This window comes from Klebsiella michiganensis, from assembly GCF_002925905.1.
Classification (GTDB): Bacteria; Pseudomonadota; Gammaproteobacteria; order Enterobacterales; family Enterobacteriaceae; genus Klebsiella; species Klebsiella michiganensis.
On the sequence record NZ_PRDB01000005.1, the window covers coordinates 55,995 to 112,564 of the forward strand.

The window sequence follows — 56,570 nt, forward strand, 5'->3', positions numbered from 1 at the left end:
GCTTGATTGGCGCCCCGGCTTCGCGAAGATTGGAGAGCAGAAACGCCACGCCGCCGCCGCGCTTGGATAGCTGCAGCGCCGAGTTCACCGCCCGGCCAATGGATTCCATATTGTCTTCGATGCGCAGCAGAAAGCAGGAGACCAGCTCGCCGCGCTGCTGTTTACCCGCGTTGAGGAACGTCGGCGTGGCGGGCTGAAAGCGTCCGGAGAGGATCTCATCGGTTAGCTGCCGGGCCAGCGCCTCGTTACCCTGCGCCAGGGCCAGGGCCACCATGCAGGTGCGGTCGGCAAAGCCTTCAAGGTAGCGCTTACCATCGAAGGTTTTCAGCGCGTAGCTTGTATAGAACTTCCATGCGCCGAGAAACGTCTGGAAGCGAAAACCGTAGCCCTGAGCGTACGCGAACAGCGCAAGAATAAACGAGCGATCGTAGCGGGCCAGCACCCTGGCGTCGTAATAGCCTTCGGCGACCAGCCACGTCAGCTTGTCGTCCTGGCTGGTAAAGGGCACGGTATTCGGCTCAACGTGGTTGGCCATAAACGCCGCCACCGCCTGATGGTCTTTGTCAAACGGGATGCGGCCGTTGCTGTCGTAGAGATTCAGCATCGCGTTGAGGGCGTGGAAATCCGGCGCCTCGGTGGTTATACGTTCTGCGGTTGTCGTTGCCAAAATTCGCTTACTCCTTTACGCACGTTGTCGACATCTTGCGGGGTGCCCATCAGCTCAAAGCGATAGAGATACGGTACGCCGCATTTCTGCTTGATGACGTCGCCTGCCCGGCCGTAGGCCTCGCCAAAATTACGATTGCCCGCGGCGATGACGCCGCGAATAAGCTGGCGGTTATGCGGATCGTTGAGGAAACGGATCGCCTGCCGGGGGACCGCGCCCGCCGTGCCGCCGCCGCCATAGCTGGGGACGATAAGAATGTAGGGTTCGTCTACCTGGATGCGCTCGCGTTCGTTAAGCGGTATACGCACGGCGGGCAGCTCCAGACGCTGGACGAACCGGTGCGTATTTTCGGAACTGCTGGAGAAGTAGACGATCAGGCTCATACGCTGGCCGCTGACGCTGTCGGGCGCAGGCGATTGATCATATCGGGACGGAAGCCGGACCAGCGGGTCTCTCCGGCAATCACCACCGGCAGTTGACGGAAACCCTGCTCGCGCAGCATATCAATGGCTTCAGGGTGGTGGTCGATGTTGATCATGTCGAATTCAAACCCGCGGGTTTCCATGGCCCGTTTAGTGGCATGGCACTGCACGCAGTCGTTTTTGGTGTAAATAGTAATGCGCATGATTCGTATTTCCATTTAAAATAACAGTACGACGTAAAAATTGACGTCGCGTGCTATGGGTTATCGTTGAAGGAAATACTAGATGTAGTCATTTAAAAGTTCAACAACTCAATATATATGGTTTTTGTAAAGGTTAGCCCCCGCGGGAGGATCCGGCGGGGGGCGGGAATTCTTGCCGTGAAATTACAGGCGCATACTCACCGCCAGACGATTAAAGGCGTTCATCAGGCTGATGGCGAAGGTCAGATCGCTGATCTGGTGGGCGCTGAAATGGTCCAGCAGCGGCTGATAAACGGCGTCTTCCGCATGGCTTTCGGCGATATGGGTCACCGATTCCGCCCACGCCAGCGCCGCGCGTTCCGCATCGCTGAAATGGGCGCTCACCCGCCAGCCTGCCAGCGCGTCCAGCTTGTTTTGCGCGACGCCGGATTTACGCAGGGCTTTGCTGTGCATCTCCAGGCAGAAGGCGCAGCCGTTGATTTGCGATACCCGCAAATACACCAGCTCGATCAGCGCGCCATCCAGCTCGCTTTTTTCCAGCGCAATTTTGGCCTGAACCAGGGCGTTATAGACTTCCGGGCTCAGTTCATTGTACGGCTGACGTAGTGTGTTCATTTTACTCTCCTCATTAAGACGCGAGGAAAATAGCACTATAATGGACTGCATAAGATAGCCATATTGCGATGAAAAAAGCAGACCATGATGGACGGTAAAAAAATTCCGCACTACCAGCGCATTGCCCGACAGCTTAAGCAGGCGATTGAGCGCGGCGAGCTGGCTCCGGGCAGCAGGCTGCCTGCAAGTCGGGTCTATGCTCAGGAGCTTGGCGTGTCGCGAGCGACGATTGAGAACGCGTGGGGAGATCTGGTGGCGCAGGGATGGCTGGAGCGGCGCGGACAGGCAGGGACCTTTGTCAGCGATCGGCTGCTGCCGCAGCAAAACGCGCCCGTTCAGCCCATCGCGGGCGATGAAACCGCGGCGCCGCTGCCGTTTCAGCTGGGGCTGCCCGCGCTGGATCTGTTTCCACGCGGCCTGTGGGCGCGCGTGATGGGGCGGCGTCTGCGTACGCAAACGCGTTTTGACCTCGCGCCAGGCGATCCCTGCGGTGAACCGACGCTTCGCCGGGCGATCGTCGATTATTTGCGTCTGTCGCGCAGCATTGAGTGTCGGCCTGAGCAGGTCTTGATCACCGGTAGCTACGCGGCCTCGATGCGCCTTATTTTGCGCACGCTGGCGCGGCCTGGCCAGCAAATGTGGATGGAAGATCCGGGGTTTCCGCTGATCCGGCCGGTAGTGAACGATGAGGGGGTGGCGATCAATCCCGTTCCGGTCGACGACGACGGGATGGATATTCCCTGGGCGCAGCGGCATTACCCGAGTGCCCATTTCGCGCTGCTGACCCCGGCTCATCAAAGCCCGCTCGGCGTGGCGCTATCGCTGGCCAGGCGCAGACAGCTCCTGCTATGGGCGGCGCAGAATAACGCGTGGATTATCGAAGATGATTACGATAGCGAATTCCGCTATCACGGTAAGCCGCTGCCGCCGCTGAAAAGCCTCGACGCCCCGCAGCGGGTCATCTATGCCGGGGCGTTCAGCAAGTCTTTGTTCCCGGCATTACGCGCCGCCTGGCTGGTGGTGCCTGAGCCGCTGGTGGCGCAGTTTCGTGAACGGGCCGCGCTGATGTGCTGTAGCGTGCCGACGCTGTGGCAGCAGACGCTGGCGGATTTTATTCGCGAAGGCCACTTCTGGCGGCATCTGAAGAAAATGCGCGCCAGCTATGCCCAGCGCCGACTGTGGCTTGAGTCGGCGCTGCGGGCGCAGGGATTCACCGTCGTGCCTCAGGCGGGCGGGATCCAGATGGTGGTCAGGGTCGCCGGAGACGATCGGCCTCTGGCGCAGCGCGCCAGACGGGCCGGGTTGGCCGTACAGGCGCTGAGCGACTGGCGGATGGAGGCTCTGGGAGAAGGGGGGCTGATAATGAGCTTCACCAACCTGACGTCGGCAGAAATGGCGAACCAGGCTGTGCGTAAGCTTTATGTCGCGCTTTACCCGCAGAGATAACAAAAACCCCTGCAGGGCAGGGGTAGACGCGTATTTGTTATCTTCATGGGTCTGGCTGTTTTATTATCGACGTAAATTCAGCAATACGCCAATAAATACCCCAACGGCAGCTGCGGCGCCGACGCTTTGCCACGGTTTATCGCGCACATAGCTGTCAGCGCAGCCCATGGCATCGCACGCCGCCTGCTGAACGCGGTTATTGCCGTTAAGCCGCGCGCGGGTCTCTTTCAGCAGCGCCTGCGCTTTTTTACGCGCGGCCTCCGCTTCGTCCTTGGCGTCGCTGCCCCATGATTTCAGCACCTCTTCCAGCGTATCCGCTAATTGGCTGACATCATTATGGATATCTTCAGCGCTCTCTTCTACGTTGTTGCGGTTTGCTCGGTTGGCCATTGGTTTCTCCCTTTATTCCATTGAGTCTATAAGTGTAGGACAAGATTTTGAATTATGCTGTAAATAGCCCTTTATGGAATATTCCGAAAGCGTTGCCTTTAATGAATAAGGTAAGGTTAACGTGCGGTAAAAGATAATGAGGAATGAGTATGTATTTAAGACCCGATGAGGTGGCGCGTGTTCTTGAAAAAGCCGGCTTCACCATGGATGTTGTGACGCAAAAAGCGTACGGCTATCGCCGTGGCGATAATTATGTTTATGTGAACCGTGAAGCTCGTATGGGGCGTACCGCGTTAATTATTCATCCGGCTTTAAAAGAGCGCAGCACAACGCTTGCGGAGCCCGCGTCGGATATCAAAACCTGCGATCACTACGAGCAGTTCCCGCTCTATTTAGCGGGCGATGCTCAGCAGCATTATGGTATTCCACACGGGTTCAGTTCGCGCATGGCGCTTGAGCGTTTTCTGAGTGGCCTGTTTGGCGAAACGCAGTATAGCTGACAAAAAGCGGCTGGCTGAACCAGTCGCTTTTTTGTATCAACTCAGGCTTTGGCCTGCTGATAGGGGCTGACGCGAAACAGGCGGCGGCAGTAGTCGAGGAAATAGCCGTACGCTGCGCCCATCATCATCGATACCACGATGTTGGAACTTACCGCCGCGGCGATCTGATGCCAGTCGGCGCCGACAACCAGCAGAATCGCGACGTATACCGGCGACTGGAACGTCACATAGGCCACCACATCCGCAATATTCTTCATCCAGCCGGATGCGCTAATGCGGCGCGCCTGGCGCATCGCGAAATCTCGATAAAAACCGTAAGGCACGGCAATAATAATGTTCACCGGAATCGCCACCAGTCTCGAAGATAACGACTGCTGGAAGGTCATTCCGGAGAGAAAAATTTCGATCATCATGTTCACAACGGTGCAGTACACCACCATCGCAAAGGTGTCTGCTACCGCATGACGCAAGCGGGACTGCGCAGAGAACATTGGTATGCTCCTCGAAAATGAAGTCGATAATGCCAAAAGATTCGCGGTTATTCAGCGTTTTTGGGTGCCTGTTTTGATGTGCGTAGATTATATCTCTGCATTAAAAGAGGCAACTAGCTATAAATTTTTATTTAAAGGCTTTTGGTCGATAAAATACTCTGCGTCAGGCTATTTTTTGTTCGTTACGCTACTTTTGTTCTCTTTGTTTATTTTTTTATTGTTTTTCAATTGGTTGTAAAATAAATACGTCATATAGATGAGAGCCAATCCGGGTTGTGAGGGGGGATTTCGCGACAGAATCGCGTAGCGGTGTGAGTTGTGTCACTTTTGGCGTTTTTTACACGTATAAAAGAGGAATGGTAGTATTATATGCTGATTTGTCTTCTGGGTGGACATTCGGATTTTTTGCATGACTATTCTATAAACGCCCGTAGCGCCCTGCGAGGCGCAACCGTAAATATACGGATAACCTGCTGAGCATACAGGTAATAAGATAAAGACGTTGCCTGGCGAATAGTATTATTTGCAAAAGAATTTATTCAGTGTTGATAATTTCGCTTTTGTCGATTTGTTTACCTTATTAATTGCTAAACATTTCTGGTGCTATATAAGGAATTAGTGAAAGGCTGGAAATACATTATCATATCAATTAAACTAGCGCCGTAATCTTTGTTTCATTTGCTATTTGGGAATTTTTTGAATTATATGTCATTACTATTAGAGAAATTGAATAATATCCGTTCACTTCGCGCCATGTCCCGTGAATTCTCCATTGACGTGCTTGAAGATATGCTGGCAAAGCTAAGGACCGTCACTGAAGAAAAACGCGCTGAGGAGCAGGCGGCTCAGGCGCTGCGCGCAGAACATCAGGAAAAAATAAATACCTGGCTGGAATTAATGCTGGCTGACGGCATTACCCCTGAACAATTAGCGGGCCACAACAGCGCCTCCCCGAAAGGGAGCAAAAAGCGCCAGCCGCGTCCGGCTAAATATCGTTTTACCGACCATACCGGCGCCGAGAAAACCTGGACCGGGCAGGGACGTATGCCGAAGCCGCTGGCTAAAGCGGTGGCTGAGGGAAAATCCCTTGATAGCTTCCTGATCTAATATTGAATACGGTGGGGAGACCCACCGTTATCGTTAGCCGGTTTAATCAGCACACGCCAAAATCGCCGTCTTCTTTATAAGCCGTCACATCGGCGGCCTTCAGCGTATATTTCTCACCCTGCTCGTTGCTTGCCTGAACGGCAATAATGCGATCGTCCTGGACTTCAACGACTTTAAGTTTTGGCCCACCCGCGCGCGGTTGTACCAGGTCACCGACTGAAAACATACTGCTTCTCCTGTGTGCTGATGAATCTTTTCGCTGACATAACCATAGCTCAGCAAAAGCGTTACCAACAGTCTCTCAAAAGAGGTAGAGGCTAGCGACGGTTCCAGGGCATCAAAGCCAAAAGACGCGCCATACCGCAAAACCCGGTAATACCGGCAAAGATTAAGCCGGCGCCGACGAAGGCGCTAAGCAGAAAAAAGCCGCTGCTGAAAGCGTAACCTAAAGCGACGCCAAGCAAAATCAGGGCGCCGGCGGCGATCTGTACCTGACGCATAAGCGGCAGCGGCTGTGATTTATCCTCTTTCACCGGCAGACCGGCCGCTTTCCACGCCTGAATTCCGCCAGCCAGCAGCTTTACCTGCGCCGGTGCGGCGGCCTGCGCCAGACGGGCTGCGTTATTTTGGGTGCGCGATCCCGCCTGACAGTGAAAAATAATCGTCTCTTCGGGACTGGCGTGCAGCGCTGCGCCATTCGTCAGCGTCGCCAGCGGCACGAGCTCCGCCCCGGGAATATGCTCGCGGGCGTATTCATCGGCATCGCGGATATCGATCAGCCGGCCGCCCCGGGCGACGAGCGCCTGGGCTTCGGCAGGCGAAAGAGTGGCAATAGGCATAAAGGCTCCTTAAGGACAATAGATTGACTTCAGCACGGCGACGATTTGCTGAACCGCTGGCCGGGTAATGAAGTAGTGAATGCGCTGCGCCTGACGTTCGCAGCCGATCAGGCCTTCATCACGCATCCGCGCCAGATGCTGGGAAGTTGCGGAGGGGCTCAGCTCGGTTATCCGCGCCAGTTCGCCGGCGCTGGTGCCCGGCGCATCGCATAGCATGCACAGAATCAATAGCCTGCTGGGATGGCTCATGGCTTTCAGCAGCGCGGCGGCTTCGCCGGCGCTGGCCTGTAGCTGTTCGGGTGTATTCATTTATTTTAGTCTTTTCTAAATTTAGTAAATTCTAAAATAAAAAAGCGTATTACGCCAGCAATGGCTGCCGCTGTGGCTAAACAGCGTGGCCAAAACCAGGACGATTCTTGAGCGCCGGGTTAAGCGTAACTTAAGCCAGGGTGGCGATAATGACGGAAATATGACTGTCGCGAGCTACCGCCATGAACGTACTGGAAACCCTTAATCAAAGCGCCTTTTTAGCGCTGAACGCATCGCCCGGCACGCCGGAGGCGATCCTGGCATTGGCGCGTTTTTCAGCGAGCGGGATCATCTTTGTGGTTCCGGCCATTCTGCTCTGGCTGTGGTTTTCCGGCGGGCGGCAGGGTCATCGGCAGGCGCTGTTTTGTACCTTGAGTATTCTGATCGCGCTGGGATTGGGATCGATCTGCGGAATGCTGCTGTTTCATCCGCGGCCGTTTATGATCCCGCTTGGCCATACCTGGATAAATCATCCGGCGGATAACTCTTTCCCGAGCGACCACGGCACGGTGATGTTTAGCGCCGCGTTTGCACTGCTCTCGCTGCGCTCACGCGCCGCGGGGCTCTTTCTGCTGCTGGCGGCGCTGCCTGTTGCCTGGTCGCGGATCTTTCTTGGGGTTCACTTTCCGCTGGACATGGTGGGGGCGGCGTTGGTTTCAGCCTGCGGCGTCTGCGTCGCGAAGCTTATCTGGTCGGGCATTGGGCACCGCTTAACCTCCCTGTGTGAAGCGATAAGCAGACGCCTGTTCGCCTGGCTACCGCCGCGCTTCACGCCCTGAGCGAATCAGAAGGCTATGCGCTATGGCTTCCGCGACGGGCCGCACGGCGATACAGCGTACTGCGCGCGACGCCTAACGCCTGCGCGGCCTTACTGATGTTGCCGTTATAGCTTGCCAGCGTGTCGGCAATCAGCTGCGCATCGTGCTGCTGAAGCCCGCGCAGCGGGCGGGCGGCGGGCGGGCTTCGATACTCCTGGGGCAAATCATCTATCCCCAGCGTTTCACCCTCTTCGGCGAGGGCCAGCAGTACCCTCAACACACTTTGCAGCTGGCGGACGTTGCCCGGCCAGGGATGAGACGTCAGGTGTTGCACAACTTCCGGGGCCAGCGCGATGCGACGCTTTTCTCCGCCCAGCTCGCGCCACAATCGTTGGATAAACCCGGACAGTTCAGGCCATTCGCGCAGGGGCGGCAGCGTTAAAGCAAACTCACGCAGGCGGTAGAGCAGGTCTTCGCGGAAGGTCCCTTCCGCGACGCGCTGCGCCAGATTGCGGTGGGTGGCGCAAATCACCGCGAAATTAACCGGCGAGCTCTGGCTGGCGCCAAGCGGCGTGACCTCTTTCTCCTGTAAGATCCTCAGCAGCCGGGTCTGAAGCGTTAACGGCATATCGCCAATCTCATCAAGAAACAGTACGCCGCCGTCGGCTTCGCGAATCTTGCCGATGTAGCCGTTTTTATTTGCGCCGGTAAACGCCCCGGGCTGGTAGCCAAACAGCTCGGATTCAATCAGTGATTCCGGCAGCGCGGCGCAGTTGATGGCGACGAATTTGCCGCCGCTCCAGCGGCTGTGCCGGTGCAGGGTACGGCTGACGTACTCTTTGCCGCAGCCGGTTTCGCCTTCGATACACAACCCAATCCCGGCGTTAAGCAGGCGCAGCAGCTTTTCGCCTTCGCGCTGGCTGGAGAAAGGCAGCTCGAGGGTGGGGCGCGCGGTCACCGCCACGCCAGCGGTCACGGGAGCGCGTAGACGGTAATAGTAGTTTCGATCTCCGGCGACGAGCGGCAGCGGTACGCTGACGGCGGTTTGCCGCAGCTGCGGAAAAAGCTGCTGGAACGTGAGGTGGCCGAACCGATCTGCGTTAAGTGAGAACTCGCGCATCGCCAGCCGGTTAGCCGCCATCAGCACATTGTCGGTAAAGACCAGCAGACATTCGTCGACGCCGTCGAGCTTTTCCAGCTGAGGATGCAGGCTCATCAGCCACTGTTGCGGATGCAGACTCTGTTTAACCCACAGATATTCTATCTGCTTCGCGGCGCCTTTTACCCACGCCAGCGTGCGGGCGTGCGGGTAGCGGGCCGGGCCGGAGATATCCAGCACCCCGGCTATTTTGCCATCGGGACTTTGCAGCGGCACGGCGGCGCAATAAAGACCCTGGTTACTGGTCAGAAAATGCTGGCGGCCATCGATTTCGCAGCTGTCGTCAATCGCCAGCGCGGTGCCAATGGCGTTGGTTCCGCGTCCGCTTTCGCTCCACAGGTTGCCCGGCGCTAAAGCGAAGCGCTGCGCTTTCTGCATGGCGTGCGTATCGCCAAAGGTTTGCAGAACCAGACCGCTGGCGTCAGAGAGAACCACGACGGATTGCAGAGCGTTGACTTTGCGGGATAGCTCATTAACGACCGGCTGGGCCAGCGTTTGCAGGCGGCTGTGTCTGGCGAGCCTGTCGGCCAGTTCGCTGGCGTGCAGGCGAGGGAAGTCATCCGTGGCGGGGTCAAGGCCATAGCGCTGGCTACGGCACCAGGAGTCGCTGAGCAGCGGGTTCGCTTCGATCTCTGGCGTCAGGGCAAACGGATTTCCTGGCACGGGACACCTCGTCGTTTAATTTGTGTTGCAATATTGTAGCTATATGGTTTTCGTGGTGTTGCGATTTGCGACACATAAGAGATATTCTGTGCGACAAAAAGTGACGTGACCTATCTAATTTATTGAAAATTAATTTCTTTTTTAAAATATAAAAAATGGCATAACCCCTGCAATAGACGAGAGACGCAGCGAGCCGCCGTACAAAACTAATATGCCGCTGCGCCTCAACCCTACATGAAGGAGATTCGCGATGCGTTATGCTCATCCTGGCACACCGGGCGCTTTGGTTTCACTGAAGTCAGCCTACGGTAACTTTATTGACGGTAAATTTGTTGAACCCATCGGTGGCGAATTCTTTATGAATACCTCCCCGGTCGACGGTAGCAACATCGGGCAGTTTCCGCGTTCTGATGCCAAAGATATCGACTTCGCCCTTGATGCGGCGCACCGGGCCGCCGACGCCTGGGGCAAAACGTCGGCTCAGCACCGCGCTAATCTGCTGCTGCAGGTTGCCGACCGTATTGAGGCCAACCTGGAATATCTGGCGGTAGCGGAGAGCTGGGATAACGGTAAGCCGATCCGCGAAACCCTCAACGCCGACCTGCCGCTGGCGGTCGATCACTTCCGCTATTTCGCCGGCTGCCTGCGCGCGCAGGAGGGAAGCACGGCGGAGATTGATGAAACGACGGTGGCTTATCACTTCCATGAGCCTCTCGGCGTGGTCGGACAAATTATTCCGTGGAACTTCCCGCTGCTGATGGCCGCCTGGAAGCTCGCTCCGGCGCTGGCTGCGGGCAACTGCGTGGTGCTGAAACCGGCAGAGCAGACGCCGCTCAGCATTACATTGCTGCTGGAGATTATTGGCGATCTGTTCCCTGCGGGCGTCCTTAATGTGGTTCAGGGATTTGGTAAAGAGGCGGGCGAAGCGCTGGCAACCAGTAAACGCATCGCCAAAATCGCCTTTACCGGCTCAACGCCGGTAGGCCGCCATATCATGGCCTGCGCGGCGGAAAACATTATCCCCTGTACCGTTGAGCTGGGCGGTAAATCGCCGAACATCTACTTTGCCGACGTGATGGAAGGCGAAGAAGAGTATATCGAGAAGGCGGTTGAAGGCCTGGTTCTGGGCTTCTTTAATCAGGGTGAGGTCTGCACCTGCCCGTCCCGCGCGCTGATTCAGGAGTCTATTTACGAGCCCTTTATGGTGCGGGTCATGGAGAAGGTGGCGCAAATTCGCCGCGGCGACCCCTTTGATACCGATACGATGATCGGCGCGCAGGCGTCGCGTCAGCAGTTCGATAAGATCCTTTCCTATATTAAGATCGCTCGCGATGAAGGCGGAAAGATCCTGACCGGCGGCGAACGCGCCAGCATCTCTGCCGAACTGGATAACGGTTTCTATATTCAGCCGACGCTGATTCAGGGCCGCAACGATATGCGCAGCTTCCAGGAGGAGATCTTTGGCCCGGTTATCGGCGTCACCACCTTTAAAGATGAAGCCGAGGCGCTGGCTATTGCAAACCAAACCCAGTTTGGCCTTGGGGCCGGGGTGTGGACGCGGGATACCAACCTGGCTTATCGCATGGGGCGCGGCATTAAGGCCGGTCGGGTGTGGACCAACTGCTATCACATCTACCCTGCGCACGCCGCGTTCGGCGGTTACAAACAGTCCGGCGTAGGGCGCGAAACCCATAAGATGGCGCTCAATGCCTATCAGCAGACGAAGAACCTGCTGGTGAGCTACGGTACCGCGCCGCTGGGCCTGTTCTGATCGTCCCTGTCAGCTATTTATTTTAGGATAACCCGCAATCTTCAGCATCGATTGCGGGTTTATTATTCCACAAAGAAAGTGTTGTTATTCATCTTTCCTCCCCGGCTTTCAGATGAAATACACTTGTCATCAATATCTCCTGCTTATAATGACTCGCGTGATTATTGTTTATTCGATAACGAAAATAAGATAAAAGCCAACCTAAGATTTATCCTAATATTCTGTAAACACCCAGTCCGCTCACAGAATTATTGCCGAAAAATCGCGGTGAAATTAGGGGTGATTGTTAAATTACGCCGCCTGATGTTGCTTTTTGATGTTATTGCATCGTGATTTTTGGTTGCATTAATTAACAATGCGCATAATGTTTTTAATATTATCTTTATATGTAAAATAAAACAGCATTTCATTAACATAACAAAATATTGCGATTTGTAATCGGTAGGGATAGTATTTATTTGTTACCTTAATAAAGGGTTTGTGGAATTTCGCCGAAGAACTTCTTTTTATCAAAATAGCCAATTAAGCAGCTTATTTTTGCTGCCTGATGTCCTGCGGACGGAACGCGAATATTATTAACATGGAGGATCTGCACGCAGATTTGCCCGGGGCTTAATCCCTCGCGCGCAATCTGTCGAAAATATAAGTTAGAGATGAGATGAATAATGAAAACGCAATTTCGTATTATGGCAATGTTTGTCGGTGCTCTGGTGTCCGCTAGCGCATTATCCTCGCCTTCACAACCCGCCAGATCGGCAATGACCGTTAACCCCGGTTCTAATGCGGGCACGCAGGGGACGGGTGGGCAGGTAGAATTTACCGGATCGATTACCGATTCCTCCTGTAATGTTGATAGCACCAGCGCAAATCAGAGCGTCGATCTGGGGAAATGGGCGAGCAGCTATTTTACCGGCGCAGGTTCTGAAACGACCAAAACCGCCTTCCATATCAAAGTGAAAGATTGTCCTTCTACCGTTACCACCGTCTCGGTGCTGTTTGACGGTACCCGCGATACCAACAATAGCGATCTGCTGGCGATTAACGGTACCGCAAGTGGGGTAGCGATAAAGCTGTATGAAGATGATAAGTCGACGCCGGTTGATCTCGGCGCCGTCTCACGGGGCCACAGCGTTACCGCTGGCGCGAGCGGCGCGGCAACGGGTACCGCCGATCTGGAATTCTTTGCTGACTATGTCTCAACCAGCGCGGTTTCCGCCGGTTCTGCCAACGGTACGGCCAACTTCAATATGGTTTACAACTAATACCCTGGAAGCGGGTAAAGCTGCGGTTATTCATGGCTTCCCACGCCGGGTAAGCCGCCAGCCGCCGCCCGGCTGAAATAGGGTCGGCATAATTAATGAAGATTATTTATCAGCTTCAGGCAGTGATACCCGCTTTTATTATTCCCGGACGGTAGTCATTATGAAACGAACGATCGCCGCGATAGCCTTTTTATTGCTATCAACTGCGGCACAGGCCGGTATTGTCATGGGAGGAACCCGTGTTGTTTATCAGGAAGGGAAACGTGAAGCCGCAATATCGGTCACCAACGCTGATACTCATTCACCTTATCTGGTGCAATCGTGGGTGGAAAACTATGCGGAAAACAATAAAAGCCGGGTGCCTTTTATTGTGACGCCGCCGCTTTTCCGTCTCGATCCTGAACAGCAGAACGTATTGCGTATTAACTATATTGGTGGAACGCTGCCCACCGATCGCGAATCCGTTTTTTGGCTCAATGTGAAAAGTATTGCACCAACGAAACAAGATGAAGTGAACAAGCTTCAGGTCAATATTAAATCAAAGTTTAAGATCTTCTATCGCCCGAATGGTCTGGCGGGCGAGCCTGACGATGCATGGCGCAAGCTGACGTTTAACATTGAAGGTTCCAGGCTGGTTGCCCAAAACCCGACGCCCTATTTTGTCTCCTTTTTTGTTATTTCGGTTGGCGCTACAGATATTCCGCAACCCGGCATGATTGGCCCCTTTGATCATAAAGCGTGGCCGATTACTCATTCCGGGGTAGTTAAATGGCGCGCCATTAATGACTTCGGTGGTATTACGGATTACGCACAACAGTAATTAATTTGCTTCGCCTGGTCAGGATATTGTGAAAAATAACACTTCGGATATGACTCCCGTTTATTCGGCGATCGCGGCGCCAACCGGCGGGATTTTATTATTGCCGACGGCGCTTTTTCTGCTGTACCAAAGCGGTATCGCGCGGGCGGAGGACTACTTTGATCCGGCGGCATTAGAATTTGCCAATCCGCAGCAAAAGACCGCTGATTTACACTATTTTGCTAAAGCTGGCGGCCAGCAGCCCGGGACATACCCGGTCAGCATTTGGGTGAATAACCAGGAGATAGCCCAGGGCGAGGTGACATTTGTCGACAGCAACGGCGAACTGCGGCCGCAGTTAACCCCGGCGCAGCTGGCGGAATATGGCGTCAACGTCAGCGCTTTCCCGGCGTTTAATACCCTGCATGAGGGAGAAACGTTTACTCGCATCGAGCGCTACATCCCCGATGCCAGCAGCCGTTTTGATTTCGCCACTCAGCGTCTGAACTTAAGTATTCCCCAGGCGGCCATGAACGCCCAAAGCCGCGGATACGTGGATCCGGCACGCTGGGATGATGGTATCCCGGCGGCGTTTGTTAACTATAACCTGACCGGGTCGCAAACCCGGCAGACGGATGACAGCAGCCGCTCCAGCTACCTGAATCTACGCAGCGGGGTTAACCTCGGTGCCTGGCGCCTGCGTAACGTCTCGTCGATGGAGTATGACCGGACCCGGCGCTGGAATTCACAGAGTACCTGGCTACAGCGCGACCTGAAGTCACTCAAAAGCCTGCTGCGGATGGGCGATACCTTTACGACCGGCGACGTTTTCGACAGCGTGCAGTTTCGCGGCGTTCAGCTGATGTCCGATGATGAAATGCTGCCGGATAGCCAGCGCGGCTTCGCCCCGACGATCCGCGGAATGGCGCACAGCAACGCCAAAGTCACCATCTCCCAGCATGGCTACGTTATCTATGAAACGTTCGTCTCGCCGGGGGCGTTTGCGATAAACGACCTCTATCCAACGGCGCAAAGCGGCGATCTCGAGGTGCAGGTAAAAGAGAGCGATGGTTCGGTGCGGACCTTTACCCAGCCCTTTTCAGCCGTCCCGTTTATGCTGCGGGAAGGACGCGTGAAATTCAGCCTGAGCGCCGGACGCTACCATTCGGAGCAGAGCCAGGCGCGCTCGCCGACGTTTTTGCAGGGTACGCTCTTTTATGGGCTACCGGCTGAATTCACGCTCTACGGCGGTAGCCAGCTGGCGCAGGATTACCAGTCGTGGTCGCTCGGCGTCGGGCGCGGTTTTGGCGAGCTCGGATCGCTTGGAGGCGATGCGACATGGGCGAACACCACGACGCCGTCGGGAAAGCGCTCGTCCGGCCATTCGGTACGGGTGCAGTACCAGAAGGATTTTGCCGGCACCGGCACCTCATTTAGCCTCGCCAGCTATCGCTACTCCTCAGGCGGTTATTACGACTTCAGCGAAGCCAGCGCGCTTGAGAGCCGCAATGGCCTGCTGGATAACAAGCGCAGCCGCGAAGAGGTCTCCCTTTCTCAGGCATTTGGCGGCATGAGCAGCCTGGCGATTTCCGCCTGGTCGCAGAAGTACTGGCACCGCCAGAGCCGCGATGAAACGATCCATCTCGGTTTTTACAGCGCCTGGCGAGGCGTTTCGTGGGGCGTGGGTTATTACTACACCCAGTCATCCGATCGCCAAAAAGACGATCGCTCGTGGTCCTTGAACCTGAGCATTCCGCTTGGCGGCCCGCTGTCCGAGAGCGCGGTTAGCTACAGCACCACCTCCGACAATAACGGACGCACCTCGCAGCAGGCGTCGCTGTACGGTTCGCTTCCGCGCAATCCCAATCTCTACTACTCCCTTCAGCAGGGCTACGTTAACGGCGGCCAGGGCAGCAACAGCAGCGCATCGCTCGATTACCACGGCGGCTATGGAACCGCGCAGCTCGGCTATCGCCGCGATAGCGCAAGCCATCAGCTGACCTGGGGCGCATCGGGGTCCATCGTCGCCCATCCTCATGGCGTGACGCTGGGTCAGACCGTCGGCGAAAGCTTTGCCATCGTACGCGCGCCGGGAGCCGCCGACGTGGCGATTCAGAACGGCAGCAACGTGCATACCGACTGGCGGGGCTATGCGGTGGTGCCCTCGCTGACGGCGTATCGCAAAAACACCATTACGCTCGATACCGAATCGCTGGCCGACGATGCCGATGTTGAACTTGAAGGGCAGACGGTGATCCCCGGCGGCGGGGCGGTGGTGCAGGCAAACTATCAGACCCACATCGGCAGCCGCGTGCTGTTTACCCTCAGCGATAGCCACGGCCCGCTGCCGTTCGGCACCAGCGTTCGCTTGCGTAAAGCAGAAGACGATCGGGGCGCGGTGCCGGGCGGCATGGTGGCGGATGGCGGGCAGGTCTATCTGAGCGGTATTCCGCAAGAAGGGACGCTCGATGCCGCCTGGAACGCTGACAATATCTCACGGAGATGCGCGCTGCATTTCCATCTTACCGATACCGTACAGCAGGGGCAGAGTCCGGTTAAAACCGTCTCTGGCCTCTGCCAGTAGGTCTGCACAGAGGTGATTTTGCGCATAGTATCGTTTTTATTCCTGCTGATGGCGGGGATTTATAGCCACAGCGGCTGGGCGGAAACCTGCAGAGGAGATATCGGTCAGATGACCGTGAACGTCCAGAATATCAAGTACCTGCCCACGCTGCCGTTGAATACCCAGATGACCGGCATGATGGCGGATAACGGCAGCGGGATTCATTTCTCCTGCGATCTTCAGGTGCCGAAAGCGGCGGCAAAGCGTCTGGTTTATCGGCAGCTAAAAACGGCCTCAACGCCGCTGTCAATCGGCGGTCAGCACGTGTTCCCCTCCGCGCTGGACGGCATAGGATACTCGCTGGGCTTCCAGTGCAGCGGCGGCGCCGTTCGCTTTATTGATGGCAGCCATGCGGCCGGTAATGGGGAATCCGTGACGGTTTGCGACAGCAATGAGATGGCTAACCTGCTGAACCAGCAGCAGATTGTGGTGAAAGTCTTTGTGACGTTTTATAAGACCGGTAATGTCGCCCTGGTCAGCGGCAACCACGCAAACGTTCCGGCGCAGCCGCAGATTGGCGAACTCACTATCCAGCAGCAGGCCGACAGCCGCAGCGGTTTTGTCGCCAGCTCGCCGGTCACGCTCGATATGGCGGCGCTGAATGTCGATATCGGCAGCAGCGGCAGCTGTCAGGTTTCAACCGCGAATATTCACGTTAGCCTCGGCACGGTAAATAAAGCGGAGTTTAAGGGCAAAAACACCACCGGCGGCGTCGCGAAGCGCTTCTCCATACCGGTCTTCTGCTCCACGCCAACCGATATCCGCATCGGCTTTTTTGGCGTCACCTCGCCATCCGGGGGAACGGATACTCTGGCGCTAAGTAAAGCAAACGCCTCCGCGAGCGGTGTGGGCGTCAGGCTCACCTACGGCAATAACAGTGCCCCAGCGCCCGCCGCCGGAACCGGCGTCAAAATCAATGAGGCCAGTAACTTACCTGTACTCAAGCGGATTACCGCCAGCAGCGCGGGGGCGGCGGAAAATATCAACTTTAACGCCCAGTACGTACAGACGGATGACGCGGTAACCGCCGGTACCGCCAATAGCATGGTGACATTTGCGCTGGAGTATAACTGACCGTCGCTTTCGCGCTGTCGCTCACAAAAAAGAGAAGTCATAACGATTTTTCGCACGGCGAGCGGATCGGTACGCTATCAATGATCGAGAGATTAAGCGGCTGTCCGGGAATATTTTTGTGCGGGAAAATCGATAATGAAAATCGCCTTTGGGGAGCTTAAGCCACTATTGCAGGCGCAGCGGATTTTTGTCGGCGGGCAGACGCTGGCCTGTAGCCACGCCTTTTACCGTGACGACCTGCCGATTGAGATACCGGAAAACTTAGCCACCGAGGCCTATACCACCTACTGGGGGCGCTGCGGCGAACGGCTGGCCTCGCTGGGCGCCTTTAGCTATACGCGAACCCTGCTGCCGGCGCTGATTAACGTGGGGCGCTACACGTCGATTGCCGATCGGTTACAGGTGCTCGGCGACCGACATCCCCTGGAGTGGGCCAGCGCCAGCCCGGTGTTTTATGCCCATCATTCCGGCGTGATGGCGACGCTGGCCGCCGATAGCGGCAGGACCAACCAGTTTTATCCTTTTGCAAAAACGCCCCGGCCGATAACCATCGGCAACGATGTGTGGATTGGCCAGAATGTCACCCTGGCGCAGGGGATCACTATTGGCGATGGGGCTGTCATTGCCGCCAACGCGCTGGTGGTCAAAGACGTCGCACCGTACGCCATCGTCGGCGGTAATCCCGCGAAGATCATCCGCATGCGCTTTAGCGAGGCGATTATTGAGCAGCTGATGGCGCTACGCTGGTGGCGTTACTCCGCCCAGGATATTGCCGGGTATCCGGTTAATCAGGTTGAGCGCTTTTGCGAGCAGCTTGCCGGGCGGGTGGCCGAAGGAACGATGCCGCCTTTCTCGCCGCCGGTATTGACGATATCCATGATTAAAGATTTTATAAACAATAAACAGCATCCGCTGCGCAGCGCGGTGTAATCATAAACGGTTCACATTTGAACAAGGATATAACGATGAAGTTGAAGTCAGGTCTTGTTTTCGTCATCGCTGCCGTCGCCTTTGGCGCCCAGGCGCGCGACATGAACAGCATTCAACAAAGCGGTGAACTTAAAGTCGGCGTCCCGGGCGATTACGCGCCGCTGGCGTTTCATAATAAAGCCGGGGAGCTGGTGGGCTACGATGTTGATATGGCGAAAGATCTCGGCAAGCGGCTTGGGCTAAAGGTGAGCTTTGTGACGACCAGCTGGCCCACGCTCTCCGCCGACCTGAAGGCCGATAAGTTTGATATCGCCATGGGCGGGGTGACGGAAACCGCAGCGCGGGCGAAGGATTTCGCGTTAAGCCAGCCGGTGGTGCCGAACGGCAAGATTGCGCTGGCTAACTGCGCGGCGGCGCCGGCGCTCGGTAGCCTGGAAAAAATCGACCAGCCAAACGTGAAGGTGGTGGTGAATCCGGGCGGCACCAACCAAAGCTTTGTCGATGAACATATCAAGCAGGCGCAGATTATTCGGGTGAAAAACAATATCGATAACCTTGAAGCGCTGCGGCAGAAAACGGCGGATATGATGGTGACCGACCTGATTGAGGGCGTCTATTACCAGAGCAATGAGCCGGGCGTGTTTTGCGTGGCCAATGAGCAGCCGTTCCCGGGCACCGCCAGCTTCAAAGTCTATATGATGAATAAAGATAACCCGCAGCTGCTGGACAAGGTTAACCAGTGGCTGGCCAGCCAGGACAAAAACGTGCTGAAACAGAAGTGGCGCATTCATGACCAGCTAAAACCATAAAGCAATAAAGGTTTTCTATGCGGGTGTGGCGGAAGATAATCAGCGCATCGGGTCTTCCGCCAGCACATCGTGAAGCAGCCAGTCATAAAACACCTTCACTTCCGGGCGCATGACCGCATGCTGGGGCGTCACAATATAGTAGGACCAGGTGAGCGGCCAGCGGCGGGCCGGGTGTAGCTGAACGAGCTGGCCGGTGGCGAGGAGCTGTTGTACCAGCGCCCGGCGAACAATAGCGACGCCGCGCCCGCTGAGCGCGGCCAGGATGACCGCCGACGTTGAGTTAATATGCAACCCGCTATCGCGCGCCGTTGGCGCCTGAGCCGCCTCCAGCACTTCCGCCCATGATGGAAAGCTGGCGCCGGGATAGGGCGTATCATCATGAATCAGCTTTTGCGTCGCCAGCCACTCGCCGCAGGCGGTTTTGTCTGCCGGGACGATTCGCGGGCTGCATACCAGCACCGCTTCTTCATCCATCAGCCAGGTTTTATCGACCCCGGGCCAGTCGCCGCGACCGCAGCGAACCGCCAAATCCGCTTCGCCGTGGGCCACATCCATCAGCTTTTCCGTAACGTTGAGACGCAGGTCGATATTATCATGGACTTCAGAGAAGCGGTTTAAGCGCTCCATCAGCCAGTTCATCATCAGCACCTGCGAGGCGGTAATCACCACCACGGAACGCGCCCGGCGGCCGCGAAGCTTATTCAGTCCGCTCTCCAGCTTATCCAGCCCCTGAGTAATATCCTGCAGCGCCGCCTGCGCTTCGCTCACCAGGGTGAGACGCTCTTTACCGCTACGGGTACGGTGCAGCAGCGGATGGCCGACCCACTCTTCCAGCGCCCTGACCAGCTGCCCGACGGCGGCGGGCGTCACGCCCAGCTCGCGCGCCGCGCCGGTAAAGCTACCGTGGCGGGCGGTGGCTTCAAATGCGTGAAGCCATTTCAGTCGGTTAAGCGATCGCATGGTGAATATCCCCCAGTGAATTTGCGTCTCAGTATAGGCCATCAAGATAGATTTTCTTTGTCGCTTGGCTATTTCTTCTCATTCGTCAGCGCGCTGCAGGAAAGGCATGCTTAGGCTACACAAATCAAGCGTGAAGAGGTGAATGATGAATACGGCGTTTATGGGGAAAAAACTGTTAGTGGTTGGCGGGACCAGCGGTATGGGGCTGGCGACGGCCAAACGGGTGGTGGAGAATGGCGGCAGCGTGGTGCTGGTGGGCAATCGTCGGCAGAAGGCCGAACAGGCGCGTCAGGCGCTGGCGGCAGCGGGGAAGGTGGATGTTATCGTCGCTGACCTGACGAGCGAAAGCGGTATGCAGCAGGTTATGGCCGCTATTAACGCGGAACATCAGGATATCAGCCTGCTGGTCAACGCCGCCGGCGTTTTCTTCCCGAAGCCGTTTATCGAACATGAAATGGCTGACTACGATCGGTATATGCATCTCAACCGCGCGACGTTTTTTATCACCCGCGAGGTGGTGCGCAATATGCTGGCTAATGGCATCAAAGGTTCGATTGTGAATATCGGCTCGATGTGGGCGCAGCAGGCCATCGGCGCAACGCCGTCTTCAGCCTACTCCATGGCGAAAGCGGGTCTGCATGCGCTGACCAAAAATCTGGCGATTGAGCTGGGCGGCAGCGGGATTCGGGTCAATGCGGTATCGCCGGCGGTGGTGCATACGCCGATATATGAAGGGTTTATCCCTAAAGAGGATGTGAAGGAAGTGATGAACAGCTTTGACGGCTTCCATCCTATTGGCCGCGTCGGCACGCCTGATGATATCGCGCAAACCGTGGCGTTTCTGCTCAGCGATAGCACCCGCTGGGTGACCGGCGCGGTTTGGGATATTGATGGCGGCGTGATGGCTGGTCGTCATGCCTGATTACGTTCATTATGTCAGTCAGGGTATTGGCATAATGCAAACGAATTCAGGATAAAGAGAGTCATGAGCGCTGAGATAACGCTGCCCGTCGGACAGCAAAACCAAAATATTGTTCGCCTGGCGACGGCGCAGGCGCTCGCAGGGGCAAACTCGGTGGTGTTTTACGCCACCGGGGCGATTGTGGGCAACGCCATCGCGCCCTCGCCGACGCTGGCCACGCTGCCCATCACCATATTTGTGCTGGGGATGGCGGCCTGTATTTTGCCGTTTGGCGCGCTGGCCAGAAGACGCGGGCGCAAAACGGTCTTTATGGTCGGTACCGGCGCCGGCGTGTTGACGGGAGCGCTGGCGGCGCTGGCGGTCGCGATCGCTTCGTTCGGGCTGTTCTGTCTCGCGGCCTTTTTCGGCGGCGCCTATGCGGCGGTGGCGGTGTCCTTCCGCTTTGCCGCTACCGACGGCGTCAGCGGCGAGCGGCGCGCGCGGGCGCTCTCGCTGGTTATGGGCGGCGGCGTGGCGGCGGGGATCATCGGCCCGATGCTGGTGACCGCGACCATGAATTTGTGGCCGCCGCACACCTTTGCGATGACCTTTATCGCTCAGGGGCTGGTGGCGGCGGTATCCGCGCTGGTCTTGCTGGGAGTAAAAACCCCCGAGCCGGCGGCGCAGGCCAAATCGGGCGGGCGCCCGCTGGGCGAAATCGTGCGCCAGCCGGGTTTTTCCCGGACGGTTTTTAGCGGCGCAATATCCTATATGGTGATGAACTTCCTGATGACCGCGGCGCCGCTTTCCATGCATATGCACGGGATCTCCCAGCAGGCGTCGAATCTGGGCATTCAGTGGCACGTGATCGCCATGTACGGTCCCGGATTTTTTACCGGCAAGCTGATTAATCGCTTCGGCGCCCGGCGTATTAACGCGGCCGGTTTAGTTCTGCTGCTGCTGTCGGTGATGGTTGGCCTCGCCGGTATCGACGTGATGCACTACTGGCTGTCGCTGATCCTGCTGGGTATCGGCTGGAACTTCGGCTTTACCGGCGCGTCGGCGCAGATTATGGATTTCCACCGGCCGGAAGAGAAAACTCAGGTGCAATCGCTGAATGATTTTATTGTCTTCGGCGTCATGATGATTGGCTCATTTTCCTCGGGCGCGTTGATGAACCTCTTCGGCTGGAATGCCGTGCTGTGGGGATCGCTGGTGCCGGTTGCGGTTGCGCTGATCGCATTGTTGGCAGGCCGACGCCCAACGCTAAGGGGTTAATCCTCTTAGCTTTTCAAACGCAGGCGGAATTATTTTTCCGCTTTTTACTTCTGCCGCGAGAGCAAATTTAAAATATGAATTGGTAGGGTGAGATTAAATTCATCTCTCTTTTTTACTGCTTAATGGAAACACGCTAATGTGAATCCTCTCATTAATGTTTTACCCGTTTATATAATAAGAGTGAATACATGGAAAACTGAGCAAAGAGGTGAGGTTTTTAGCCGCCGCGCGCAGCGCAGAATAATATAGTGATGATAGGGCGTGGTTATTATATCTATAGGCCCTGCCTGTCATCGGCTTTGACGCTAGTCAATATCCACGGCGCCGTCGCCGCTATGATGTTACGTGAAACTATAAATATAAAACGTCATTATCTCAGCTGCAATGCCTCAAAGGAATGATCTCATGAAGAAAATTGCGACCATTACAGCCTCGGTCATTATCGCAGGCGTGTTATGTTATTTAGGGTTGTCAGGCTATATCTGGTATTACGACAGTCAGCGTATTAAAAAAAACGACGTCCGGCTCTCGGCGGTTGCCGAGAATAATAAAGTCCTCTCTTTTTTTAGTGAAAAAGGTTGCGACTATTGCCATACGCCCTCGGCGGAGTTGCCCTTTTACGCCGCTTTTCCCGTTGCCAAACAGCTGATGGATTATGACGTACAGCTGGGATACAAATCCTTTAACCTTCAATCCGTGCGTACGTCACTGATTGACGATAAACCCGTTTCACAAAGTGAATTAAACAAGATTGAGTGGGTTATGCAGCATCAAACGATGCCGCCTACGCGATACGTCGCGCTGCACTGGGCCGGCGGCGTTAGCGACAGCGAACGTATTGAGATACTCAACTGGATTAAGCACCAGCGCGAGCGCTACTACGCCAGCGCTGATACCGCCGCGCAGCATCGCAATGAACCTCTCCAGCCGATCCCTAAAAAGCTGCCCGTTGACGAGCGGAAAGCTGCGCTGGGTTTTCGTCTTTATCACGACGCGCGAATGTCCGGGGATAGCACCATTTCTTGCGCACACTGCCATGCGTTAAACGCGGGCGGGGTCGATGGCAGAAAAACGTCTATCGGCGTGGGAGGCGCTGTTGGGCCAATTAACGCGCCAACGGTATTTAACTCCGTCTTTAATATTGAGCAATTCTGGGACGGACGGGCATCAACGCTGCAAGAACAGGCCGGTGGCCCGCCGTTAAACCCCATTGAGATGGCATCAAAATCCTGGGAAGACATTATTAATAAACTGGATAAAGATCCCGTATTGAAAAAGGATTTTTTAGCCGTTTATCCGCAAGGTTTTAGCGGTGAGCGCATCACTGACGCTATCGCTGAATTTGAAAAAACATTAATTACCCCCGACGCGCCATTTGATAATTGGCTGCGCGGTGATGAAGACGCGCTGACCGCGCAACAAAAACATGGCTATCAGCTATTTAAAGATAATAAATGTGCTACCTGTCACGGCGGTATTATTCTCGGCGGCCGCTCTTTTGAACCGCTGGGGCTAAAGCGTGATTTTAATTTTGGTGAAATCACGGCTGCTGATATTGGCCGAATGAATGTGACGAAAGAGGTACGGGATAAATTACGCCAAAAAGTGCCGGGGCTACGCAACGTGGCGCTCACCGCGCCCTATTTTCATCGCGGTGATGTTCCGACGCTTGATGGCGCAGTAAAACTGATGCTGCGCTATCAGGTCGGTACGGATTTAGCGCAAAAAGATATCGATGATATTGTCGCTTTTCTGCATAGCCTGACCGGTGTTTATACGCCGTATCAGCCGGGGCAATAACGGGATGATGAGCGAAAGTTCCCGGAGCTGGCTCAGGGCCATTAAACTGCACTGCGAACGCGATGGTCGGACGCTGATGAAAGATTTTTCATTCAGCGTTTCGGCGGGCGATTGGTTGCAGATAGCCGGAGGCAACGGTGCGGGGAAAACCACTCTCCTGCGCCTGCTTACCGGGCTGGCTCGCGCTGATGCCGGAGAAATCTACTGGCAAGGCCGCCCTCTGCATCGCGTTCGCGATAGCTACCAGCAAAACCTGCTGTGGATTGGCCATAAGCCGGGAATCAAAGCCAGGCTGACCGCCATGGAAAACCTGCGCTTTCTCCATCAACACGATGATATCGCCCAGTGCCGGGAGGCCCTTGAGCAGGCCGGGCTTGCCGGCTTCGACGATATTCCTGTTAACCAGCTCTCCGCCGGTCAGCAGCAGCGCGTGGCGCTGTCGCGCCTCTGGCTGACCCGCGCCCGCCTGTGGATCCTCGACGAACCTTTTACCGCCGTCGATACGGAGGGCGTCGAACGCCTGATTCAGCGCATGGCGCAGCACACGGAGCAAGACGGCATCGTCATTTTCACTGCCCATCAATCAATTAGCGCGGCATCCGACAGGATTCGACGCATTGCGCTGCGCGGCGAGAGGGCGGAACCGTGATGTGGCGGATTTTTTGCCTTGAACTGCGGGTCGCGTTTCGCCATCGCGCGGAAATCGCCAATCCGCTGTGGTTTTTTCTGATTGTCATTACGCTGTTTCCGCTTGCCGTTGGTCCGGAGCCGCAGCTGCTGGCGCGGCTGACGCCCGGCATTATTTGGGTCGCTGCGCTGCTCTCCTCGCTGCTGGCGCTCGAGCGCTTGTTTCGCGACGACTTACAGGACGGCAGCCTCGAACAGCTGATGCTGCTGCCTTTGCCGCTGCCGGCGGTGGTCGTGGCTAAAGTGATGGCTCACTGGGTGGTTACCGGTGTGCCCCTGCTGATCCTGTCGCCGCTGGTGGCTCTGCTGCTGGGCATGGACGTCTATGGCTGGAAAATTATGGCGCTGACCCTGCTGTTAGGGACGCCGACGCTGGGGTTCCTCGGCGCGCCGGGCGTGGGGCTCACCGTCGGACTTAAGCGCGGCGGCACGCTGTTAAGCATTCTGGTTCTGCCGCTGACTATTCCCTTACTTATTTTTGCTACCGCCGCGATGGATGCGGCCTCCATGCATCTGCCCGTGACGGGGTATATGGCGATACTGGGCGCGCTGCTGGCGGGCAGCGCAACGTTAAGCCCCTTTGCGACGGCGGCGGCGCTACGCGTCAGTCTGCACTAGCGCGGTTTTTGATGGATGGCGCTTATCAGGTTTGCGGCGCCGGGGATTCAGGCCCGGGCTTATCAATGGATTTATCTTTATTTCTGGTGACTGAAATATGAGAAAAACAGGGATTCAACTGACGAATCCGCCGCGGCTTTATCAGCTCTGCGGCAGGGTCGCTCCGTGGCTGGGCAGCGCCAGCGCGCTGGTGCTGATCGCGGGCTGGGTCTGGGGATTTGGCTTTGCGCCCGCGGACTATCAGCAGGGCGAGAGCTATCGCATTATCTATCTGCATGTTCCGGCGGCAATGTGGTCTATGGGCATTTATGCCCTGATGGCGGCCGCGGCGTTCATCGGCGTGGTCTGGCAGATGAAAATGGCCAATCTGGCGCTGGCGGCGATGGCGCCCGTGGGGGCGGTGTTTACCTTTGTGGCGCTGGTGACCGGTTCCGCGTGGGGTAAGCCAATGTGGGGAACCTGGTGGGTTTGGGATGCGAGATTAACCTCTGAGCTGGTGCTGCTGTTTCTCTACGTCGGCGCGATAGCGCTGTGGCACGCTTTTGACGATCGCCGTCTGGCCGGGCGTGCGGCGGCTATTCTGGTGCTGATTGGCGTGGTGAATTTACCGATCGTTCACTACTCGGTGGAGTGGTGGAACACCCTGCATCAGGGCTCAACGAATATGCAGCAAAGCATCGCTCCGGCGATGCGCGCGCCGCTGCGGCTGGCGATTATCGGCTACCTGCTGCTGTTTATCACGCTGGCGCTAATGCGCATGCGGAATCTGATTTTGCTCATGGAAAAACGTCGCCCGTGGGTCAGTGAACTGATTTTAAAAAGAGGTCGTCGATGAGCAGCGCATTTACAAGCTGGAGTGATTTCCTGGCCATGGGCGGCTATGCCTTTTACGTCTGGCTGGCGGTGGCGCTGACCGTTCTCCCGCTGGCGGCGCTGGTCGCGCACAGCGCGATCCTGCATCGTGTCATTCTGCGCGATATCGCCCGGCAGCGCGCCCGTGAAGCCCGCAGGCGCGCGGCGCGGGAGGCGACATGAATATTCGCCGCAAAAACCGGCTGTGGGTCGCCCTCGCGGTGCTCGCCGGGCTAACGCTGACCACCGCGCTGGTGCTCTATGCGCTACGTTCCAGTATCGACCTGTTCTATACGCCTGGCGAAATCCTCTACGGCAAGCGCGAAACGCAGCAGCGGCCCGAGCGGGGTCAGCGTCTGCGCGTCGGCGGGATGGTCGCGCCCGGCAGCGTGAAGCGGGATGCGAATTCGCTGCAGGTGAGTTTTAGCATCTATGACGCCGAAGGTTCGGTGGACGTCAGCTACGAAGGCATTCTGCCGGACCTGTTCCGCGAAGGGCAGGGCGTGGTGGTTCAGGGCGAGCTTGATGCGCACAACCGGATACAGGCGAAAGAAGTGCTCGCCAAACACGATGAGAACTACACTCCGCCAGACGTGGAAAAAGCGATGGAGAGCAACCATCGTCGCCCGGATAGCGCCTACAGGGACACATCCTTATGATGCCTGAAGTCGGCAACGGGCTGCTGTGCCTGGCGCTTGGCGTCGCGCTACTGCTTTCCGTCTATCCGCTGTGGGGCGCGGCGCGGGGGGACAGGCGAATGATGGCCTCTTCCCGGGTATTTGCCGTTCTGCTGTTCATCCTCATTATGGGCGCCTTTATGGTGCTGATTAACGCCTTCATTACCAACGATTTTACGTTGAGCTACGTGGCCAGTAACGCCAATACTCAGCTGCCGATCCGGTACCGCGTGGCCGCAGCCTGGGGCGCACATGAAGGTTCGCTGCTGCTATGGGTGCTGCTGATGAGCGGCTGGACAGTGGCGGTAGCGCTGCGCAGCAGGCGAATGCCGCTTGATATTGTCGCCCGGGTGCTGGCGGTGATGGGAACGATCAGCGTTGGCTTTCTGCTGTTTATTCTGTTCACCTCCAACCCGTTTGCCCGTACGCTGCCGGAATTTGCCATTGAAGGGCGCGACCTGAACCCGCTGTTGCAGGACCCCGGGCTCATTTTCCATCCGCCGCTGCTGTATATGGGCTATGTGGGCTTCTCGGTGAGTTTTGCCCTGGCGATAGCCGCGCTGTTGAGCGGGCGGCTGGATAGCACCTTCGCTCGCTTCTCTCGCCCGTGGACGCTGGCGGCGTGGGCCTTCCTGACGCTCGGTATTGTGCTGGGCTCCGCGTGGGCTTACTACGAGCTGGGATGGGGAGGCTGGTGGTTCTGGGATCCGGTGGAAAACGCGTCGCTGATGCCATGGCTGGCCGGCACCGCGCTGCTGCATTCGCTGGCGGTCACTGAACAGCGCGCCAGCTTCAAGGCGTGGACGCTTCTGCTCGCTATCTGCGCATTTTCGCTCTGTCTGCTGGGGACCTTTCTGGTGCGTTCCGGCGTGCTGGTCTCGGTTCACGCTTTTACCTCCGACCCGGCGCGCGGCATGTTTATTCTGGCCTTTATGGTGCTGGTCATTGGCGGCTCTTTACTGCTGTTCGCCATGCGTGGCTATAAAGTCCGCTCTCGGGTAAATAATGCGCTCTGGTCGCGCGAGTCGCTGCTGCTCGGCAACAACGTTCTGCTGATGGCCGCTATGCTCACGGTGCTGCTGGGTACGCTGCTGCCGCTGGTGCATAAACAGCTGGGTCTCGGCAGTATTTCGATTGGCGCGCCGTTCTTTAATACGATGTTTAGCTGGCTGATGGCGCCGTTTGCGCTCCTGATGGGCATCGGCCCGCTGGTGCGCTGGGGGCGCGATCGCCCGCGTAAGCTCAGGAGGCTGCTGGTTATCGCCTGCGCAAGCACGCTGGCGCTGTCGCTTCTGTTGCCGTGGTGGTTGGGCGATAAGATTGTCGCCATGACGGTGGTCGGGCTGGCGATGGCCTGTTGGGTCTTTGTGCTGGCGGGAGTAGAGATCGCTTTGCGGGTTTCACGCGGCGCCAGGATGACCCTCAGCTACTGGGGAATGGTCGCAGGCCACCTCGGGCTGGCGGTCACCCTCGTGGGTATCGCCTTTAGTCAAAATTACAGCGTGGAGCGCGACGTGCGCATGCGGGTGGGCGACAGCGTCGATGTCCATGAATATCGCTTTTCTTTCCGTGAGGTCAAAGAGGCGATCGGCCCAAACTATCGCTCCGCCGTCGCGGTGATTGGCGTCATGCGACGCGGCGAACCGCAGGCGATACTGAATGCGGAAAAGCGCTTTTACCACAGCAGCAGCGCCATGATGACCGAAGCGGCGGTTGACGGCGGATTTACCCGCGATCTCTATGCCGCGCTGGGCGAAGAGCTGGGCAACGGCGCCTGGGCCGTACGCCTTTATTATAAACCGTTCGTACGCTGGATTTGGGCCGGGGGAGTGCTGATGGCGCTGGGCGGGCTGTTGTGCCTGTGCGATCCGCGCTATCGCCCGCGCCGCGGATATCCTGGCGCGGAGGCCAGATGAAGCGCTGTACGTTGTTGATGCCGCTGGTCATTTTTATGGCTATCGCGATGCTGCTGCTGTGGCAGCTGGCGCGTAATGTGGAAGGGGACGATCCCAATAGCCTGGAGTCGGCGCTGATCGGAAAACCGGTACCGATTTTCCGTCTTGAGGCGCTGGAAGATCCCGGGCAGTATTTTCAGTCGGATGCGCTGGCGCAGGGCAAACCGCTGCTGCTTAACGTCTGGGCGACCTGGTGCCCGACCTGTCGCGCAGAGCATCAGTATTTGAATCAGCTTTCCGCGCGGGGGATCCGCGTGGTGGGTCTGAACTACAAAGACGATCGGCAGAAAGCAATTGGCTGGCTGAACACGCTGGGCAATCCCTACGCGCTGAGCCTGTTTGACGGCGACGGGATGCTCGGGCTGGATCTCGGAGTCTACGGCGCGCCGGAGACGTTTTTGATCGATGGACAGGGGATCATTCGCTACCGCCACGCGGGGGATCTTAACGATCGGGTGTGGGAGCGCGAATTCAGGCCGCTGTGGGAGAAGTTTAGCCGGGAGGCTGCGCCATGAGATTATTACTGAGCGCGCTGATGCTGCTGCTTTGCGCAAACGCGCTGGCCGCTATTGATGTCATGCCGTTTAAGGACGAGGAGCAGGAACAGCGGTTTCGCCTGCTCACGGAGCAGCTTCGGTGCCCGAAATGCCAGAACAATAGCATTGCGGATTCCAGTTCCGCGATCGCGGCCGACCTGCGGCAGAAAGTTTTTACGCTTATGCAGGAAGGAAAAAGCGACAGCGATATTGTGGACTACATGGTGGCGCGCTACGGCAACTTCGTTACCTACGATCCGCCATTAACCCCGCTGACGATGCTGCTGTGGGTCGTGCCGGCCGCAGCGATCGCCATGGGCGGTTGGGCTATAGTGGCCCGCTCCCGCCGCCGCGTCAGGCCAGGGCAGGAGACGTTTTCTGACGGCCGGGCGCCGGAGGATAAATCCGCCGGGCCGTGGATTTTTATACCTGGCGCGGCGCTTGCGCTGGCGGTAGGTGCGGTCAGCTATAGCCAGACCGGCCACTATCAGCAGGTGCAACGCTGGCAGCAGGCGGTGGCTCAGACGCCGGCTCTGTTGGCGCGGGTGCAGGATCCAAAGGCGCAGCCGCTTGATGAAGACGAGCTGCGGCGTCTGGCCCTTGGGCTACGCACGACGCTGTGGCAAAATCCGGACGCTTCTATTGAGGATTGGCTTATGCTCGGGCGTCTCGGCAGGGTCCTGGACAACGCCGCTATGGCGACTCAAGCCTATGCTCGCGCTTACGCGCTGGCTCCGGATAACGATAGTGCGGCATTTGGCTATGCGGAGGCGCTGCTGCGGGTATCTGACCCGCGGGGCGGTGCGCTGGTGCGCCAACTGATGGAGGGCCAGCGCGTTAACGACCGCCTGCTTAATCTGTATGCGCTCAGTGCATCAGAGCAGGCGCATTTCAGCGAGGCGCTGACGGCGTGGCGGTTGCTGCTAAAACGATTACCGCCGGACGATACGCACCGGGCGGTCATTGAGCATCATATCAACCAGACGGAGCAACGGTTAACCCACGGACATCCCGCCGTTGACGCGCAAGGTTAATAACCACTCCGTTTGTTCACCAGGTTTTTCAGCGGCAGCGCCTGCTGCTGCCGCCGGATGTTGTCCAGCAGCTGGCGGGCAATCACCTCCGTCTGCGCGATGGAGGCCATATGCGGCGTGATCGCCACCTGCGGGTGTTGCCACAGCGGGTCCTCCTGGGGCAGGGGCTCGACGGGGAAGACGTCCAGCACCGCGCCGGACAGCTTGCCGCTATCCAGCGCCTCGAGCACGTCCTGATTCACCATATGCTCGCCGCGGCCGCAGTTAATCAGCGACGCGCCGTCGGGCAGCTGCTGCAGTAAAGGATGGGCGAGGATACCTCGCGTCTCCCCGGTTAACGGCAGGACGTTGATCAGCGCATCCAGCTGGCCAAGGAATTCGCCAGCCTGCGTCTCTCCGTGGTAGCAGCGCACGCCGGCAAGGGATTTTTCGCTACGCGCCCAGCCGGAAACCCGATACCCCAGCGCGGCCAGCTGCGAGGCGATATAGCCGCCAATTTCGCCGAGGCCCATGACGCCAACGTGATAATCGGCCGCCGCTCGCTGCGGATACATCTTCCAGACGCGCTCGCGCTGGTGGGCCAGCGCCCGGTCAAAGCGACGCTGAAACCACAGTACGCCCCACAGCGCGTATTCAAACATACCGTGACGAAAATCTTCATCCACCACCCGGCAGAGCGGAACGTCGCTGGCGAAAACGCTGGCAGGCAAATGGTCTACGCCGGCAGACGCGGCCTGGATCAGCTTCAGCTGAGGCGAGCGCGCCAGCAGCTGCGGGTCGGGAAACCAGCAGCAGGCGTATTGCGCCTCGCGGGCGGCGGGCTCCTCGGGTAGAACCGCTTTCACTTCCGGGAATAGCGCGAACGCGGCGCAAATCTCCCGGGTGTACTGAGGATCGTTACAATCCACGACGATGGTGAACTGAGTCATAGGCATTAGCTCTTATAAGAAGTATCAAGACGGTCCAGGCGCCGCAGCCACGCCTGCCACACCAGCTGGCGTTCATGTTCAACCCCCATCAGCTGCTCACAGGCGTGCCGGCTCAGCGGTTCAGGTATCGTATGGATGGGGCCGAGCGGCGCCAGCTGCGCGGCGGCCATCTGGATCTCGCAGGCGCGGTTCAGGTAGTACATGATGTAAAACGCATCGGCGACGGTGCGCCCGACCGACAGCAGCCCGTGGCTTTGCAGGATCATAGCGATGTTCTCGCCGAGCGAGCGCTGGATCCGCACGCGTTCATCGAGATCGAATGCGACGCCTTCATAAGGATGGTAGCCGACGCGTTGATAAAATTCGGTGCTGATTTGGTTAAGCTGCAGCAGCCCGTCTGCGCAGGCGGCAACGGCCATCCCCGGCAGCGTGTGGGTGTGGATCACGCAGTGGGCGTCTTCCCGGGCCATATGGACCGCGCTATGAATGGTAAATCCCGCCGAGTTTGCCGGGGCGCTGCCCTCGACGACCTTCCCCTGCATATCGACCACAATTAAGTTGCTGGCGGTGACTTCGTCAAACATCATGCCAAAGGGGTTAATCAAAAACCGCGGCTCGCCGTCACCGGGCAGGCGCACGGAGAAGTGGGTATACAGCGTGTCTTCCCAGCCGAAGAGCGCCGCCAGACGATAGGCGGCGGCCAGCTGCTGGCGTAGTTCCCGTTCAGTTACCATTTATTGCACTCCCATAAATTCACGAATGCGGGTGAGGGTCGGATCGGCGGCATCGCTGCGAATGCGCTGCGGCGGCATATCGCTCTGCACGACGCCGTTTTCCATCATCACCACCCGGTCAGAAATTGATAAGGCGAAGTCCATCTCGTGGGTCACGATAATCATCGTCATGCCTTCGCGGGCGAGGGACTGAATGACCTTCAGCACTTCGCCAACCAGTTCAGGGTCCAGCGCCGACGTGGGTTCATCAAACAGCATGATGTCCGGTTTCAGCGCCAGGGCGCGGGCGATGGCCACGCGCTGCTGCTGGCCGCCGGAGAGCTGGTACGGGTACTTTTCGGCGTGCGCCAGCAGACCGACGCGATCCAGCAGCCACAGCGCCTGCTCTCTGGCGGCGGCGCGGTCGAGCAGCTTGTGATAGAGCGGGGCGAGCATCACGTTATCCAGCACCGTGCGATGGGGAAACAGGTTGAAGCCCTGGAACACCATGCCGATGCGGCGTACGCCCGCGCGTATTTGCTGTTTATCAACAACGGAGGCGCCCTTCAGGTAATCCTCGCCGTAAAGAATGATCTCGCCGCCGTCGATGCTTTCAAGGGCGTTAATGGTGCGGATCAGGGTGGTCTTGCCGGAGCCGGACGGGCCGATGATGCTGATTACCTCGCCGTTTTCCACTTTCAGGTCGATGCCTTTCAGCACGTGGTGCTGGCCCCAGGATTTTTCGATGGCGTGCAGATCCAGCGCCGGCGGGTTGCCGCTGGCGGCCTGCGCTTTTTGCGTCTGTACCGGCGGCTTCAGGTTCTGGCGCAGGGTTTCGCATTCATGCTCGTTGAGCGTTTGCGGGCGCTTACGCTGAATATCCAGCAGGTTTTCCAGCGCCCGGAACAGCCAGCTAAACACCGTGACGACCATAACGTAGTAAATGGCGACCGCCAGCAGCGTCTCCATGACGAGAAAATTCTGCGCGTACAGGCGCTGGCCGGTCAGCAGCAGCTCCGGCAGCGAAATAACCGACAGAATCGAGCTGAGCTTGATGATGGTGATGTATTCGTTAATCAGCGTGGGCAGGGAAATACGAAACGCCTGCGGGATAATAATTAAGCGCTGAATCCCGATAAAGCTAAAGCTTAAGGCATGCCCGGCTTCGCTTTGCCCCCTGGCGACCGAAAGCAGGCCGCCGCGATGGATTTCCGCCATGTAGGCCGCTTCGGTCACCGTCATCGAGACCAGCCCCGCAATAAACGGAACGCCGAGCAGCGGTTGGGTGGCCGGAAACAGCTGCGGCAGGTTATAGACAAAGACCAGCAGGACCATCAGCGGTACGCTGCGGAAAAACCAAATATAGAGTTCGACGGGAACCTTCAGCCAGCGCGGGCCAGAGAGCTTCGCGCAGGCTAAAAGAAAACCTAATATCAGGCCAATAAACCAGGACAATGAACTGACGACAACCACGGTGACACACGCCTGCCAGAATGCCCCAACGCTAAATAATGAAAAAAAGTATCCCCAATCGAACTCCATACCGACTCCCGTTTAATTATTGTATTAATTGATGCTTTCTAAGTTGTATTTCTTGATGATGGCGTCATATTTGCCGTTGGCTTTAAGGGTGGCTAACGTTGATTTAATGGCCTCGGCCAGCTCGGTGTTGCCTTTGGCGACGTAAATTCCCAGCGGTAGCGGATAGACCAGACGGTTCGAGCTAATGGCCAGGCGGCCGCGGCTTTTCTCGACGATAATTTGCGCCGCCGGGGCGATTTCTAACTGGGCGTTGATATTTTTCGACAGCAGGGCCTGGGAGGCTTCTGGCGCGGTCGGGAATTCCTGAATACTAATGGCCGGTTTGCCGTTTTTCAGGCAGTACTCGTCGGAGTGCGTTTTCAGGCTGGAAACCCAGGCGGTACCCGCCTGCAGACCTACCTTCACGCCGCACAGTTCGTCTTCCGTTTTTGGCTGAATGGCGCTGCTTTTCAGCGCAATAATGGACGCGCCGGACAGGGCGTAAGGGATAGCGTCCGCCTGCTTCTGGCGCTCGGGCGTCACGTACATCCCGGAGATCACCGCATCGTATTTTTTACCGATACCTAAGATCAGGCTGGTGAATTTCGTGTCGATAAGCTGCGGTTTTGCCTTCAGCTGTTCGGCGATCAGCGCCGCGAACTCCGGGTCGATGCCGACAATATTGTTATTGCTGTCATAGGATTCAAAAGGCGGATAGGTCACCTCCATCCCGACTTTAAAGACGCCCTCGGTCAGCAACTCAGCGGCCTGAGCCAGCGGTGAAAAACAAGCGGTGACGGCGATGGATAAAGCCACACGGCGCGAGAGTTTTTTTAGCGTTTTGTTCATCATTTATCCTCACGGGTTATTTACGGTTTTTTGCTGTGCTTGTTTTTTCAGATGGCCAAAGGTGTTAGTGCCGCGGGCGCGTTCGGGGAGCTGGAGCTCGCCTCGGGTGACTTTCTCGCGCAGGTAGCGATAGGTCTGTAACGCCTGGCTCCACATATGCTCACCAATGCTCAGTTCTTGATATTCGCTGGCTTCGCCTGCCTCAAGGAAGCCCGGCAGCGGGCGAATCAGCGTGTGGTAGTCGCAGGCGAAAAACAGCGGGAAGGAGTAGCGTTCCTGCGGCACCTTGCGTACGCGGTGTGCGGTTGCAACAAATGTGCCAGCGCTCAGGACTTCCAGCATGTCGCCGATATTAATCACGAAAGCCTCTTCTCCGGCCGCGTTCTTCAGCGGCGGGGCGTCGATCCAGTCGCTATCTTCATTCAGCACTTCAAGACCCGGCTGGTCGGCGAGCAGAAGGGTGAAGCATTCATAGTCGGTGTGTGCACCAATACCGGGAACATCTTCGGCGCTGGCGTCAAAGGGGTAGTGGATCAGCCGCAGCTTTGACGGCGGGCAGGTAACCATCGACCTGAAATAGCCCTCCGGCAGGCCAAGGGCGAGTGCGAAGGCGTCAAACAGGCGATGCCCAAGGGCGAAGACCGCGTCATAGTAGGCCAGCACGCGGGATTGAAATTCCGGCACGTCCGGCCACTCGTTGGCGCCAATCAGCGGCGTTTTCGCCACGACGAACGGGTGGTCGTCGGCGGCCTGAAAGCCGATATCAAACGCCTCTTTGTGATCCGGCTTGCCGGAGCCGTAAATCTCTTCCCCTTCGGGAACGTAGCCCTTATGGCTTTTCGACTGTCCGATGTAGTACGCCATCTTGCGCTCCATCGGCAGGGCGAAAATCTCTTTGGCCGCCGCGCGGATCCCGGCAATCAGTTCAGGCGCGATGCCGTGGCCGGTAACGTAGAAAAAGCCAACTTCGCGGGCCGCCTGGCCGATGGCGTCGGCCACCGCCTGGCGTCGGACGAGATCGTCGCAGGCCAGGTCGCTGATATCGATGGTCGGTAATTCAGTAAACGAACTTTTTGCAGCGGTCATTTCTTCCGTTCCTTATTCAGTTTGCGAGGTGAATTCAACAAAATGCTGCTGTTCACGCTGGGCCATCCAGGCGTTCAGCGACCACAGGTCGGCGACCGGAACGTTGGTAAACGGCAGGTGATGCAGGTAGCCATCGGGGCCAAATTCCGGCGTAAGCGTGGTGTGCTGGTAGCCGCGCCGGCGCTGCGATTGCCAGATCTGTTCCCAGAAGCGCTGCTGAAACCGCAGGGCCGCCCGATATTCCGGCGCGGCGGGGTGCGGCACCTGCGGCCCCTGGTCGTACCCGGCGCGGGCCTGAATATGGTGGACCCGTTCGATAAAGGCGCTGAAGTCATCGCAGGGGTCATCCAGCAGGCGTTCGCTTACCACGATCCAGTGGCTGATATCGGCGGTAAAGCGCAGCTGCGGCAGCTGTTGAATTATCTCCAGCGTCAGCCACGGGCTATACAGCGATGTGGCGCGATGGGTTTCAAAGCTGCAGAACAGCTCATATTCGGCGGCGAGCTCATGCGCTTTGCCGAGAAAATCCACCTGCTGCGCCAGCGGCCAGCGGTCGTTACCGGCCAGCAGATTGACGAAGCGCGGATTAAGCGCTTTTGCCGCCGCAAAACGTTCTTTTAAGCGCTCCAGATGCTGCGCGGGCGTCTCGGCCTGGGCCGGAATAACGCCGCCGCCGCTGAACACAATGGCGATATACTCAAGCGCGGACGCTTCGATGCGTTGGGCCAGCGTCCGCTGCTCTTCTGGCGTCAGCGGAACCCGCGCTTCAATGCCGCAGCAGCCGACGCTCCGGAGTTCGCTGACCGTTTGCTGCCACGGGGTGGTGACGCCCCACAGCGTGCGAAAGACGTTAAGCTGCATGGTTTTTCCTCTATGGATATTTCACGCCCGGGAGAACGCAGAGCATTTCATACAGCAGGTTGGCGGCCAGCTGGGACGTGTTGCCGCTGACGTCATAGGGGGGCGAGACCTCGACCAGGTCGCAGCCAATCAGGTTCAGACCGCGGCAGCCGCGCACGATTTCCAGCGCCTGAATCGACGTCAGTCCGCCCACTTCCGGAGTTCCGGTGCCGGGGGCCCAGATCGGGTCGAGGCTATCAATATCGAAGCTGAGATAAACCGGGCCAGCCCCCATTTGCTGGCGCACTTCGGCCATTAGCGGAGTCAAAGATTTGTGCCAGCACTGCTCGGCCTGAACCAGACGAAAACCGCGATCGACGCCCCACTGGAAGTCACCGGCGGCGTAGCCCTGCGCGCGCTGGCCAATCTGCACGACGCGTTTAAGATCCAGCAGCCCCTCTTCGACGGCGCGGCGGAAGGTGGTGCCGTGGGCAATCTTTTCGCCGAACATTTCATCGTTGGTATCTGTGTGGGCATCGACGTGAATCAGCCCAACCGGACCGTGCTTTTTGGTCAGCGCGCGCAGGATCGGCAGGGTAATGGTGTGATCGCCTCCCAGCGTCAGAGGGATAAGCGGAAAACTATTTAAACCGGTGTAGTAATCCTCGATAATCTGCACCGATTTGAGCAGGTTGTAGGTATTGATCGGTACATCACCGATATCTGCCACCGACAAGGAATCAAAAGGCGCGGCGCCGGTGGCCATGTTATACGGGCGAATCATTACCGATTCGGTACGAATATAGCGCGGTCCGTAGCGCGTTCCGGAACGCTGTGAGGTTCCGATATCCAGCGGGATGCCGACAAACGCTGCATCAAGTCCCTGTAAATCTTCGATAAATGGCAGGCGCATCATCGTGGCGCGGCCACCAAAACGCGGCATCTCGTTGCCACCCTGCGGTTGATGAAAGACGTTATCCATTTCAGCTCCTGAATCTGACAAACAAAACTCAACAGCAGGGATAGTGCGAAAGATGTGCTGGACTTTAAATCGTCTGCCGCAAATACTTAGTTCATTTATTAGTGAACTAAGACGCTATGCTTAACGACGCGACGCTTAACATTCGACAGCTCCAGGTTTTTGAGGCGGTGGCCCGTCTTGAGAGCTATGGCCGGGCCCAGCAGGAGCTGGGGATTTCCGTTTCCGCGATCAGCAATGCGATGTCGCAGCTGGAAGGCCAGCTTGGCTTTAGCCTGTGTCAGCGCGGGCGCGGCGGCTTTGCGTTGACCGAAAAAGGGCAGCATTTTTTACAGCAGGCGATCCGCGTGCTGAGCGAACTGAATGAACTGGAGCGCCAGTCGGCGCTGCTGAAAGGCGAGCATAGCGGCACGATTTGTATCTCAACGCTCGATTCCATCGAGACGGAGACCGCGCTGTCGCTGCCGGTCGTGCTGCGCAGCTTTAGCGATAAGTTTCCTAATGTGCATATCAAGCTGATTATCCGTACCCCGGCGGAACAGCTTAACGGCGTATTGAATAACCATATCGATCTCGCCATCGGCAGCTACAACTCGCGGGTGCATAACATCATCAGCGAACCGCTCTATCGCGAGCAGCACTGGCTCTACTGCAGCGACCTGCATCCCATGTTCTTCAGTCGACAGCTCGATAAAGAGCTGATCAGCCAGTGTCCGCTGGTGACGCGCAGCTACTGGAATACCAGCGATCTGCGGCGGCGCGGGTTCAGCAAGGGCAGCGCGACCGTTGAAACCGTCGATGCGCAGCTGCTGCTCATCCTCTCCGGGAAATATATCGGCTACCTTCCCGAGCACTACGCCTGGCCGTGGATTAAGGAGAATCGCCTGCGCGTACTGCTGCCCAATGAGTTTGGCTTTCAATCTCCCTTCTCGGCGATATGCAAGCGCGGGCGCAGCAACGAACCCTATCTGAAGGAGTTTCGCAATCTACTCAAGAAGAATACGGTGGCCAGACCGAAGTGGAGCGAATGAGATTCGTATTGAATGAGTAACAGCTTATGCCTGATTTGAATTGTAAAAAGACCGCTCAATATCAGGCATATAAAAGGTAATGTGTCATTAATCATATGGGGGTGAGAAAAAGCTTAGATAAAAATATCGTCCTGCACCTGGATAATTCCCATTCCTGATCTGGTTAAAAAATGACCTTTTTGTGTGTTTTTTCTGAATTAATGTTAAATCCAACGCCTGACGTTGTTTGTTAAAATTTTTTCTGCTGCAATCGACAAATATATTTTTGACGTATTTTTTTTCTAATGGATGGGAAGATGATAAGAAATAGCTTATTGGCATTGGTGTGCTTTTCTGTAGGTTTATTACAGGGGTGTACTAATGGTAAAAAACCGCAGAGCGCACTCATAAAAAAAGATGTCATTCAAAATGAACAGCCCGCGCAGGTTCCTGCTTTACAGCAGTGTATCCAGGATGCCGACGCTTTAGTTAAGCTCGATAAAAAGTTTCAGCAGGACTCAAACGAGCTGTATGGTTTAATCAATGATGCTAAGTTTTATGCTTCTGTTTCAGACCAAACCTCCGCCAGCGTAAAATCAACGATTACACCGCTTTTTGAATACAAGATAAACGATAAGTGTAATAGCATTTCGCAGAAATTAATTAAAGAGTTTGAAAGCCGGGCAAGAAAATCTGAACTCAAGGATGGGCTGGCCAGATGATGGACGATAAGGGGAAACTGAATATATGCAATCTACGAGGTCCTGCGATTGTATTTGCTCTTTTTACCCTTATTGTTGTGTTTCCTGCTCGTGCTGAGCCGGGAGACTTCCTTGATAATATATCGAAACTCGAAATAAACAATCCGCCGGCCTCAGGCGCCGCCAGCGGGGAGTCGGTCTCGTCTAAGCAAAATAACGATAGCCCTGATAAAAAAACGCCTCAGAAGCAGGACGTCGTCAGAAAAAAAAGCCATCAGAATAAAACAGAGAGTACGATTAACGCTCTGCGGAAACAGAATGCGGAGCTGAGCGCTGCCGCCAAAGCGGCGGAGAAAAAGCGCGCTGAAACGACGCGCGAACTGTCGGCGCAGATCGCCACGCTGAAGGCTCAGAGTGAACAGCGTGTACAGAAAGAGAGCGGCGAAACTGCCGCCGTGAGCGCGCTGAGCAAAAAGAACGCCGAGCTGGCCGCCGCTGCCGAAGCGGCGCAGAAAAAACTGGATGAGACCACCCGCTCGCTGACGGCGCAGATCGCCGCATTGACAGCACAGCGTGCACAGAACGAAAGCGGGCAGACCACCGCGCTTGATGCGCTGAGCAAAAAGAACGCCGAGCTGGCCGCCGCTGTCGAAGCGGCGCAGAAAAAACTGGATGAGACCACCCGCACGCTGTCGGTGCAGATTGCCGCGCTGAAAACGCAGAAGGAGCAGAGTGAGAACCTGCAGAAATCGACGATCGATACGCTGACGGGAAAGAATCTGGAACTGCGCGCCGCTGCCGAATCTGCACAGAAAAAGCAGGATGAGACAACCCGCGCGCTGTCGGCGCAGATTGCCGCGCTGACCAAAAAGAACGCCGAGCTGGCCGCCGCCGCCGAAGCGGCGCAGAAAAAGCAGGATGAGACCACCCGCGCGCTGTCGGCGCAGATCGCCATGCTGAACAAGCAGCGCGCGGAAAGAGAAGGCCAGCAGAAAACCGCGCTTGATGCGCTGACCAAAAAGAACGCCGAGCTGAACGCCGCCGCCGCAACCGCGCAGAAAGAATATGATGTTTCAGTCGCTGCTTTAAACGATAAAAATAAAAAATTACAGTCTACGCTCGATAGCCTGGCCATCAAGCAAAGTGATTTAAGCCTTGCGGATAAAAGTCATAAAAATGCCTATGCGCTCGGCGTTTTCTACCTTACCCAGGCGCTATCCGATGTGAATAAAATGGCCGACAATAATGTCAAGCTGGCGCCTTCAGCGTTGGTTTCCGGGTTTAACGACGCTTATAATAAAAAAATTAAAATTAAAGAAAATGAAATAGAAAGTATCGTTAACATGCTTAACGAACAACTATCGTCTAAGTACGTCGATATTGAAAAAAGAATCATGGCAAAAATCAAAAATAAAAAATATGAGATTTTGCCTAATGGCGTATATTTTGTGGTTGATAAAAAAGGAAAGGAGCCGTACAAGTCGAATGAGACTTTGTCTATGAATATCCTTGAGAAGAAGCTTGATGGTACGCCGATACTCAATACGATGAATTCAAAGATGGTTTACGATAAGCAAATCGATCCGCTAATGGCCAAAGTATTATCATCCGGATTAAAAGGGGGAACGGTCACGCTATATGGACAGGCCGGCTCGCTGTATAGCAGCACGCCAGCGGACCTGAACCCGGATACCTTAATCTCCATTACCTTCGAACTCATTCCCTGAGCGATCAATAGCGGCTCCCCGCCGACTTGCGTATCCGCAAAGCCATCGCCCGCATACCTGGGGTTGTCAGTCAGATGTCCGGGACGGACATCATGGCTGTAACTATCGCCTGGCGGGCAGAATATTGCCCATCGCGCTTTCAACCGATCGCTTCCGGCAGCAGTCAATCCAGCTGCATGAGGTTTGACTCAAAGGCGGTGACGCCTGAGGCCTCTCCGGCGTAATGCGCCGCGTCGTCATACGGGGCGAGGTGTGAAAAGCAGCATATTACCATTCTCAACGAGTATGAAGACGGAACTGCGATCCTGTCCCTGTTGCTTTCCCAATGAATCCTGACTTGATATCTGCCGGATATTATTTGTGAATTTTATATTAATCTTGCCAGTCATTAATTATAACCATATTAATACCCAGAGCTGGGCGGCTTACAGCCTGTAAACCATAAAAAATAATTTCTTTCACACTTCGCTATTCGCGATTTTTTCAGTGTCAGGAGTGATCTTTATTTCCGCTGCACATTGATTTGCATCAATCAACTCCGTCTATTCAGATATGAATTTAATTCATATTCCTCTGCCAGGTATACACTCAGCCTTTATTGTAAGCAAAAGGTTGTTATTACATACCGGCTTTGTTTGTCTGATGCGTTTCATTTTTACATTTGCCTTAAGGTGTCTGAGGAAAGTCTTATAATGGACTTTGGGGCCGGCAGGTTGATATTTTTTGGCGCTTTGCTCTACTATATCCTGGTCATCACACGCCGTTATCTTTAACACATTATTCCTCACGGGAAGAGACCGCTATGGCTGATACGTTCCAGAATGAGGTGCCCAGGGCACGCATTTTCAGAAAAGAGTTCGAAAAAATTCTGAAAGACCCGGCGCTGACGCAGGAATTACGCGACGAAATCAGCGCGCTGGCCCCGAAATAAACGGCGTGCGTTATTTAATGGATTAACCGGGAATATGCTGGACGCGCAGGTGGCTGATTCCGTGGCCCGAACGGCGCTGACCGGAGAGGAGATGTACTGATGGCCAATGTTTATACTCTGATTTCAGTCTGTCAGGCCGCTGCTGATGCGCTGGCGGTACAAACGCAACAACGTCTGCTGTTGTGGAACAACTGGCTGCAGCCGCTGTCAGCCGATAAACCCGCGGGGGACGATCCCGGCTACGATGATGATTTCCAGCTGATGCGCGAAGAGGTGAACAAGATCACCGGTGCGGATAGCGATCTGATTTGTAGGTTGGCCGAAAAACTGCTCACCACCGTGACCAAAGATATTCGCGTTGCCTCATATTACGCGTGGGCGCGGCTGCACCGGGATGGCGAAAGCGGTCTGGCGGACGGACTGGAACTGCTGGCCGGGCTGATGCAGGGTTTTGGCGAGCAGCTGCACCCGCTGCGGGAGCGCAGCCGAAGGGCCGCATTTGACTGGCTCGCCGGACAGCGGATGCTTGACAGCCTGTCGCTGTACCCCGAGGCCGGCAGTACTGATGCCTTGCGTATCAGCGGCGCATTATTGCTGATGGAGCAGGCGCAGGAGGGGACCGTCCCCGATGCGCTGTGCGGCGTCCTCGAGACCCGTCTGTTGAAGTCGGGCGGGCCGGATGCCGTCGTGCCGCAGAACGTCAGCGATGTTTCGCCCTCTCAGGCAAACAACTATACGCCGGCGCTGAGCCCTATCACCTCCGGTCAGGAACTGCTGACCCAGGCGCGTATCCTGGCGAAATATCTGGGAGACCAGCCGGAGGGCTGGCTGGCCGCTCACCATCTGATGAAAAGCATTCGCCACGACACGCTAAATCAGCTGCCGCCGCTATCAGCAGAAGGCAGAACCCGTATTGAGCCGCCGAAGCCGGACCTGCGGGCATTGCTGAAGCGGTTGTATCTCCAGCAGAGCTGGACGGAGCTGCTGGAACAGGCTGACGGGATGTTTTCTCGTGGGGCGAATCATCTGTGGCTGGACCTGCAGTGGTATATCCACCAGGCTCTGCTGAAGGCAGGGCGGGAAGCGGAAGCCGCTATTATTCAGAACGACCTGAAAGGGCTGCTGACCCGGCTGACGGGGCTGGAAGGACTGGCATTTAACGACGGCACGCCGTTTGCCGATGAGGTCACGCTGAACTGGATACAACAGCAGGTGCTGGAGAACGCCGCAGGCTGGCGGGATGATACTGCCGCCAGCGCCGCTACCGCATCCGGCGATGACGATATTCTGCTGCTGGAGCCGGAGGCCCTCGCTGTTGCCGACAGCGACGGCCCGGAGGCGGCGCTGGCCTGGCTGCAGAACCGCCCGGGTATCACCAGCGTGCGCAGCCGCTGGCTGCTGCGCCTGCTGATGGCGCGTATTGCCGAGCAGACCGGCAAAAATGAGCTGGCGCAACACCTGCTGGCGGAACTGGGCGCGGATGCTGCCGGAATTCCGCTGGCACAATGGGAGACAGGTCTGCTGTTCGAAGTCAAAGCCCGCCACCTCAGGCTGCTACGCATGAAGGCCGGGCGCAGTGAAACCGACAAAAACCGCCTGCAGTCTGCTATGGACCGCCTGCTTGCCGAGCTGATTGCCATCGATCCCGCCCGCGCCGTAGTGCTGTGCGCTTAATCTGTTTACGAAAAATAAGGTGGCGGGAGCGGCGATGAAAAAAAGAGAATGCCGCTCAGCGCATATCTCACAACGTATTAAAAGTTAACGGGGGCGATAAAGTGTCGGCCAGAGAACGTTTTTTTAAGAAAGTGCAGCAGAACTCCGATAGCACACCGACCGGCAATAAATCCGCTGAGGCGGAAATTCAGGCATTCCGCCGCCGGATGGATGCGCTGGTGCAGCTAATCAGCCAGTGGTTTGCGGGTTCCGGCATTGAGATCATTCTATCAACAAAGCATATTCATGATCTGAGCACGATCGGCTATAGCCTGAACAGCGGTATATGCCGTTATGACATCACCACAATCCGGCTCCAGAACGGCGATCGTCACGTCAGCATAGTACCTGAACAGCTCTGTCGAGGTGTGGAAACGGGCTGCATGACAATGCGGGTTAATGCCCCCGGAATCACTCAGCTGTTTTACCTGAGCATGGCGCCGGAAACGGGCTGGTTTATCCGCCGCGAACATCAGAGCGAAAAAGAGAATGCCATCATGACGGAAGAGCTCTTTTTCCATGCCGTTGATTGCCTTGCCTGAATAGTCGCAGCGGTTTCTCATATTGTGCAGGCAACCGTTGCCTGACCCATTACAGATATTCAGGCTGTCTGCTCTGAAGGCTTCATGGTTGTGCTTTCAGCCGCAATGAGCTTCTTAATGAGTTTTGCCATTTTAGGACCCGCGTTTTTTGGGCTCTTTTCTCCTGGAGCCCAAAAAGGCACCACAAGGCTGCGGTCCTCAGTCATTCCCGCCAGACCGATACAGACACAAAAAAGCCCGCAGGGCTTGTGCCATGCGGGCTTTCAGGACTTCATCGGATGACTCTGGTAATCACCGATGGAGAATTTTGGTGGAGCTGGCTGAAAGCGACACCAAATACTAACTGTCTGATTCTTTGAGCAATGTAGCGGGAATCAATGTCACAGCAGTATGGCACACCCAACTATCTACGATCAATAGCCCTAGCTGCTCTCTGTTGATTGCTTCTTGGCTACTTTGAGTTGCTGTGTGAAAAAACGGGCTTTATCTTTTTGTCGGAAATCAACTTGACCGGCTGCGTGCAATTTACCTGCAAGCTTCTCTAAATGAATAATTTTTGCGGAGTTATCCTTTACTTTAGCCAAGTCAGCAAATTCTTTACGAATTGAATCATTGTGTGCCCAGCGAACCTTTAGTTCTCCATCCTGAATCACTATTCCTGTAAGGAGTTTTCCCTCTGATGATGGGTAAAATCGCTCTTTTTTGTCTTTAGAGGTAAGGCCATGAGAGGTAATGCATTTTTTAGCTTGGGCAGCAAATCCTTTTGGTATTTTCGACCCGGAGAATGCTACATCGTCGACATATGCTGTAAATACTAGGTCATTTGAGGCAGCCAGTTCGCTCAGAGTATCAAACATGTCTCTATTAGCCCAAAAAGCCATTGCCATGCTTATTGGGCTACCCGTGGGCACTTTTCCAGCAAAAGTTACGAGATTAGTCATCACGTAAGCCACATCAGGCGACATCTCAAATTTTTCAGTAAATGCTTTGTAGACTTTCGCTGCCTTAGTTGAGGGGAAAAACTTGTGAATATCAAGCTTTAGAAGCTCAGTGGCATGCCTGTGAGACTCTGCATTTGTCAGAGTTGAATGCTTTTTCCGACCGGAATGCAAATAGGCGGGTAATTCAATTCTACTCAATAATGTACCAATCCGTTTATGCACTGCTTTTAGCTGGGGGATTGGCTCCTGGATTGTCCTTCCTGCATCGTTTTCGAATTGTTTGTACGCAGAGTCAAGCATGAGTTTATCTGCTTGTTTTTTCGATAGCCCTATGATTTCTAATAATTTTCTTTTTGTTTTTAGCTTAAAAAGAGGGGATTGGTTCAAAGGGTAAAGCTTGGGAGAACTATGAAGACTAGAGGAACGTTTTGTGCTTATCATCGTTGTCGGTCCTATCTTTTACGGCCTCCATTGGAATAAATCCTTGATGGATGACCAGACGGAAGCAACTCCTTCAGAATGAAAAACCTCCGAGATGATCTCGCGGATGAGTAGACCGAGCAGATACTTGGCTACACCCTTGAAAAAACCTCTGGAATGGTCTTTCGCACAAAACGTTTGCTGAACGCTAGTCCGGTACTTCTTACGTGTCTTGCGACCCATAATTACATCTCCTTTTCAGTTCCCGATGACCAACACGGTCACCAGTCTCGCCTGAACTGACAGGAATAAGAGATGTTCAGCAATTAACCCCAGTTTTCGACGTCACAGCGTGACGTCCTCTCGCCACAATCCCGGCAATCCCAGCTGTCCCAGTACGAACCAGAGCGTCGGTGATGCGTGAGCATCGTAACTATGGAGCACTGCGTAAGCGTGGCATGCGTCGTGTGGGGGAGAGATTAGAGGCCGAAACCTCCACGATGGCTGACAAGCAGACCATCAAGCTTTTGCGAGAAACTCTCTCCTTGATACTAGCAGGGATATTTTATGATCATATTCATGTTGTTAGCAATAGATTGGTAAGAGGTTTGTTTCGAAATGTGAGCGATACTAATAGTAAAAAATAGGATATGAATTTAACTTCTTAACCCGTAGCTGAATTCATATGGAGTGACCACGCTCTGGTAGACAGTTTCTGTCCTCACGGCGAGGCCTTTTCGAAGGCCTCCGGGCTGACGCCACCGAGGTGGCTGTGGCGGCGGTTACGGTTGTAGAACACTTCAATGTAATCGAAAATATCCGCCCGGGCCATGTCCCGGGTTTTATATATCCGCTTCCTGATGCGCTCTTTTTTGAGTGAACTGAAGAACGACTCTGCCACTGCATTATCCCAGCAGTTGCCACGACGGCTCATGCTCGGTACCAGATTATTGGCCCGGCAGAACCGCTGCCAGTCATCACTGCCATACTGACTGCCCTGGACGCCCTTCTAAGAGTCAAGCTGTTATCGGGATACTGTTGATCCGCCTGTTTTGATTGCGCAGTAACGTGTAAACTTCGCGGGAGATATATCGCTTTAGACAGCGTATCGCTTCCATTTTTGTATGTCCTTCGGCTACACGCCTGGCGACATATTCCTTTGTTTTTGCGTCAGTTCGTAAGCGTCCGATGGCGATGATGTGAAGTGCACTATTTGCAGCACGATCTCCACCACGATTAAGTCGGTAACGGTTCGTTTTTCCAGAAGAAACGGGGACCGGGCTGACACCACACAGTGCCGCAAATCCTGATTCTGATCTTAACCGTTGAGGATTGTCTCCGGCAGTGATCAGCAACTGTGAAGCGCTTTCGTATCCGATAGCATTACGTTTAATCAGCTCAGGTGCCAACTCGTCGACAATTGCCGCAATCATGACATCCAGATCAGCGATTTCGTCATGTAACTCGAGATAGCGTCGGGCAAGGGACTTTAATGAAATGCGATAAACGTTGGTTACATTGCGGTATTCACTGGCATCAGGTCTCCAGGAACCCAGGGTCCTGATGAGCTGCATGCGCGTCATATTTCTGAGCTGTTCACGTAATTCATCCGGGGCAGAGATAATATTTGAATGGATAATCTGGAGAGCGACTCTGCGGGCTGATATTGCTGTTTTTCGGCAAGTTTTTAATACCCGCAGGGACTCAATCATGCCATCACGCGTTTTGGGAGTAACTGTCCTGATGCCTGAGAATGCTGCATGAGCGGCACATTCAGCATCAATTGTGTCACTTTTACCCCGTTTGCGTCGCTCCATCCGGTCTGGAGCAGTCACCTCAAGAACTTCTAACCCGGCGCTCTGAAAATAACGAAGCAAACCGGAACCATAGGTACCTGTGCACTCAACACCAATTCGCTTTAATGTCCCAAACGAGGTCATCCATGCCAGCATCTGCCGGTAACCTTGTCGTGTTGTGGAGAAATACTGAGTCCCAAGGACTTTATTGTTCTGATCTACGACAGCGGCAACGTGCAAATCTTTATGTGTATCCACGCCACCCACAACGGCAGCTTCGGTAACTTTATCAACCATGACAGAGCTCCTGTGAGGAAACAGAGTTGAATCTCCAGACAGATAACCCGGACAGGACAGTAACGAGACAAGCCGTCAGGCCCTTCTTGAGTCACGCGCATCGGTGAGGAGATGCCTCGCATGAAGGCGCTTCCGGCAACCGACGGGTCCAGGGCAGGACACAAAAGGTCGATCGCTGTGTGAGTCAGGATGCGGGAAGGTCTTCACTGCATCAGTAATCACACCAATCTGGTTAAACGGCAAACTAAGTGGTGGTAAAGACTGACATCGGCATTATTACTATCGCTGTGCACAATGACGTTTTCTTCAGGTTTACGTCGCCAGACCGCCATCAGCAGCGCATCCAGTGCCAGCTCGCGTGACAGTATTGGCTTCATCGACCAGCCCACCACATTACGGGCAAAAAGATCGATAACCACTGCCAGGTACAGCCAGCCCTGCCAGGTGCGGATGTAGGTGATGTCGGTGACCCACACCTGATTGGGCTTCACTACAGTAAATTCACGCCGCACGCGATTGGGCGCTATCAGTGACGGTCGTCCTCGGGTTCCGCGTGGCACTTTATAACCATGTATAGCCTGGATCCTGTTTTTCCTCATGATTTTGGCAACCCGGTTTCTGCTGCACACTTCGCCAATTTCGCGACGGTCGCCATGAACCCTGCGATAACCGTAAACTCCACCCCTCAGCGTATAGGAGTCGCGGATGAGTTCCAGCAGTCGCTGGTTATCCTTTTCTCCGGCGGATACAGGGTTATGGAGCCAGACATAAAATCCGGCACGGGCAACCTTAAGGACCCGACACATCGTAACAATCGACCAGATTTCACGGTGATCGTTGATAAAGCGATACTTCAGTCGGGCTCCCTTGCAAAGTACCGCGCTGCCTTTTTCAGAATATCCCGCTCTTCCTCAGTACGTTTAAGCAGTGCTTTCAGCCTGAGAATTTCTGTTCTGGCATCAAGTAAATCCTGTGCCTGTTGTCCACTGTTGTCAGGCTTAACAGCCCGGAGCCATTTATAAAGGCTGTGCGCCGACACGCCGAGCCGTTCAGAAACTTCAGCGATGGAATAGCCCCGCTCGGTGATCTGGCGGACAGCCTCTTCCTTAAATTCAGGGGTAAAACGTGGTGTGCCCATAGACTCCTCCTATGCTCAAACTATAGGGCAGATTTGTCTACGGGCTCGGGGGCACTCCAAAACAATTCATCACCTGACCATATATTCAGGCCAACATTGGCCTGAATATGTCAATGTTTCCACATGGAAACCACCCCACAAAGCAGGTTTGTGAGGTGGGAAAAGCATTACGTGTGTGAGCAGCATTTTATTATTGATTGAGCTGTGCTGGTTTTAAATATTTTTTAGTGGAAGCGTTATTAAGTACCTCATTTTTAAAAGTTCGCATAAGAGTTAGAGTCTCTTGTGATAAATTTCGCCATTCGTTAGCATCTATGTCTAAGTATTCACCATGTGCTAGGCTTTGTTGAATAAATCAGATTTCGGGTAAGTCTCCCCCGTAGCGGGTTGTGTTTTCAGGCAATACGCACGCTTTCAGGCATACCTGCTTTCGTCATTTTGTTCAGCGCTCGTACCAGGGCCATAGCCTCCGCAACCTGACCATCGTAGTCACGCAGCGTCAGTGAACCCCCGAACAGCTGTTTTACCCGGTACATCGCCGTTTCCGCTATCGAGCGACGGTTGTAATCTGTTGTCCATTTCCACCGCGCATTACTCCCGGTCATTCGCTGATTAGCCACTGCACGGTTACGGTCTGCATATTCACCGGGCCAGTAACCCGCGCCTTTTCGGGGTGGGATAAGCGCGCTGATTTTCTTACGCCGCAGTTCATCATGACAGAGCCGGGTGTCGTAAGCGCCGTCTGCCGATGCTGCCCTGATTTTTCTGTGAGTCTGCCGGATAAGACCCGGGAAGGCTTCTGAGTCCGTCACATTGTTCAGCGACAGGTCTGCACAGATGATTTCATGTGTGTTGCTGTCAACTGCCAGATGCAACTTTCGCCATATACGACGGCGTTCTTTGCCGTGTTTTTTGACTTTCCATTCGCCTTCACCAAAGACCTTCAGCCCGGTGGAATCAATCACCAGATGCGCGATTTCACCCCGGGTGAACGTTTTGAAACTGACATTAACCGACTTTGCGCGCTTGCTGACACTGGTGTAATCCGGGCAGCGCAACGGAACATTCATCAGTGTAAAAATGGAATCAATAAAACCCTGTGCAGCCCGCAGGGTCAACCTGAACACGCGTTTAATGACCAGAACGGTGGTGATGGCGAGATCAGAATAGCGCTGAGGTCTTCCCCGTGATGAAGGCGTTGCCGACTCATACCAGGCCTGAATAGCTTCATCATCCAGCCAGAAAGTTATGGAGCCACGGTTGATGAGGGCTTTATTGTAGGTGGGCCAGTTGGTGATTTTGAACTTTTGCTTTGCCACGGAACGGTCTGCGTTGTCGGGAAGATGCGTGATCTGATCCTTCAACTCAGCAAAAGTTCGATTTATTCAACAAAGCCCATGTGCTATGCAATTTCTTCTCTTTAAGAGACTTTCATCAATAAAATTGTATTTTGTATTGAAGTGATGAACGGATACTCCAATACTTTTTGCAATGTTATCAAAGACATGTGACTTTAGATTGGATTCCGTTTGTATTGCTGATTCAAAGTTAAGGATGGCTCTTTCTTTTTGTCCGGAGAGTATGAACTTTAAAGATTCGGAAATAATGTCATGCTTATTAGTACTGGCTATTTCAAAAAGTTTTTTACGCATACCTAATACTATTAAACACTCTTCTAGTTCAGAGTAATTAAGTCTGAGGTTGGAGATATACTCGATGTACTTACTGGCTGTATTTTTAACAAAACCCTCCCAATGAGCATACAATAGTGGGATCGAGGCTCTAATTATTGTTCTTTGAGCTAATGATAAGCTACGGTCAATAGAAGCTGTAAGATGAGCTATCTCCTTGATTCGCCAAGCCATCTCTGTATCAACATAATCCTGGAAGCCCTCAAGAGTTCTAATTTTGCTCATAGCATAATACCTTACGGCCTAAAGTATTCTGATGCGAAAGGCAATAGATTGGTTAACCTAGTTGTACCTCTTACACCTGCACCAGAGTTGTTAGTAAATTCATGTGTTTGCCAAAGATCTTTAATCTTTTGAGTGATGAAGTCATTTCTTGTCGCATTGGGCTGCATTGACATTATGGCATCATAATTAGTTTGAAGGCCATTTGTTATAGTTTCGAATAGAGAAATTAAAAATTTCCCTTTAAATGATTGCCCGTCCCATTTTTTAAAGGCTCTTTCCTCTAAAACATCATGAAGAAGTGTGAATATGTTTTGGAAAATATGCTCTTCTGCTACAAGATCAATTTGAGACTTGCACATTTCAACTAATGCAGAATCTAAGTGTTCATGGACATCCATTCCAGGCGTATAAGGGAAGTGCTTATATGCGAAGAATTTTAATGCGAGTTCCATATTTGCTTGCCGCTCGATGGCTTCTTGTGTTTGATTTACAGTGCTTACAAAGGCAGGAAACTCGGAGCATCTCTTAAGCCATTTATATAATTCAGGATTAAGCATTACGGCAATACAATTCCTAACCTCTTGCTCTGAAAGGTTTGCACCGCCAGTATTTAACCGTTGAAATAATTCATATTTTGCATATGGATCGCTACCTTTCCTTAAAATTTCAACTCTCAACCTGGCTCTTTTTATTTCAAGTTGAAGGGGTTTACCTATTTCATTATCAGCATTATCTGGATCATTCCATTTCTTATTGGAAAGGCTTGGGAGGAATTGTGTTCCACTTAATGTAGAGCTAGGAAGGAGTGATTTATCTACGCTATCTCGCAGCAACCCTGAAAATTCTAATATAGTAGAGACACGTTGTAAGCCATCAATAAGCTCCCATACGCCATCTTCATCCTGATGAACGAAAATAGGGGGATAGGAATGCCTAATAATAACGATTCAATAAATCGGGTTTTTTGCGAAAGTTCCCAGCGAAATAGTCTTTGATAGTCTGGAGATATAATTAATTCATTGTCTCTGTAAAGATTCATTATTTCACCAACAGACATATCATATCCATCGGAAATGATCTGTTTCTTCGATTCGTTTACTTCGTCTTCTAAGCTCATGAATTATTCCTTAATGATAGTTGTAGTAGAGTAAACTTTTAAACCCCACCAAGCCATAAGTTCGATTCTTTTTTCTAAGTATGTTGCTCTATTGTAAGCTCTCCTAACTTCATTTTTATCCGTATGAGCAAGGGATGACTCAACAACATCTGAGTTAAATCCTGCCTCATTCAGAGCTGTGCTCGCTATTGACCTTAACCCATGAGCAACCAGCTTTCCACCATAACCAATGCGCTTTAATGCTGCATTAGCTGTTTGACTATTCATCGGTTGCTTTGGATCATTCCCACTTGGAAAAACATGTTCACGATGAGCACTGATAGGTTTCATTACCTCCAAAATATCTAATGCCTGAGGTGATAAAGGGACAATGTGCTCCCGTTTTGCCTTCATCCGTTCGGCTGGAATCGTCCAGAGTTTTGAGTTGAGATTGATCTCTGCCCATCGGGCACCCGAAGCTTCAGAAGGGCGAACAAGAGTCAAGAGTTGCCATTCAATCAGGCAACGAGTCGAAACAGACAGATTTGACATTACCAGTGAACGCATCAATTTTGGTAGCTCTTCTGGTCGTAGCGTCGGCATGTTTTGCTTTTTAGGCCTTTCAAAGGCCATGCCGATTCCCAATGCCGGGTTTGCATCAATCAGACCAGTATTAACCGCAAATGTCATAATTTCGTTGATGCGTTGTATCAAACGGCGAACGGTTTCCAACGCACCGCGCGCTTTAATTGGTTCTAATGCTTCAATCAGTGTTCGAGCTTTGATTTCCTGAACTGGGATGCCTCCGATGCTTGGAAAAATATCTTTATCCAAAGAACGCCAGATATCTTTCGCATAATCCTCGGTTACGCTTGTTCGCTTAAGGGCATACCAATTGGCCGCGACGGTTAAGAAAATGCTGTCTAAAGCGATTTGGTGCTGTTCTGCTGCTTGCTCGGCCTTGGTTTGCGGATCAACGCCCGTAGCCAACATGGAAAGGTAATCTGCACGAATTGCTCGAGCGTCGGCAAGTGACAGGGCTGGGTAGGGGCCTAGCCCCATCATGGTACGCTGTTTCGTTGCTGGTCGCTGATAACGGAAGCGCCATTGCTTTTTGCCATTAGCTTTTACTAGAAGAAAGAGCCCGTCTCCGTCATGCAGCGTAAGGTCTTTCTCGAGTGCTCTGGTTTTTTGTACTTCAGTGTTGGTGAGGGGGCGTGTAGTCCGCGCCATGTAAGGGATCGTCCGTTTATTGGTATACGTAATTGGCGTACATTTTAGCGTATACCTAAACGTATACCAATAATCACCGGATTTAGCCGGATGTTCTCGGACAACGACAGACACAAAAAAGCCCGCAGGGCTTGTGCCATGCGGGCTCTCAGGACTTCATCGGATGACTCTGGTAATCACCGATGGAGAATTTTGGTGGAGCTGGCGGGAGTTGAACCCGCGTCCGAAATTCCTACATCCTCGGTACTACATGCTTAGTCTGTCTTTACATTCGCCTGGCACCTGCGGACGGACACGCCACTACCAGACTAGCCTGATTAGTTTTAACGCTTCAACCCCAGGCAGGGCTTCCACGCGATCTCTTTTGGGTTTGACCTCTCTTTGATCCCCGTCTTAAGAGCGGAAGCTAGGGAGAGAGGGCTCAGAGCAGGTTATTAAGCTGCTAAAGCGTAGTTTTCGTCGTTTGCGACTATTTTTTTGCGGCTTTTTACGAGGCCAACCGCCCCTCGGCATGCACCTTGGGTTTCGCAAATCCCGTCGAATCCAGAATCAGCCCCAATGTGTACGGTGAGTATAACAGATTTATGAATGTGCTTACCAGTCCTCGTTTTGAGGATTATGGCGTCAGGTTGGGTGAAAAATCAGCATCAACAACGATATAGCATCAGGGCCAGCAAAACTGACCCTGACAGGAAGGGGAATTAACGACCGGCGTGTTTCATAATTCGGGCTTTATCTACCGCCCACTCGCGGTCTTTGATATCGGTACGCTTGTCGTGCTGTTTCTTACCTTTCGCTACGCCGATTTTGACTTTGCACCAGGCATTCTTCCAGTACAGAGAAAGAGCAACCACGGTGTAACCTTCGCGGTTGATGCGCCCGTACAGGGTATCCAGTTCGCGCTGGTTGAGCAGAAGCTTACGGGTACGCGTCGGGTCGCAAACGTAATGAGTGGAAGCAACGGCCATTGGCGTAAAGTTGGCGCCAAACAGATAGGCTTCGCCATCTTTTAAAATGACATAGCTATCGCCAATGTTGGCTTTACCTGCGCGGAGAGATTTTACTTCCCATCCCTGCAGGGCAAGACCAGCCTCGTATTCATCTTCGATAAAGTATTCATGACGAGCGCGTTTATTCAGCGCAATGGTGGCTGATCCAGGTTTGTGGGCTTTTTTCTTAGTCATAGTATCCTGAAGTCATCGTCTTAAAACAGTCGTACCTCAATCTTCCCGCGAGGCGTAATGGGCTATCTTAGCACGAGTTGCGGTACAGCGTTTTTTTTAGCAGCAGATAAATGATATTATTTACACCGTGTTTATATGTGGAACCTGCTATGCCTCAGATTAGCCGTACCGCCCTGGTGCCGTTCAGTGCGGAACAGATGTACCAACTGGTAAATGATGTGAAGTCCTACCCTGATTTTCTGCCGGGCTGCACCGGTAGCCGGGTTCTGGAGCTCGGTCCGACGCAAATGACCGCGGCGGTTGACGTCTCCAAAGCGGGTATCAGCAAGACCTTCACAACGCGAAATACGCTGACCAGTAACCAAAGTATTCTGATGAGTCTGGTCGATGGTCCGTTCAAAAAGCTGATTGGCGGCTGGAAGTTTATTCCCTTAAGCCCGGAAGCGTGCAAAATTGAGTTCCATCTCGATTTTGAATTCACTAATAAGCTGATTGAAATGGCCTTTGGTCGCATTTTCAAAGAGCTGGCCATGAATATGGTGCAGGCGTTCACGACCCGCGCTAAAGAGGTCTACAGTGTCGGCTAAAATCGTGGTTGAAGTGGCCTACGCATTGCCGGAAAAGCAGTATCTGCAAAGCGTTAAGCTGGAGGAGGGCGCGACGGTCGAGCAGGCGATCGTGGCCAGCGGCCTTCTGGCGCTGCGTGATGATATCGATCTGACGAAGAACAAAGTGGGGATTTATAGCCGCCCGGCTAAGCTTCACGATCGGGTCCACGATGGCGATCGGGTAGAAATCTATCGGCCGCTGATTGCTGACCCAAAAGAGCTGCGTCGCCAGCGGGCAGAGAAAAGCGCCGGAAAGTAACCGTTTCGCACGAAGATGCAGATATAAAAAAAGCGCTCATTGAGCGCTTTTTGCGTATTGATAGCTTTACTCCGCCGTCAGGGCAGGTTTGTTATCAATGTTGGTCAGCACACCGCTGCTGTTGAAGGTCAGGGTAAGCGTCTGCTGGGTAACTTTCTCATGCCCAGGCTGCTGACGGAAAACGTAGAACCAGGTATTGGTGCCAAACGGATCCGACATCATCGGGGTACCAAGAGCATAGGCAACCTGTTGTTGCGTCATGCCGACGCGGATTTTTGCTACATCGGTTGGTGCCAGATAGTTACCCTGGTTGATGTCAGGACGGTAAACCACTCGTTCCAGAGTGGAACAGCCTGCGGTCAACATAAGAAGAACCGCTGCGGCAGCAGTCAGCATTTTACAGCGCATAGTGATTTGATTCCTTTTTGGGCCCGAGCAGTACGTGGCTCATCTGTAATATGCCGATGATAATAGACCTTTGCCCGGTTGGGAACCTTCGGCTGCAGGTCTGTCGGCAATTTGCTGTTCACTATGACTCTGTGAAAATCAAAAAGTTTACGCGGCGAGCAACTCTTTCGCGTTTGCCAGGGTGTTACGAGTGACTTCACTACCGCCCAGCAGTCGGGCCAGTTCCTGCAAACGAGCGCGTTTATCCAGAGGGTGCATATGCGTCTCGGTCATTTCACCGTCGGTTTCCTTGCAGACGAAGAAATGGTGATGTCCGCAACCGGCAACCTGCGGTAAGTGGGTAACGCACATCACCTGGGTTGATTCACCCAATTGACGCAGCAGCTTACCGACGACCGCCGCCGTAGGGCCGCTGATGCCGACGTCCACTTCATCGAAAATCAGCGCCGGAGTTTCCATCTTACGCGCGGTGATGACCTGAATCGCCAGCGCAATACGAGACAGCTCGCCGCCGGAGGCAACTTTAGCAATCGGCTGCAGCGGTTGACCCGGGTTAGTGGTGACGCGGAATTCGATATGGTCTGCGCCTTCAGCCGTAAGATGGCGCTCATCAAACGCGACATCAATGGAGAACACCCCATGCGGCATCGAAAGTGAGTGCATACTCTCCGTAATGAGCTGAGTCAGCTCATCGGCGCTATTTTGGCGTAAGGCATGCAGCTGTTTCGCTGTATCCAGCGCCAGCTGATGATGCTCCACAACCCTCTGGCTGAGTGATTCCAGAGAACCCGCGCTATCATCCAGCATACGCTGTTCTTCCAGCAGTGACTGGTAAAGGTCAGGAAGCTCTTCGGGCGTAATTTGATGCTTCCGCGCGAGGGCAATTTGCCGGGAGATACGCTGTTCCAGCTCAAACAGGCGGTTCGGATCGAGATCGAGTCGGTCATGATAATGGCGCAGTTCGTCCGTGGCTTCGCTAAGCTGAATAGACGCTTCTTCGAGCATATCGAGTACCCCGGAGAGCTTACTGTCCATACCAACCAGCTCGCTGACCAGCTGCTTCGCGGCGTAGAGTTGGCTTTGCAGGTTGGATTCTTCGCCGTCTGCCAGCACCGTCAGCGCATGCTGGCAGGTAGTCAGCAGCTGACCGCTGTTAGCAAGGCGTTTGTACTCTTCATCAATTTGCTCAAATTCGCCCGCCAGCGGGTTGAACTCATTTAGCTCTTTTAATTGATATTGCAGCAGGTCTGCACGCGCTGCGCGCTCCTGGCTTTGCTGCTGATGCTGCGCCAGATCGCGACAGCTTTTATGCCACTGACGATAGCGCTCTGCCATGAGCTGAGTAAGCGCATACTCACCGGTATAGCCATCAAGCAGCGTTTTCTGGTGTTCGGGTTTAGTCAGTAACTGGTGGGCATGTTGGCCGTGGATCTGGATTAGCAGCTGACCGAGCTCACGAAGCTGGGATAAAGGGACTGCCGTACCGTTAATAAACCCGCGAGAACGGCCGTCTGCGCTGATGACGCGACGAAGTAAACACTCACGCCCGCTTTCAAGCTGGTTCTGTTCCAGCCAGCGCTGCGCGGCAGGCGTGTCCT

The 56,570-nt window shown here is 54.6% G+C and carries 55 protein-coding genes, 1 other RNA gene and 4 pseudogenes (2 of these 60 cut by a window edge); 30 read left to right on the forward strand and 30 right to left on the reverse strand.

Going from position 1 to position 56,570, the window contains the following annotated elements; all coding sequences use genetic code 11:
* The 4 genes from nrdE to CDA56_RS13770 form a co-directional block, all read right to left on the reverse strand.
* Positions 1-667, reverse strand: the 5' portion of a protein-coding gene (gene nrdE / locus CDA56_RS13755; protein ID WP_103813808.1) for a class 1b ribonucleoside-diphosphate reductase subunit alpha. It extends 1,478 nt beyond the left edge of the window; the window shows 667 of its 2,145 coding nt (coding positions 1-667); its start codon is at positions 665-667; the stop codon falls past the left edge of the window.
* Positions 640-1,050, reverse strand: coding sequence for a class Ib ribonucleoside-diphosphate reductase assembly flavoprotein NrdI (gene nrdI / locus CDA56_RS13760; RefSeq protein ID WP_014226496.1), 411 nt, complete (start codon positions 1,048-1,050; stop codon positions 640-642). The genes nrdE and nrdI overlap by 28 nt, the downstream gene beginning before the upstream one ends.
* Complete coding sequence (gene nrdH, locus CDA56_RS13765) at positions 1,047-1,292, reverse strand: glutaredoxin-like protein NrdH (protein ID WP_103813806.1); 246 nt, start codon at positions 1,290-1,292, stop codon at positions 1,047-1,049. The genes nrdI and nrdH overlap by 4 nt, the downstream gene beginning before the upstream one ends.
* A 183-nt stretch (positions 1,293-1,475) precedes the next feature.
* Positions 1,476-1,907 (reverse strand): carboxymuconolactone decarboxylase family protein, encoded by a 432-nt coding sequence (locus tag CDA56_RS13770; RefSeq protein ID WP_103813804.1) that lies wholly within the window; start codon positions 1,905-1,907, stop codon positions 1,476-1,478.
* Positions 1,908-1,994: 87 nt separating this feature from the next.
* Between CDA56_RS13770 and pdxR the strand changes: the two genes are divergently transcribed.
* On the forward strand, positions 1,995-3,353 hold the full coding sequence (pdxR, locus tag CDA56_RS13775; protein ID WP_165795091.1) for a MocR-like pyridoxine biosynthesis transcription factor PdxR: 1,359 nt from the start codon (positions 1,995-1,997) through the stop codon (positions 3,351-3,353).
* A 63-nt stretch (positions 3,354-3,416) separates the two neighbouring features.
* Here pdxR and CDA56_RS13780 read toward each other — a convergent pair whose 3' ends face one another.
* Complete coding sequence (locus CDA56_RS13780; RefSeq protein ID WP_004123945.1) at positions 3,417-3,743, reverse strand: DUF883 family protein; 327 nt, start codon at positions 3,741-3,743, stop codon at positions 3,417-3,419.
* Between the two features lie 149 nt (positions 3,744-3,892).
* Between CDA56_RS13780 and CDA56_RS13785 the strand changes: the two genes are divergently transcribed.
* Complete coding sequence (locus CDA56_RS13785; RefSeq protein ID WP_004123942.1) at positions 3,893-4,243, forward strand: DUF2002 family protein; 351 nt, start codon at positions 3,893-3,895, stop codon at positions 4,241-4,243.
* A gap of 41 nt (positions 4,244-4,284) precedes the next feature.
* Here CDA56_RS13785 and alaE read toward each other — a convergent pair whose 3' ends face one another.
* A complete protein-coding gene (gene alaE / locus CDA56_RS13790) occupies positions 4,285-4,734 on the reverse strand; it encodes an L-alanine exporter AlaE (RefSeq protein WP_004853442.1) in 450 nt (149 codons plus the stop codon).
* Between the two features lie 705 nt (positions 4,735-5,439).
* Here alaE and stpA point away from each other — a divergent pair.
* Positions 5,440-5,841 carry a DNA-binding protein StpA gene (gene stpA, locus CDA56_RS13800; protein ID WP_064379457.1) on the forward strand — a complete coding sequence of 134 codons (402 nt, stop codon included), beginning with the start codon at positions 5,440-5,442 and terminating at the stop codon, positions 5,839-5,841.
* A 46-nt stretch (positions 5,842-5,887) separates the two neighbouring features.
* On the opposite strand, the gene CDA56_RS13805 is transcribed toward stpA, so the two are convergent.
* The 3 genes from CDA56_RS13805 to CDA56_RS13815 form a co-directional block, all read right to left on the reverse strand.
* Positions 5,888-6,067: a YodC family protein gene (locus CDA56_RS13805; protein ID WP_014226493.1), complete on the reverse strand. Its 180-nt coding sequence runs from the start codon at positions 6,065-6,067 to the stop codon at positions 5,888-5,890.
* 91 nt (positions 6,068-6,158) lie between these two features.
* The gene (locus tag CDA56_RS13810; RefSeq protein ID WP_103813802.1) at positions 6,159-6,680 is read right to left on the reverse strand and encodes a rhodanese family protein; all 522 of its coding nucleotides are present in this window, start codon (positions 6,678-6,680) and stop codon (positions 6,159-6,161) included.
* 9 nt (positions 6,681-6,689) lie between these two features.
* The gene (locus tag CDA56_RS13815; protein ID WP_103813800.1) at positions 6,690-6,989 is read right to left on the reverse strand and encodes an ArsR/SmtB family transcription factor; all 300 of its coding nucleotides are present in this window, start codon (positions 6,987-6,989) and stop codon (positions 6,690-6,692) included.
* Between the two features lie 182 nt (positions 6,990-7,171).
* On the opposite strand from CDA56_RS13815, the gene CDA56_RS13820 reads away from it, so the two are divergent.
* The gene (locus tag CDA56_RS13820) at positions 7,172-7,768 is read left to right on the forward strand and encodes a phosphatase PAP2 family protein (RefSeq protein WP_042927329.1); all 597 of its coding nucleotides are present in this window, start codon (positions 7,172-7,174) and stop codon (positions 7,766-7,768) included.
* A gap of 13 nt (positions 7,769-7,781) precedes the next feature.
* Here the strand turns inward: CDA56_RS13820 and CDA56_RS13825 are convergent, their stop codons facing one another.
* The gene (locus CDA56_RS13825; RefSeq protein WP_025107296.1) at positions 7,782-9,569 is read right to left on the reverse strand and encodes a sigma-54-dependent Fis family transcriptional regulator; all 1,788 of its coding nucleotides are present in this window, start codon (positions 9,567-9,569) and stop codon (positions 7,782-7,784) included.
* Between the two features lie 250 nt (positions 9,570-9,819).
* Here CDA56_RS13825 and exaC point away from each other — a divergent pair, with 250 nt between their 5' ends.
* The 7 genes from exaC (at position 9,820) to CDA56_RS13865 (ending at position 18,837) form a co-directional block, all read left to right on the forward strand.
* Complete coding sequence (gene exaC, locus CDA56_RS13830; protein WP_103813798.1) at positions 9,820-11,340, forward strand: acetaldehyde dehydrogenase ExaC; 1,521 nt, start codon at positions 9,820-9,822, stop codon at positions 11,338-11,340.
* Positions 11,341-12,005: 665 nt separating this feature from the next.
* Complete coding sequence (locus CDA56_RS13840) at positions 12,006-12,602, forward strand: fimbrial protein (protein ID WP_014226488.1); 597 nt, start codon at positions 12,006-12,008, stop codon at positions 12,600-12,602.
* A gap of 160 nt (positions 12,603-12,762) precedes the next feature.
* Positions 12,763-13,422, forward strand: a complete 660-nt coding sequence (locus CDA56_RS13845) for a fimbrial biogenesis chaperone (RefSeq protein ID WP_103813796.1) — start codon at positions 12,763-12,765, stop codon at positions 13,420-13,422.
* A 28-nt stretch (positions 13,423-13,450) separates the two neighbouring features.
* Positions 13,451-15,985: a fimbria/pilus outer membrane usher protein gene (locus CDA56_RS13850; RefSeq protein WP_103813794.1), complete on the forward strand. Its 2,535-nt coding sequence runs from the start codon at positions 13,451-13,453 to the stop codon at positions 15,983-15,985.
* Between the two features lie 48 nt (positions 15,986-16,033).
* Entirely contained in the window at positions 16,034-17,098 is a 1,065-nt protein-coding gene (locus CDA56_RS13855) for a fimbrial protein (RefSeq protein WP_049103470.1), read from the forward strand.
* A gap of 135 nt (positions 17,099-17,233) precedes the next feature.
* Positions 17,234-18,028 carry a CatB-related O-acetyltransferase gene (locus tag CDA56_RS13860; protein WP_103813792.1) on the forward strand — a complete coding sequence of 265 codons (795 nt, stop codon included), beginning with the start codon at positions 17,234-17,236 and terminating at the stop codon, positions 18,026-18,028.
* Positions 18,029-18,063: 35 nt separating this feature from the next.
* Positions 18,064-18,837, forward strand: a complete 774-nt coding sequence (locus CDA56_RS13865) for a transporter substrate-binding domain-containing protein (protein ID WP_004853415.1) — start codon at positions 18,064-18,066, stop codon at positions 18,835-18,837.
* A 39-nt stretch (positions 18,838-18,876) separates the two neighbouring features.
* Here CDA56_RS13865 and CDA56_RS13870 read toward each other — a convergent pair whose 3' ends face one another.
* Complete coding sequence (locus CDA56_RS13870) at positions 18,877-19,797, reverse strand: LysR substrate-binding domain-containing protein (RefSeq protein ID WP_103813982.1); 921 nt, start codon at positions 19,795-19,797, stop codon at positions 18,877-18,879.
* 145 nt (positions 19,798-19,942) lie between these two features.
* Here CDA56_RS13870 and CDA56_RS13875 point away from each other — a divergent pair, with 145 nt between their 5' ends.
* The 11 genes from CDA56_RS13875 (at position 19,943) to CDA56_RS13925 (ending at position 30,135) form a co-directional block, all read left to right on the forward strand.
* Positions 19,943-20,719, forward strand: coding sequence for an SDR family NAD(P)-dependent oxidoreductase (locus tag CDA56_RS13875; protein WP_103813790.1), 777 nt, complete (start codon positions 19,943-19,945; stop codon positions 20,717-20,719).
* A gap of 63 nt (positions 20,720-20,782) precedes the next feature.
* On the forward strand, positions 20,783-21,976 hold the full coding sequence (locus CDA56_RS13880) for an MFS transporter (RefSeq protein ID WP_014839275.1): 1,194 nt from the start codon (positions 20,783-20,785) through the stop codon (positions 21,974-21,976).
* Positions 21,977-22,381: 405 nt separating this feature from the next.
* Complete coding sequence (locus tag CDA56_RS13885; protein WP_103813788.1) at positions 22,382-23,776, forward strand: cytochrome c peroxidase; 1,395 nt, start codon at positions 22,382-22,384, stop codon at positions 23,774-23,776.
* 7 nt (positions 23,777-23,783) lie between these two features.
* Complete coding sequence (ccmA, locus tag CDA56_RS13890; protein WP_103813980.1) at positions 23,784-24,425, forward strand: cytochrome c biogenesis heme-transporting ATPase CcmA; 642 nt, start codon at positions 23,784-23,786, stop codon at positions 24,423-24,425.
* Entirely contained in the window at positions 24,425-25,081 is a 657-nt protein-coding gene (gene ccmB / locus CDA56_RS13895) for a heme exporter protein CcmB (RefSeq protein WP_014226478.1), read from the forward strand. The genes ccmA and ccmB overlap by 1 nt, the downstream gene beginning before the upstream one ends.
* A gap of 97 nt (positions 25,082-25,178) precedes the next feature.
* Positions 25,179-25,916: a heme ABC transporter permease gene (locus tag CDA56_RS13900; protein WP_103813786.1), complete on the forward strand. Its 738-nt coding sequence runs from the start codon at positions 25,179-25,181 to the stop codon at positions 25,914-25,916.
* The gene (gene ccmD / locus CDA56_RS13905; RefSeq protein WP_014226476.1) at positions 25,913-26,116 is read left to right on the forward strand and encodes a heme exporter protein CcmD; all 204 of its coding nucleotides are present in this window, start codon (positions 25,913-25,915) and stop codon (positions 26,114-26,116) included. The genes CDA56_RS13900 and ccmD overlap by 4 nt, the downstream gene beginning before the upstream one ends.
* Complete coding sequence (ccmE, locus tag CDA56_RS13910) at positions 26,113-26,592, forward strand: cytochrome c maturation protein CcmE (RefSeq protein ID WP_014839268.1); 480 nt, start codon at positions 26,113-26,115, stop codon at positions 26,590-26,592. The genes ccmD and ccmE overlap by 4 nt, the downstream gene beginning before the upstream one ends.
* Positions 26,589-28,526 (forward strand): heme lyase CcmF/NrfE family subunit, encoded by a 1,938-nt coding sequence (locus tag CDA56_RS13915; protein ID WP_014226474.1) that lies wholly within the window; start codon positions 26,589-26,591, stop codon positions 28,524-28,526. The genes ccmE and CDA56_RS13915 overlap by 4 nt, the downstream gene beginning before the upstream one ends.
* On the forward strand, positions 28,523-29,080 hold the full coding sequence (gene dsbE / locus CDA56_RS13920) for a thiol:disulfide interchange protein DsbE (protein WP_014226473.1): 558 nt from the start codon (positions 28,523-28,525) through the stop codon (positions 29,078-29,080). The genes CDA56_RS13915 and dsbE overlap by 4 nt, the downstream gene beginning before the upstream one ends.
* Positions 29,077-30,135: a cytochrome c-type biogenesis protein CcmH gene (locus CDA56_RS13925; protein ID WP_014226472.1), complete on the forward strand. Its 1,059-nt coding sequence runs from the start codon at positions 29,077-29,079 to the stop codon at positions 30,133-30,135. The genes dsbE and CDA56_RS13925 overlap by 4 nt, the downstream gene beginning before the upstream one ends.
* Here CDA56_RS13925 and CDA56_RS13930 read toward each other — a convergent pair.
* The 7 genes from CDA56_RS13930 to speB are packed head-to-tail and all read right to left on the reverse strand — an operon-like array spanning position 30,132 to position 37,055.
* Positions 30,132-31,064, reverse strand: a complete 933-nt coding sequence (locus CDA56_RS13930; RefSeq protein ID WP_014226471.1) for a 2-hydroxyacid dehydrogenase — start codon at positions 31,062-31,064, stop codon at positions 30,132-30,134. The two genes, CDA56_RS13925 and CDA56_RS13930, sit on opposite strands and share 4 nt — an antisense overlap.
* A 5-nt stretch (positions 31,065-31,069) precedes the next feature.
* Positions 31,070-31,798: a class II aldolase/adducin family protein gene (locus CDA56_RS13935; protein WP_014226470.1), complete on the reverse strand. Its 729-nt coding sequence runs from the start codon at positions 31,796-31,798 to the stop codon at positions 31,070-31,072.
* On the reverse strand, positions 31,799-33,319 hold the full coding sequence (locus tag CDA56_RS13940; RefSeq protein WP_014226469.1) for an amino acid ABC transporter permease/ATP-binding protein: 1,521 nt from the start codon (positions 33,317-33,319) through the stop codon (positions 31,799-31,801). It lies immediately after the preceding gene.
* A gap of 24 nt (positions 33,320-33,343) precedes the next feature.
* Positions 33,344-34,147: an ABC transporter substrate-binding protein gene (locus tag CDA56_RS13945; RefSeq protein WP_009652546.1), complete on the reverse strand. Its 804-nt coding sequence runs from the start codon at positions 34,145-34,147 to the stop codon at positions 33,344-33,346.
* A 9-nt stretch (positions 34,148-34,156) separates the two neighbouring features.
* Positions 34,157-35,233 (reverse strand): isopenicillin N synthase family dioxygenase, encoded by a 1,077-nt coding sequence (locus tag CDA56_RS13950; protein WP_014226468.1) that lies wholly within the window; start codon positions 35,231-35,233, stop codon positions 34,157-34,159.
* A 12-nt stretch (positions 35,234-35,245) separates the two neighbouring features.
* On the reverse strand, positions 35,246-36,094 hold the full coding sequence (locus CDA56_RS13955; RefSeq protein WP_014226467.1) for a sugar phosphate isomerase/epimerase family protein: 849 nt from the start codon (positions 36,092-36,094) through the stop codon (positions 35,246-35,248).
* Between the two features lie 10 nt (positions 36,095-36,104).
* Positions 36,105-37,055: an agmatinase gene (speB, locus tag CDA56_RS13960; protein WP_014226466.1), complete on the reverse strand. Its 951-nt coding sequence runs from the start codon at positions 37,053-37,055 to the stop codon at positions 36,105-36,107.
* A 116-nt stretch (positions 37,056-37,171) separates the two neighbouring features.
* Here speB and CDA56_RS13965 point away from each other — a divergent pair, with 116 nt between their 5' ends.
* The 6 genes and pseudogenes from CDA56_RS13965 to CDA56_RS13985 all read left to right on the forward strand — a co-directional run bounded on the left by CDA56_RS13965 (position 37,172) and on the right by CDA56_RS13985 (position 43,676).
* The gene (locus CDA56_RS13965; RefSeq protein ID WP_004135102.1) at positions 37,172-38,083 is read left to right on the forward strand and encodes a LysR family transcriptional regulator; all 912 of its coding nucleotides are present in this window, start codon (positions 37,172-37,174) and stop codon (positions 38,081-38,083) included.
* Positions 38,084-38,379: 296 nt separating this feature from the next.
* Positions 38,380-38,784 carry a hypothetical protein gene (locus CDA56_RS13970; RefSeq protein WP_103813784.1) on the forward strand — a complete coding sequence of 135 codons (405 nt, stop codon included), beginning with the start codon at positions 38,380-38,382 and terminating at the stop codon, positions 38,782-38,784.
* A complete protein-coding gene (locus CDA56_RS13975) occupies positions 38,781-40,490 on the forward strand; it encodes a coiled-coil domain-containing protein (protein WP_103813782.1) in 1,710 nt (569 codons plus the stop codon). The genes CDA56_RS13970 and CDA56_RS13975 overlap by 4 nt, the downstream gene beginning before the upstream one ends.
* A gap of 844 nt (positions 40,491-41,334) precedes the next feature.
* A pseudogene (locus CDA56_RS31150) lies at positions 41,335-41,421 on the forward strand (type VI secretion system contractile sheath small subunit); the annotation flags it as partial.
* A 99-nt stretch (positions 41,422-41,520) separates the two neighbouring features.
* Entirely contained in the window at positions 41,521-43,095 is a 1,575-nt protein-coding gene (gene tssA / locus CDA56_RS13980) for a type VI secretion system protein TssA (RefSeq protein ID WP_102803866.1), read from the forward strand.
* 101 nt (positions 43,096-43,196) lie between these two features.
* Entirely contained in the window at positions 43,197-43,676 is a 480-nt protein-coding gene (locus CDA56_RS13985; RefSeq protein WP_064406095.1) for a hypothetical protein, read from the forward strand.
* A 422-nt stretch (positions 43,677-44,098) separates the two neighbouring features.
* On the opposite strand, the gene CDA56_RS13990 is transcribed toward CDA56_RS13985, so the two are convergent.
* The 10 genes and pseudogenes from CDA56_RS13990 to smpB form a co-directional block, all read right to left on the reverse strand.
* Positions 44,099-45,058, reverse strand: coding sequence for a reverse transcriptase family protein (locus tag CDA56_RS13990; RefSeq protein WP_064391964.1), 960 nt, complete (start codon positions 45,056-45,058; stop codon positions 44,099-44,101).
* A gap of 700 nt (positions 45,059-45,758) precedes the next feature.
* A pseudogene (locus CDA56_RS14000) lies at positions 45,759-46,037 on the reverse strand (IS3 family transposase); the annotation flags it as partial.
* Between the two features lie 16 nt (positions 46,038-46,053).
* Positions 46,054-47,130 (reverse strand): IS110 family RNA-guided transposase, encoded by a 1,077-nt coding sequence (locus CDA56_RS14005; RefSeq protein WP_032448228.1) that lies wholly within the window; start codon positions 47,128-47,130, stop codon positions 46,054-46,056.
* A gap of 224 nt (positions 47,131-47,354) precedes the next feature.
* A pseudogene (locus tag CDA56_RS14015) lies at positions 47,355-48,268 on the reverse strand (IS3 family transposase); the annotation flags it as partial.
* Positions 48,269-48,663: 395 nt separating this feature from the next.
* Entirely contained in the window at positions 48,664-49,632 is a 969-nt protein-coding gene (locus CDA56_RS14020) for an IS5 family transposase (RefSeq protein WP_023279773.1), read from the reverse strand.
* 21 nt (positions 49,633-49,653) lie between these two features.
* Positions 49,654-50,184: an MAE_28990/MAE_18760 family HEPN-like nuclease gene (locus tag CDA56_RS30720; protein ID WP_139536121.1), complete on the reverse strand. Its 531-nt coding sequence runs from the start codon at positions 50,182-50,184 to the stop codon at positions 49,654-49,656.
* Positions 50,185-50,195: 11 nt separating this feature from the next.
* Positions 50,196-51,301, reverse strand: a pseudogene (locus CDA56_RS14025) (DUF262 domain-containing protein).
* 3 nt (positions 51,302-51,304) lie between these two features.
* On the reverse strand, positions 51,305-52,513 hold the full coding sequence (locus tag CDA56_RS14030) for an integrase domain-containing protein (protein WP_064392811.1): 1,209 nt from the start codon (positions 52,511-52,513) through the stop codon (positions 51,305-51,307).
* A 193-nt stretch (positions 52,514-52,706) separates the two neighbouring features.
* Positions 52,707-53,070, reverse strand: a transfer-messenger RNA (tmRNA) gene (gene ssrA, locus CDA56_RS14035).
* A gap of 144 nt (positions 53,071-53,214) precedes the next feature.
* Positions 53,215-53,697: an SsrA-binding protein SmpB gene (gene smpB, locus CDA56_RS14040; RefSeq protein ID WP_004104655.1), complete on the reverse strand. Its 483-nt coding sequence runs from the start codon at positions 53,695-53,697 to the stop codon at positions 53,215-53,217.
* Positions 53,698-53,846: 149 nt separating this feature from the next.
* Here smpB and CDA56_RS14045 point away from each other — a divergent pair, with 149 nt between their 5' ends.
* Together CDA56_RS14045 and CDA56_RS14050 are read left to right on the forward strand one after the other, a co-directional pair.
* On the forward strand, positions 53,847-54,284 hold the full coding sequence (locus CDA56_RS14045; RefSeq protein ID WP_004123817.1) for a type II toxin-antitoxin system RatA family toxin: 438 nt from the start codon (positions 53,847-53,849) through the stop codon (positions 54,282-54,284).
* Positions 54,274-54,564: an RnfH family protein gene (locus CDA56_RS14050; protein WP_025107350.1), complete on the forward strand. Its 291-nt coding sequence runs from the start codon at positions 54,274-54,276 to the stop codon at positions 54,562-54,564. The genes CDA56_RS14045 and CDA56_RS14050 overlap by 11 nt, the downstream gene beginning before the upstream one ends.
* A 66-nt stretch (positions 54,565-54,630) precedes the next feature.
* Here CDA56_RS14050 and bamE read toward each other — a convergent pair whose 3' ends face one another.
* Together bamE and recN are read right to left on the reverse strand one after the other, a co-directional pair.
* On the reverse strand, positions 54,631-54,972 hold the full coding sequence (gene bamE / locus CDA56_RS14055; protein ID WP_004123807.1) for an outer membrane protein assembly factor BamE: 342 nt from the start codon (positions 54,970-54,972) through the stop codon (positions 54,631-54,633).
* A 147-nt stretch (positions 54,973-55,119) separates the two neighbouring features.
* Positions 55,120-56,570: the 3' portion of a DNA repair protein RecN gene (gene recN / locus CDA56_RS14060; protein WP_032750923.1), read on the reverse strand. Its footprint extends 211 nt past the window's final position; the window shows 1,451 of its 1,662 coding nt (coding positions 212-1,662); the start codon falls outside the window, past its right edge; the stop codon is at positions 55,120-55,122.

Bases quoted from the DNA above. Each gene is read 5' to 3' on its own strand.
- nrdI (WP_014226496.1), bottom strand. From the start codon at position 1,050: ATGAGCCTGATCGTCTACTTCTCCAGCAGTTCCGAAAATACGCACCGG.
- nrdH (WP_103813806.1), bottom strand. From the start codon at position 1,292: ATGCGCATTACTATTTACACCAAAAACGACTGCGTGCAGTGCCATGCC.
- CDA56_RS13770 (WP_103813804.1), bottom strand. From the start codon at position 1,907: ATGAACACACTACGTCAGCCGTACAATGAACTGAGCCCGGAAGTCTAT.
- pdxR (WP_165795091.1), top strand. From the start codon at position 1,995: ATGGACGGTAAAAAAATTCCGCACTACCAGCGCATTGCCCGACAGCTT.
- CDA56_RS13780 (WP_004123945.1), bottom strand. From the start codon at position 3,743: ATGGCCAACCGAGCAAACCGCAACAACGTAGAAGAGAGCGCTGAAGAT.
- CDA56_RS13785 (WP_004123942.1), top strand. From the start codon at position 3,893: ATGTATTTAAGACCCGATGAGGTGGCGCGTGTTCTTGAAAAAGCCGGC.
- alaE (WP_004853442.1), bottom strand. From the start codon at position 4,734: ATGTTCTCTGCGCAGTCCCGCTTGCGTCATGCGGTAGCAGACACCTTT.
- stpA (WP_064379457.1), top strand. From the start codon at position 5,440: ATGTCATTACTATTAGAGAAATTGAATAATATCCGTTCACTTCGCGCC.
- CDA56_RS13805 (WP_014226493.1), bottom strand. From the start codon at position 6,067: ATGTTTTCAGTCGGTGACCTGGTACAACCGCGCGCGGGTGGGCCAAAA.
- CDA56_RS13810 (WP_103813802.1), bottom strand. From the start codon at position 6,680: ATGCCTATTGCCACTCTTTCGCCTGCCGAAGCCCAGGCGCTCGTCGCC.
- CDA56_RS13815 (WP_103813800.1), bottom strand. From the start codon at position 6,989: ATGAATACACCCGAACAGCTACAGGCCAGCGCCGGCGAAGCCGCCGCG.
- CDA56_RS13820 (WP_042927329.1), top strand. From the start codon at position 7,172: ATGAACGTACTGGAAACCCTTAATCAAAGCGCCTTTTTAGCGCTGAAC.
- exaC (WP_103813798.1), top strand. From the start codon at position 9,820: ATGCGTTATGCTCATCCTGGCACACCGGGCGCTTTGGTTTCACTGAAG.
- CDA56_RS13840 (WP_014226488.1), top strand. From the start codon at position 12,006: ATGAAAACGCAATTTCGTATTATGGCAATGTTTGTCGGTGCTCTGGTG.
- CDA56_RS13845 (WP_103813796.1), top strand. From the start codon at position 12,763: ATGAAACGAACGATCGCCGCGATAGCCTTTTTATTGCTATCAACTGCG.
- CDA56_RS13855 (WP_049103470.1), top strand. From the start codon at position 16,034: ATGGCGGGGATTTATAGCCACAGCGGCTGGGCGGAAACCTGCAGAGGA.
- CDA56_RS13860 (WP_103813792.1), top strand. From the start codon at position 17,234: ATGAAAATCGCCTTTGGGGAGCTTAAGCCACTATTGCAGGCGCAGCGG.
- CDA56_RS13865 (WP_004853415.1), top strand. From the start codon at position 18,064: ATGAAGTTGAAGTCAGGTCTTGTTTTCGTCATCGCTGCCGTCGCCTTT.
- CDA56_RS13870 (WP_103813982.1), bottom strand. From the start codon at position 19,797: ATGCGATCGCTTAACCGACTGAAATGGCTTCACGCATTTGAAGCCACC.
- CDA56_RS13875 (WP_103813790.1), top strand. From the start codon at position 19,943: ATGAATACGGCGTTTATGGGGAAAAAACTGTTAGTGGTTGGCGGGACC.
- CDA56_RS13880 (WP_014839275.1), top strand. From the start codon at position 20,783: ATGAGCGCTGAGATAACGCTGCCCGTCGGACAGCAAAACCAAAATATT.
- CDA56_RS13885 (WP_103813788.1), top strand. From the start codon at position 22,382: ATGAAGAAAATTGCGACCATTACAGCCTCGGTCATTATCGCAGGCGTG.
- ccmA (WP_103813980.1), top strand. From the start codon at position 23,784: ATGAGCGAAAGTTCCCGGAGCTGGCTCAGGGCCATTAAACTGCACTGC.
- ccmB (WP_014226478.1), top strand. From the start codon at position 24,425: ATGTGGCGGATTTTTTGCCTTGAACTGCGGGTCGCGTTTCGCCATCGC.
- CDA56_RS13900 (WP_103813786.1), top strand. From the start codon at position 25,179: ATGAGAAAAACAGGGATTCAACTGACGAATCCGCCGCGGCTTTATCAG.
- ccmD (WP_014226476.1), top strand. From the start codon at position 25,913: ATGAGCAGCGCATTTACAAGCTGGAGTGATTTCCTGGCCATGGGCGGC.
- ccmE (WP_014839268.1), top strand. From the start codon at position 26,113: ATGAATATTCGCCGCAAAAACCGGCTGTGGGTCGCCCTCGCGGTGCTC.
- CDA56_RS13915 (WP_014226474.1), top strand. From the start codon at position 26,589: ATGATGCCTGAAGTCGGCAACGGGCTGCTGTGCCTGGCGCTTGGCGTC.
- dsbE (WP_014226473.1), top strand. From the start codon at position 28,523: ATGAAGCGCTGTACGTTGTTGATGCCGCTGGTCATTTTTATGGCTATC.
- CDA56_RS13925 (WP_014226472.1), top strand. From the start codon at position 29,077: ATGAGATTATTACTGAGCGCGCTGATGCTGCTGCTTTGCGCAAACGCG.
- CDA56_RS13930 (WP_014226471.1), bottom strand. From the start codon at position 31,064: ATGACTCAGTTCACCATCGTCGTGGATTGTAACGATCCTCAGTACACC.
- CDA56_RS13935 (WP_014226470.1), bottom strand. From the start codon at position 31,798: ATGGTAACTGAACGGGAACTACGCCAGCAGCTGGCCGCCGCCTATCGT.
- CDA56_RS13940 (WP_014226469.1), bottom strand. From the start codon at position 33,319: ATGGAGTTCGATTGGGGATACTTTTTTTCATTATTTAGCGTTGGGGCA.
- CDA56_RS13945 (WP_009652546.1), bottom strand. From the start codon at position 34,147: ATGAACAAAACGCTAAAAAAACTCTCGCGCCGTGTGGCTTTATCCATC.
- CDA56_RS13950 (WP_014226468.1), bottom strand. From the start codon at position 35,233: ATGACCGCTGCAAAAAGTTCGTTTACTGAATTACCGACCATCGATATC.
- CDA56_RS13955 (WP_014226467.1), bottom strand. From the start codon at position 36,094: ATGCAGCTTAACGTCTTTCGCACGCTGTGGGGCGTCACCACCCCGTGG.
- speB (WP_014226466.1), bottom strand. From the start codon at position 37,055: ATGGATAACGTCTTTCATCAACCGCAGGGTGGCAACGAGATGCCGCGT.
- CDA56_RS13965 (WP_004135102.1), top strand. From the start codon at position 37,172: ATGCTTAACGACGCGACGCTTAACATTCGACAGCTCCAGGTTTTTGAG.
- CDA56_RS13970 (WP_103813784.1), top strand. From the start codon at position 38,380: ATGATAAGAAATAGCTTATTGGCATTGGTGTGCTTTTCTGTAGGTTTA.
- CDA56_RS13975 (WP_103813782.1), top strand. From the start codon at position 38,781: ATGATGGACGATAAGGGGAAACTGAATATATGCAATCTACGAGGTCCT.
- tssA (WP_102803866.1), top strand. From the start codon at position 41,521: ATGGCCAATGTTTATACTCTGATTTCAGTCTGTCAGGCCGCTGCTGAT.
- CDA56_RS13990 (WP_064391964.1), bottom strand. From the start codon at position 45,058: ATGATAAGCACAAAACGTTCCTCTAGTCTTCATAGTTCTCCCAAGCTT.
- CDA56_RS14005 (WP_032448228.1), bottom strand. From the start codon at position 47,130: ATGGTTGATAAAGTTACCGAAGCTGCCGTTGTGGGTGGCGTGGATACA.
- CDA56_RS30720 (WP_139536121.1), bottom strand. From the start codon at position 50,184: ATGAGCAAAATTAGAACTCTTGAGGGCTTCCAGGATTATGTTGATACA.
- CDA56_RS14030 (WP_064392811.1), bottom strand. From the start codon at position 52,513: ATGGCGCGGACTACACGCCCCCTCACCAACACTGAAGTACAAAAAACC.
- smpB (WP_004104655.1), bottom strand. From the start codon at position 53,697: ATGACTAAGAAAAAAGCCCACAAACCTGGATCAGCCACCATTGCGCTG.
- CDA56_RS14045 (WP_004123817.1), top strand. From the start codon at position 53,847: ATGCCTCAGATTAGCCGTACCGCCCTGGTGCCGTTCAGTGCGGAACAG.
- bamE (WP_004123807.1), bottom strand. From the start codon at position 54,972: ATGCGCTGTAAAATGCTGACTGCTGCCGCAGCGGTTCTTCTTATGTTG.